Genomic DNA, 54,640 nt, shown 5'->3' on the forward strand with positions numbered 1-54,640 from the left:
AAGTATTACGTCATCTAGCGAAAAATGGAATATAAATACTGAATTTATGCGGGATATCGGCTCAGAAATATGCAGTCGATATTACCATCGAACGATTTACCGTGCCGGCAAGGAGCACGTTACAAACTGCCGATGGGCGTACGAGGCGCCAAGACGGGCCGGAGGCTCCGGATCCGGAGCGGTCCATGCTTCGAGGTTGCGGACATAGCCTCGAAGCGGGCACCCGGCGTTCGGCCGGATCCAGGGATGCCATAAAAAACGCCGGCGGCTCGCGGCCGCCGGCGCTGATCGTGCCGTGAACGGCGGCGTCAGGTCAGATCGCCTGAACCTCGCGGATCTCCGGCAGGAAGTGCCGGAACAAGTTCTGCACGCCGTGGCGCAAGGTGGCGGTGGAGGAGGGGCAGCCCGAGCAGGCACCCTTCATCTCCAGGTAGACGACGCCTTCCTTGTAGCCGCGGAAGGTGATGTCGCCGCCGTCGCCGGCCACCGCCGGGCGGACGCGCGTCTCGAGGAGGTCCTTGATCGTCACCACCGTATCGTGGTCGGCGGCGTCGTAGAACTCCTCCTCGCCGTCCTGGTCGTCGAGGCCGCCTTCGGCCATCACGGGGACGCCGGACTGGAAGTGCTCCATGATCGCGCCGAGCACGGCAGGCTTGACCTGGGCCCATTCCGAACCGTCCTCCGCCTTGGTGACGGAGACGAAGTCGTGGCCGAAATAGACGCCCGCGACCCCGGGAACGTCGAACAGCGCGGAGGCGAGGGGCGAGCGGCCCGCGGTCTCGGCGTCCCGGGCCTCGAAGGTGGATTCGGGCAGGACGACGCGGCCGGGGAGGAACTTGAGGGTCGCCGGGTTCGGCGTGGCTTCGGTCTGGATGAACATTGTCGGCGAACTCCGCTGCGCCGGTTCAAGGCCGGCCGGGACAGGCACCGTGAGGTACCGTCTCCCATGTGGACCGGCGGGTGGATTTTCTCAACCGGGCCCGGGCGCCTCAAGAGTGGACATTCGCGCGACGCGCCTTCAGGACAGGCGCGAACGGGATGCTGACGGAGCCGGCGGTGGATGTAACCGGGGATGCGATGCTCGCGCAGGAGTTGCTGAACGACCTGCGCGCGGCCCAGGCCAAGCTGGAGGCCGCGCGCGAGGATGCAGCCTCGCTCAAGGTTCTGCTCGCGCTTCGCACGCACCAGCACGACCTGGCCTGGCAGGAGGCGCAGCGCCTCGCGGCCGAGCTTGAGAACGCCCGCACCCGGTCGAGCGCCCTCGAGGCCGAGCGCGCCGAAGGCCAGGCCGACGCAGCCTCCGCCCACGCCGTGGCCGAGGCGGACGAGCGCACCGAGGCCGTCCGGATCGTGCTGGGCGCCGTCCTCGACAGCATCGGCAGCCGCGCCCTCGACCGGCGCCGCTTCCAGGAGATCATCGCGCGGGCCGGGCGCGAGGCGCCGACCGACGGCCCCGGAGCGGCCCGCCACGCCGTGCTGCTGACCGAGGCGCGGCGGGTCCTGGGCATCCCCGGCTAGGGCGGGCGAGAACCGGAATCGGGTTAACCGCGCTTTAACCACACGCTCGCATCGTCGGTCCCGGGACGGACAGGAGATCGAACGCATGCAGATCAGCGAGCAGCACGTGCGCGAATGCGCCTATTACATCTGGGAGAAGGAAGGCCGGGTTCACGGCCACGCCGTCGCCCACTGGATGCGCGCCGAAGCCGAGCTGCGCGCCGGCGTGATGCTGGCGGACGCCAAGGCCCCCGCGGCCGAGCCGGTCGCCGTGAAGGTGCAGGCCGCCAAGGTCGCCGCGCCGAAGGCCGCGTCCGCCAAAACTGCCACCACGGCCAAGGCCACCGCTCCGAAGGCTCCGGCGAAGGCCGCCGCCAAGGCCGTGACGCCCAAGGTCGCCCTGGCCAAGCCGGTCGCCGCGAAGACCGCCAAGGCTTCGAAGGCTGCTGTGACCGCCGGCCTCGCCGCCAAGGCCAAGCCGGCCCGCGCTCCGGCCTCGATGCACTGAGCTGACGGCGCCTTTCGGCGCCCTCAAACTGCAGATTCAGGAGCCCGCCCCTTCACCGAGGGGCGGGCTCCTGCCGTTTCTGCCTTCCGGAACAGGCCGGCCCCGGCATCGTTGTCCGGCCTGACGCGTACGCCGTGCGCCGCAACGGGAGGCCGCGATGCGCGCCGTGATCTTCGACATCGACGGGACCCTGCTCGACAGCGTCGACCTGCATGCCCGCGCCTGGGTCGAGGCGTTCGCCCATTTCGGCGTCGAGACCGACGAGGCCAAGGTCCGCAGCCAGATCGGCAAAGGTGGCGACGAGCTGATGCCGGAATTCCTTCCGGCCGAGCGCATCGAACGCGAGGGCAAGGAAATCGAGGGGTTCCGGTCGGATCTCTTCAAGAAAAAGTATCTCCCGGAGGTCCGGCCGTTCCCGGCGGTCCGGCCGTTGTTCGAGCGGTTGCATGAGGCCGGCCTGAAGATCGCGCTGGCCTCGTCGGGCAAAGGCCCCGAAGTCGAGCGCTACCAAGAGATCCTCGGCATCGCCGACCTCGTCGACGTCGCCACCAGTTCCGACGATGCGGATCGCTCGAAGCCGCATCCCGACATCTTCGAAGCCGCGGTGAAGAAGCTCGAAGGTCTCGGCAAGGACGACATGATCGTGGTCGGCGACACGCCCTACGATGCCGAGGCGGCTTCGAAGGCCGGCCTGCGCACCGTCGGCCTGCTGTGCGGAGGCTTTCCGGAGGCCGACCTGTCGGCCGCGGGCTGCATCGCGATCTATCGCGACCCGCAGGATCTCCTCGACGGATTCGAGTCGTCGCCGCTCGTAAAGGGTTGAGCCGCGACGGAAGCAAGCGAAATCGTCGGGGCCGCGCCAGCTCTCCACGGTTTCCCGCTTCCTGTGTTGCAGTGCGGTGACGGAGCGTGATGCCGGCTACGTAAAAGTGCGAATGGGGCTGGCGCGGTGGGGCGGGAAGGCGTAGCCACCCGGCCGCCATCTGGAACGTCTCCAAGCACGAGCCCCGCGCATGCCCCAGACTCACCAGTCCAGCCCCGCACCGCGTTTCGTGCCGGCGGCCAAGCCCCTGCCGGAGCAGATCGCCGAGGCGATCGCCTGCCGGTCGACCCCGCTCAGCCATCTGCTGCGCCTGATGTCGGCGCTCAACGCGGAGGGTGGCAACGAAGCCCTGCGTCATGAACTCCGTGCGCGGATCGGCGCGCCGCTCGACGCCTGAACCCGCGGCAACGCGTCAGCGCCGCCTGTGATGATGCTTGCGTTTGCCTGTGCGCTTCTGCGGTTGGGCGGCCGCCTGGGTCGTTCGGGCCATGCAGGCGAAGTAGATCTGCCGGCCGATATCCTCCAGTTCCAGGCCCTGGGGATTGGGTGCCGAGAACACCTTCGCGCGCGCCTCGTTGCGGCAGGCCGCGTCTTCCGGGCTTTTGATCGGCGGTTCGGCCCTGGCCGCCGCACCACCGAGGATCGTCGTCAGAACCGCAGCCGAAACCCATGCGGGGACCCGCATCCTGGCTTGGATACTCAACATACCGGAGCGTGTTCCTCGTTGGACAGAACCGCCGAGATAGTGCGGATCGTCCTTCCGTGAAGCTTCGTCAGACTGCTGGTTCCGGCGACGACGCCGTAAGACAGCACTGCCTGCGATCCGGGCGCGGTCTGCGTGCCATGCGTCAGGGCACGACCCACAGGCAGCGGCCGGACCCCGTGATCGTCATGCACTCGTAGGGCGCGCCACCGATCAGCGCCCGCTGCTCCACAGGGCCGATATCGGCCCGTGGGATCCGGCGGCACCCCGGTTCCGGCGCCTCGCGGGCCGGCCCGGTCGCGGCATCGATCCGGCGGGTGGCGATCAGCGTGTCGCAGGCGGTGACGGTGGATGGATCCTGTGCCGAGGCATGGCCCGATCCCAGGAGGACGAGCGGCAGCGCCGCCAACAGGGTTCGAGACCGCATCGCTTCCTCGCCATCCGCATCATGCTCAAAGGCATCCGGTCATCCCGCGCATGCGCTTGACGACGGCGACTTCCAACACGGATCGACGCGTGAAGGTTGCCCGGCATCCGATCGACGCGGCTCGGACGAGCGATCGCGCCACCGGGCCGAAGGTTGAACCAGCGCGCTGTCGGGCTCAGCGCCCCCCGGGGGCGCGCGGTCCGGCAGAGCGATTCCCCGGACACGGCAACGCCGCCCGCCTGGGGGGCGGACGGCGTTCGAATGCTCTACGGGTGCGGCCCGCGTCCGGCGACGGGGGTCAGCGCTTGGCTTTGGCCTTGCGGGCGGCGTAGCGGGCGTCGCGCTGGGCCTTCTTCAATTCGAGTTCGGCAGACTTGCGCTCTTGCGCGGCAGCGAGTTCGGCGGCCTCGCGGGCGAGCCGCGCAGCGAGTTCGGCCTCCTCGCGCAGACGCTTCTCCTCGGCAGCCTTCCGCTCGGCGGCGATCCGGGCGGCCTCGCGCTCGCGCGCGCGCTCCTCACGGGCCTGGGCGATCTCGGCCCGGGCCTTCGCCTTGGCGATCACTTCAGGATCGTCGGCCGGCGGGCGTGCCTTGAACTTGGCCAGCAGGGCAGCCTTGGCGCTCTGCGAATGCTGGCGGCGGTCGTCGAAATTCCGGTAGTCGAATGCGCTCATCTGACCTTTCTCGGTTGGGTACGTCACGCGTGTCGCGGGGACGACCGGCTGAACCGGCCACGTACTGAGACTACGGGTTCCGGAACCGTCCCCGGGCCCCGGAACCGCACCGATCCATCGGCGCTGCCGATGGCCCGACCCAAGCGCTCGGCTCACGCGGGAGCGCTCGGGTCGGGCCATGTCTGAAAAAACGGGACAGCCCTTAAACCCTGCTCCCCTGAGGACGCAATCGCGTCGGCGTACCGAGGGCGCCGGTAAAACGACAATCGAGGTGAACTCTGTAAAAGTTTGTCCGGGCGATGCCCAAAAGCCTCAAACCGACGATGGGACACAACGATCTCGAACGGAGTTTCGTCGGTTGCCGGGTGGGACGAGCCGCAGGCTCGATCTAATGCGAGACAGGTAGGTCGCGCCCGCCGAACCGACAAGACCGGGTGATCGCCACGATTGCCGCCGACCGGCGGGGCAGGGCCTCCCGCTCCCCCGCAGGCGGAGTCTTCCGCGACTCGCCATGGGCTTCCCGGTGGCGCATCTTCCGTTTCGGCCCGCTTGATGGTGGAGTCCTGCCGCGTCGTGCCCCGGGGCGGACACGTGGGCGCGAGGAGCTGTGATGCGCACCCTGATCCTGTCCGACATCACCGCCGAGGCGTTCGCCCCCTACGGCGAGGTCTTGGATGATCCCGCCACCCCACCCCGTCAGGACCAGGCCGGGCGGATGCAGAACACGCGGCAGGCGGCGCGCGCCAACCTCGCGCTGGTGCTGAGCGAGCCGATGGCCGGCCTGATGCCGGTGCGTCGCCTTGAGCGTCACCTGCATTCCAACCAGGCCTTCCTCCCGCTTTCGGCGGATGCCTACGCCGTCATCGTGGCCCCCGATCGCGACGGCCGCCCCGACGAATCCCGGATCCACGGTTTCCGCGTGCCGGGCCATGTCGGAATCAATTACCGCGCGGGGACCTGGCACGCGCACATGATGACGCTCGAAGAGCCGGGCCGCTTCGCCATGCTGGTCCACGAGGACGGCACCGACGCGGATTGCAGCTTCGCACCGATCGCCCCTCTTATGATCGCGCTGGGATGAACTGCTCATCAAATAGGCATCGCTCGTCATGGCCTGGAATCGCTCTCAGGTAATCGCGACAAGTGCCTAGTGTTTGTGCATCACGTAGAGATCCGGCATCGGCCAACGACCCGGCACGATGCCTGCACCGCCCGGAAGCCGGCCCATCCTGAATACCGGTGTGAGGAACGCGATGCCTGAGACACCCCCTCCGTTCGACCCGGACGCCTACGCGGCAGTGGCCGCGCCGCTCCTCGGCCTGGCGATCGATCCGGCCTGGGTGCTGCCGATCACGTTGAACCTGCGCGTCCTGGCCTCCGCCGCGGACCTGGTAGCGGGCTTTCCGCTCCCCGACGAGGTCGAGGCTGCGCCGCGGTTCGAGGCATGAGCGCGCCGACGCCATCCGATGCCGCGACGATCGCCGCCGCGTTCGCGCAGGGGCGTACGACCGCCCGCGCCACCGTGGCGGCCACCCTGGAGCGGATCGCAGGGATCGACGGGCGCGTGGGCGCCTTCACGGACGTGCTGCCCGAGCGGGCGCTGGCCCGGGCCGACGCACTCGATGCCGCCCGCGCGCGCGGCGAGCCCGCCGGCCCGCTCGCCGGCGTACCCTTCGCGGTGAAGAACCTGATCGACGTCGCCGGTCTGCCGACCCGCGCCGGCTCGAAGATCAACCGGGATCGCCCACCGGCCGCGCGCGACGGCGCGGTGGTGCGGCGCCTGGAGGCGGCCGGGGCGATCCTGGTCGGCGCGCTCAACATGGGCGAGTATGCCTACGACTTCACCGGCGAGAACGTCCACGACGGCGACGCCCACAATCCCCACGCCCTCGACCACATGACCGGCGGCTCCTCCGGGGGGTCGGGCGCGGCCGTGGCGGCGGGGTTGGTGCCGCTGACGCTGGGCTCCGACACCAACGGCTCGATCCGGGTGCCGGCCGCGTTCTGCGGCTGCTTCGGGATGAAGCCGACCTACGGGCGGATCAGCCGGGCCGGCAGCTTCCCGTTCGTGGGCAGCCTGGACCATCTCGGGCCGATGGCCCGGAGCGTCGCCGACCTCGCCCTGGCCTACGACGCGATGCAGGGACCCGACCCGGACGATCCGGTGGCCACGACCCGGGCGCCCGAGCCTGCGTATCCCGACCTGGAGGACGGCATCGGCGGCCTGCGCATCGCGGTGGCCGGCGGCTACTTCGCCCGCAACGGGCATCCGGAGGCGTTCGCGGCCGTCGCCCGCGTCGCGGACGCCCTCGGGGCGAGCCGCACGGTCGAGCTCCCGGAGGCCCAGCGCGCCCGGGCGGCGGCCTACCTGATCACGGCGGCCGAGGGCGCCACCCTCCACCTCGACCGCCTGCGCACCCGGCCGCAGGATTTCGACCCGGCCGTGCGCGACCGCCTGATCGCCGGGGCGATGATCCCGGCCCCCTTCGTCGAGCGGGCGCAGCGCTTCCGCCGCTGGTACCGCGACGCGGTCATGGACTTGTTCGGCGGCGTCGACGTGATCCTGGCTCCGGCCACGCCGTGCCGGGCACCGAAAGGCGGCCTGACCCACTTCGTGCTCGACGGCGTGACCCTGCCGATCCGGGCCAATATCGGCGTGTTCACGCAGCCGATCTCGTTCATCGGCCTGCCCGTGGTGGCCGTGCCGGTCAGGATCGATGCCGGGCTGCCGCTCGGGGTCCAGGTGATCGCCGCGCCCTGGCGGGAGGACCTGGCCCTGCGGGTCGCGCGCCAGCTGGAACGGGACGGGATCTGCACGGCCCCCGTGGCGGAGGTCGCCTGATGGTCATCGACGATCCCGCCGTGAAGGCCGAGGTCGAGGCCGCGTTCGCGACCTACGAGACGGCGCTGACCACCAACGACGTCGCCACCCTGGAAGCGCTCTTCCGGGACGATCCTCGCACGATCCGGTACGGGGCCGGGGAGAACCTCTACGGGATGGACGCGATTCGGGCGTTCCGGCGGGCGCGCTCGCCCGTGGGCCTGGAGCGGGTGCTCGCCGAGACGGTGATCACGACCTACGGGCGCGACTTCGCCACGGCGATGACCCTGTTCACCCGGGACAACGCCCCCGGCAGGACCGGGCGCCAGAGCCAGACCTGGGTGCGGTTTCCGGAGGGGTGGCGGGTGGTCGCCGCCCACGTGAGTCTCATCGAAACCGCCTAGGATCGACGGGTCCGTGCATGGCCCGGGACCGAGTGGCCGCGGGCTTGCATACAGTCGAGCGTATTCCGGGCCCGCCCTCCCGGACCAACGCGAGTATCCGATCCGACATGCTGTCTCGTCTGAAAACTCTCGGCGCCCGTGCGGCGCTCGCCGGCGCCCTGGCGCTCTCCGCCAGCACCGCCGCCCGCGCACAGGGAACGCTGCGGATCGGGATGACCGCGTCGGACATCCCGCTGACCACCGGCCAGACCGACAATGGCGGCGAGGGCATGCGGTTCCTGGGCTACACGGTCTATGACGGCCTGATTAACTGGGACCTGTCGAGCGCCGAACTCGCCTCCGACCTCGTGCCCGGCCTCGCGACCAGCTGGGCGGTCGACGCCGCCGACAAGACCAAGTGGACCTTCAAGCTGCGGCCGGGGGTGAAATTCCACGACGGCTCCGACTTCAACGCCGACGCCGTGGTGTGGAACCTCGACAAGCTGCTGAAGGCCGACGCGCCCCAATACGATCCCCGCCAGTCCGCGCAGGGCAAGACCCGCGTCCCGGCGGTCGCCTCCTACAAGGTGGTGGACCCGATGACGGTCGAGATCGTCACCAAGGCCCCGGACGCGACGCTGCCCTACCAGATCGCCTGGATCATGATGTCCTCGCCCGCGCAGTGGGAGAAGGTCGGCAAGTCCTGGGACGCCTTCGCCAAGCAGCCCTCCGGCACCGGCCCGTGGAAGCTGACGCTGTTCGCGCCGCGCGAGCGCGCCGAGATGGTGCCGTTCAAGGAATACTGGGACACGAACCGGGTCCCGAAGCTCGACAAGCTCGTCCTTGTGCCGTTGCCGGAGGCCAACGCCCGCGTCGCGGCGCTCCGCTCCGGCCAGGTCGACTGGATCGAGGCGCCCGCGCCGGACGCGGTGGCCTCGCTCAAGGGCGCCGGCTTCACCATCGTGACCAACGCCTATCCGCACAACTGGACCTGGCACCTGTCCCGGGTCGAGGGCTCGCCCTGGAACGACATCCGGGTCCGCAAGGCGGCCAACCTCGCCATCGACCGCGACGGCCTGAAGGAGTTGCTCGGCGGCCTTGCGATTCCCGCCAAGGGCTTCATGCCGCCCGGCCACCAGTGGTTCGGCCACCCGACCTTCGACGTGAAGTACGATCCGGAGGCGGCCAAGAAGCTGATGGCCGAGGCCGGCTACAGCCCGGCCAAGCCCCTGAAGCTCAAGGTCGCGATCTCGGCCTCGGGCTCGGGCCAGATGCAGCCGCTGCCGATGAACGAGTTCGTCCAGCAGAACCTCTCGGAGGTCGGCATCCAGGTCGACTACGAGGTGGTCGAGTGGAACACGCTGATCAACATCTGGCGGGCCGGCGCGAAGGCCGACATCTCCCGCGGCGTGTCGGCTATCAACTACTCGTACTTCATCCAGGACCCGTTCACCGGGTTCATCCGCCACCTCCAGAGCAACTTCGCCCCGCCGAACGGCACGAACTGGGGCTATTACAGCGATTCGGCGATGGACAAGCTGTTCGACCAGGTGCGTACCACCTTCGACAAGGCCGCGCAGACCCAGGTCCTCGAGAAGGTCCACGAGAAGTACGTGGACGACGCGCTGTTCGTCATGATCACGCACGACGTGAACCCGCGGGCGATGAGCCCGAAGGTGAAGGGCTTCGTCCAGGCCCAGAACTGGTTCCAGGACTTTTCGAAGATCACCATCGCGACGGCGGGGCGGTAACCGCGGGATTTCCCTTCCCCCTCTGCGGGGGAGGGTACCTGCGCAGCAGGGGGGAGAGGGGCAGCGCGACGATGCGGGTTTCGGCTCCCGGCACGCCCTCTCCGGATGCGTCGCTCCCCTCTCCCGACCCCTGCTGACGCAGGGGCCACCCTCCCCCGCAAAGGGGGGAGGGACTTTCAGCGGCCACGGTAAGGCACCCGATGCTGATCTACATCCTCAAACGTCTGGTCTACGTGACGCCGGTGGCGTTCGGGGTCAGCCTGGTCTGCTTCCTGCTGGTCCATCTGGCGCCCGGCGACGCCCTGAGCGCGGTCCTGCCGGCGGACGCCACCCAGGAGACCATCGACAGCATGCGGGCCGCCTACGGGTTCGATAAGCCGCTGCCGATGCAGTACCTGATCTGGTTGTGGCACGTGCTCCACGGCGATCTCGGCACGTCCATCGCCACCGGCCGGCCGGTGCTGGGCGAGGTCACCCGGGCGGTGATCAACTCGCTGATCCTCGCCTCCGTGGCGACCCTGTTGGGCTTCACGTTCGGCACGCTGTTCGGCTTCGTCGCCGGCTACCACCGCAACTCGCTGGCCGACCGGGCGGCGTCCGCGCTCTCGGTCTTCGGCGTGAGCGTGCCGCATTACTGGCTCGGCATGGTCCTGGTGATCGTGTTCTCGGCGACGCTGGGCTGGCTGCCGCCCACCGGCGCCGGGCCGGACGGCTCGGGCAACTGGCGGCCGGATTTCGACCACCTGCGCTACCTGATCCTCCCGGCGGTGACGATGTCGGTGATCCCCACCGGCATCATCGCCCGCACGGTGCGTGCCCTGGTGGCCGACATCCTGTCCCAGGACTTCGTGGAAGCCCTGCGCGCCAAGGGCATGGATGAGTTCGGCGTGTTCAAGCACGTCGTGCGCAACGCCGCCCCGACCGCGCTGGCGATCATGGGCCTGCAGCTCGGCTACCTGCTCGGCGGCTCGATCCTGGTCGAGACCGTATTCGCGTGGCCCGGCACCGGCTTCCTCCTCAACGCCGCGATCTTCCAGCGCGACCTGCCCCTGCTCCAGGGCTCGATCCTGGTGCTGGCGATGTTCTTCGTCGTCCTCAACCTGCTGGTCGACGTGATGCAGACCGCCCTCGACCCGCGCATCGAACGCGCCTGACCCGGAGGCCGATCATGACCGCACCGATCACCGCCGCCTCGATGGCCCTCGACGGCGGCGTGCTCTCCGCCAAAGACGCCGCCCCGGAGGCCGCGTTCGTTCCGTCCCGCGGCTTCTGGGGCCATGTCGGCCACCGGCTGGTGCGCGATCCCGTGGCCATGGGGGCGGGCGCCCTGATCCTGCTCGTGGTGGCCATCGCCATCCTGGCGCCCTGGATCACCCCGATGGACCCGTACAAGGGCTCCATGCTGCGCCGCCTGAAGCATGTCGGCGACGCCACCTACTGGCTCGGCTCGGACGAGCTCGGGCGCGACATGATCAGCCGGCTGATGCTGGGCGCGCGGCTGTCGCTGTTCATCGGGGTCACCCCGGTGCTGATCGCCTTCGTGATCGGCTCGAGCATCGGCATCCTGGCCGGCTATGTCGGCGGCTGGCTGAACACGATCCTGATGCGCACGATCGACGTGTTCTTCGCGTTCCCGTCGGTCCTGCTGGCGATCGCCCTGTCCGGTGCGCTCGGGGCCGGCATCTTCAACTCGATCGTGTCGCTGACCTGCGTGTTCGTGCCCCAGATCGCCCGGGTCGCCGAGAGCGTCACGACGGGCATCCGCAAGCGCGACTACATCGACGCGGCGAAGCTCTCGGGCGCTTCGCCGCTGACGATCATGCGGGTGCAGGTGCTCGGCAACGTGGTCGGGCCGATCTTCGTCTACGCCACCAGCCTGATCTCGGTCTCGATGATCCTGGCCTCGGGCCTGTCGTTCCTGGGTCTCGGCGTGCGCCCGCCGGAGCCGGAATGGGGCCTGATGCTCAACACCCTGCGCACCGCGATCTACGCCAACCCGGTCGTCGCGGCCCTGCCGGGCGTGTGCATCTTCGTCGTCTCGATCGCCTTCAACCTGTTCTCGGACGGCCTGCGCGCGGCCATGGAGATTCGCCAGTGAGCGTCATCCCGGACGCCCCCGATCCGTTCGCCCGCGACCGCGGCGGACCCGCCCAGCCGCTCCTGTCGGTTTCGGGCCTGTACAAGCACTTCCCGGTCCGCAAGGCCGGGGGCAAGAAGCAGGTGGTGCGCGCCGTCGATGGCGTCGATTTCGACGTGCTGAAGGGCGAGACCCTGGGCATCGTCGGCGAGTCCGGCTGCGGCAAGTCCACCACCGCCAAGCTGCTAATGGGCTTGATCGAGCGCGATTCCGGCTCCCTGCTTTACGACGGGCAAGCCGTGGGTGAGCGGGTGATGCCGTGGCGGTCCTACCGCCGCCAGGTCCAGATGGTGTTCCAGGACAGCTACGCCTCGCTCAACCCGCGCATGACGGTCGAGCAGTCGATCGCCTTCGGCCCGAAGGTCAACGGCGTTCCCGGCCGCGAGGCGGTGGAGCGCGCCCGGGCCCTGCTGGCCCGGGTCGGCCTGGAGCCCAAGCGCTTCGCCGGCCGGTACCCGCACGAGATCTCCGGCGGCCAGCGGCAGCGGGTCAACATCGCCCGCTCGCTCGCCCTGGAGCCGCGGCTGGTGCTGCTCGACGAGGCGGTCTCGGCGCTGGACAAGTCCGTGGAGGCGCAGGTGCTGAACCTCCTCCTCGACCTGAAGTCCGAGTTCGGCCTGACCTACATCTTCATCAGCCACGACCTCAACGTCGTGCGCTTCATCTCCGACCGGGTGATGGTGATGTATCTCGGCCGGGTCTCCGAGATCGGCCCGTCCGACACGGTGCTGGACGCCCCGGCCCACCCCTACACCGAGGCGCTGCTGGCTTCGATGCCGTCGCTGGACCCGGACAACCGCACGCAGACGGCGCTCCTGCAGGGCGATCCGCCGAACCCGATCGATCCGCCGCCCGGCTGCCGGTTCCACCCCCGCTGCAGCCTCGCCGAGCCGATCTGCAGCGAAAAAGAACCGCCCCTCGACCCGGTCGGTCCGCTGCACCGGGTCTCGTGCCTCGCCCGCCAGCCCGGCTCCGGCCATTCCGCCGCCCCGGCCCGGGCGCTCGCGGCATGAGCGCCCCGATGTCGAACCCCGAACCCGCCGTCACCCTCGAGAACCTGCGCGTTGCCTTCGGCAAGGTGCAGGTCGTGGACGGCGTCGACCTCACCGTGGAGCGCGGTCAGGCGATGGCCCTGATCGGCGAGTCGGGCTCGGGCAAGAGCGTCACCCTGCGGGCGATCCTGCGCCTGTTTCACGAGGGGCGCAGCCGGATCGAGGGCAGGATCCTGGCGGCCGGCCGGGACGTGCAGGCGCTGAGCAAGCGCCAGCTCGCCGACTTCCGCGGCGGCGACGTCTCGATGATCTTCCAGGAGCCGCTGCTCGCCTTCGACCCGGTCTACACGGTCGGCCGGCAGATCACCGAGGCGATCCGGCGGCACGAGACGATCTCGAAGGAGGACGCCCGCAAGCGCGCGCTCGCCCTGTTCGAGCGCGTGCGGATCCCGAGTCCGGAGCGGCGGCTGGACAACTACCCGCACGAGATGTCGGGCGGCATGCGCCAGCGCGCCATGATCGCGCTCGCGCTCGCCTGCCGGCCGCAGGTGCTGCTGGCCGACGAGCCGACCACCGCCCTCGACGCCACCGTGCAGATCCAGGTCCTGCTGCTCCTGCGCGAATTGCAGCGCGACCTCGGCCTGTCGATCATCATCGTGACCCACGATCTCGGCGCGGCCGTCGAGGTCGCCGACCGGATCGCCGTGATGTACGCGGGCAAGATCGTCGAGACCGGGACCGCGCATCAGGTCGTGCTCGATCCGCACCACCCCTACACGATCGGCCTGCTGCGCAGCCGGGCGGAGGGGGCTCTGGCGAAGGGCTCCCGGCTCCAGACCATCCCGGGGAGCCCGCCGGACCTCGCCAACCGGCCGCCGGGCTGCCCGTTCGCGCCACGCTGCTTCCTCGCCGAGGAGCAGTGCCGCCGGGAGATGCCGCCGGTGACCGAGATCGCCCCCGGTCACAAGGTCGCCTGCTGGCGGACTGAGGAGGCCTCGGCGGCCTACCGGGCGGGACCGACGCCCGTGCGCGCGGCCGAGCTGGTCCCGGCCTGAGTCCCGGGGATCGACGCATCCGCGCGAAGCCTTTATCCGGCATCGCGCGGCTTTCAGGCGGCGGATCACCGTGCGACCGGCCGCCCGAGAATCGCGATGAGCCCATCCGCCTCCGAGATCGTCCTGGTCCCCCGCGGGGAGGCCGGCCATTTCCTGCCGGCGGCTTTGGGCTGGCTGGGGAAGCGGATCAGCGTCACCGCCCATCCGGGCGCGGCCAACCACGTGCTCTGCCTGCCGGTGCTCGACTTCGTCCGCCTCGGCTTCCCGGACCTGAACGGGCGGCTCGATCTGCTGGAGCCCGGCGACGCCGAGAACCTGCGGTCGGGCCGAGCGGCCCTGCTCCTCGACCTGTCGAACGAGGGGCCGGGCCTGCACGCTCCCACCTTCGAGGCGCTCCACCGCAACCTCGAAGGCCTCGGAATTCCCCGGGAGCGGGTCGTCCTGGTGACCCAGAACCGGCTGCTGCGGTTGGATTACGAGCGGCTCTACGGCGAGGGCCTGCGGTTCTGGACCTTCGAGTTCTTCCCGCTCCAGGTCGCGCTCTGGCTCGATGCCGAGGCCGGCCCGCGCCTCTTCCCGCAACACCCCCTCGACCGGGTCGGCTACGCGCCGCTCGCCCGGGACACCGGCGCCGCCCGGTTCCTCTGCCAGAACGCGGCCCTGCGCTGGCACCGGGTGCTGCTCTACCGCTGGTTCCAGCTCAACGGCCTGGACCGCGACGGCCTGATCTCGTTCCACGGGATCGGCGCCGACAACCCGAAGGCGGGCGGCATCGACGTCTTTCACGCGCCGCCGGAGATCGCGGTGGCCTTCGGACCGCTGCTGGCCGATGTCGGCAGCTGGATTCCCCGGCAGGCCAGGCGGATCGATACTCCGGCCCCCGGTGGCGACATGGTCCTCACCCTGGATACCCGGGCCTACGCCGCCAGCGACCTCACAATCATCTCCGAGACGGATTTCTTCGAATTGGGCGTCGAGCGCATCACGGAGAAATCGTTGAAGGCCGCCGCCATGGGCGTGCCGTTCGTGACGGTGGGCGCGCCGCGGGCCGTCGCCCTCCTGTCGGAGCTCGGCTTCCACAGCTTCGGCGGCCTGATCGACCACCATTACGATGTGATCGCCGACCCGATCGAGCGTCTGCCGCAGGTCTTCCGGTCAATCACGACGGCCTGGGACGCGTGCAGGCGCGACCGCGCCGCCTGGCATCGCCGGGCGCGCGCGCAGGCCGAGGCGAATGTCGCGCTCGCGCGCCACGGACTCCTGCCGCAGATCGACCGGGTGATGGTGGCGCCGCTGGTGGAGCGCCTGGCCCGGTTCATGGAAACCGGCGCGCTCGCGCACTGACCCGCGGCTCCGCCGTGACCGCCGACATTCCGACCGCGCCCTCGCGCTGCTCCGCTTGCGACCGCGGCCTCCACGTTCCGGTGCGGTTCTGCCCGTTCTGCGGCGCCGAGCAGCGACGCCCGAAGGCCCAATCGCCGATTCCCCCGTCGCCACCGCCACCGCCACCGCCACCAGAGGCGCTTAAGGCGCCGCCGGCCGACATCGCCCCGGAACCTGCGCCGCCGCAGGAGGGACCGCCTCAACCGCCGGCCAAGCCGGCCCCGGCGCCCCCGAAACCGGTCTGGACGGTACGCCGGGCCCCGCGTCGGCCCGGGAGACTCGCCCGCGTCCGTCAGGCCGTCCTGGCGCTCGCGGCGATCATCGGTCTCGCGGCCCTCGCCTTGGCGCGCCGCGACGTCGTCCCGGCACCAATACGGATCGAGGTCGGGGCGGCCTGGACTCCGGTGCCGCTGAAATCCTTCCGGAACGTCGCGTCGCTGCGGATCACCGCGGAGGGCGTGGTCAGCCTGCGCATCGACGGCGAGCGGGTGCAGCGCGTCAGCCCGTCGAGCGGCGCGACCGTGCGGCCCAAGACCCTCCGGAACCTGGAACTGCGCGCGGGCCGCGGCCCCGTTACCGTGACGCTGACGCCGCGCGGTGAATGACCACCAGGACTTCTGTAAGGCCCGCCCCCGCCGCTCGATCGGTCCATCCCATCCTCGCCCTCATTCCGAGGCGACGGAGCGCAGCGGAGGCCTCGAAGGAGCCCTCCAGCCAGCCGCGCGATTCCTGGAGGCCTCCTTCGAGGCACGCGTCGCTCACGCCTCAGGACGAGGGACAGATTGGGATTTTCGGCGTTCGGAACCCCCGTTCGACTGTGGGTATACGACCGAACGGCTCTCACCCGGCCGCCCGCAGGGTCTCGGCCATGCGCCGAACCGCCGGCTCGATCACCCGCTCGGGCACGGCCGCGTAGCCGAGCAACAGCCCCGGCTCCGGGGGACCGACATGGTAGGCCGAGAGCGCGACCGCGGAGATCCCGGCTCGGTCGAGCCGCGCGACGGCCTCGGCATCGCCGAGCGCGGCCGGCCAGGCCGGACCGGAGCGCGCGATGAGGTGCATCCCGCCCTCCATGGCGGCGACCGCGACCACATCGGCGGCATGGCGGTGGGCCGCCTCGACCAGGGCTTCCTGGCGCAGGGCGTAGAGCCGCCGGGTCCGCCGCAGGTGGCCGGCGAGATGCCCCTCCTCGATGAAGCGGGCCAGCGCCCATTGGCCGATGCCCGGGGGTGCCGGGCCGGTCTCGGCGAGGGCCTGATGCACCGGCGCCACGAGGCCCCGCGGCAGGACCAGGTAACTGAGGCCAAGCGCGGGGAGCAGCAGCTTGGAGAAGCTGCCGACGTAGATCACCCGTCCGCCGCGATCGAGCGCCCGCAGCGGGGCCAGCGGCCGCCCCGCATACCGGTAGGCCCCGTCGTAATCGTCCTCGACGATCCAGCCCGATACGGATTCCGCCCAGGCCAGGAGGTCGAGGCGGTTCTCCAGGCTCATGGCGTGGCCCAGCGGATAATGCTGCGCCGGCGTCACCACGGCGAGGCGCGCACCCTGCAGGCGCGGCCCGGCGGCGCTCACCGATAGCCCGCCCGGTCCGACCGAGACCGGCACCGGGATCAGGCCACCGCTCGCGAGGGCCAGGGCGATACCGGGGAAGCCCGGCTCTTCCACCAGGGCCCGCTCCCCGGGATCGAGCAGCAAATCGGCCAGCAGGCGCAGGCTCTGGCGGATGCCCGCCGTGACGATCACGTCGTCGGCCTCGCAGGCCACGCCCCGCGCCTGCGCCAAATAGGCCGCGATGGAAGCCCGGAGTGCCGGCGAGCCGCGGGGATCGGTCCGCTCGGCCGGTCCGTGACGCCACTCGGCCTGGAGCAACCGCGCCCAGACCGCGTACGGGAACGCGTCCAGCGCGGGCCGGCCCAGCGCGAAGGCGTCGGGCACGCCGGGGCCGGCCATGAACCGCCGGGCCGGCGCCGCGATCAGGCGGGCACCCCGGCGCGACAGGTTCGGAGCCGCCGCAAGCGCCGGCCGTGCCGCCCCATCCGGCCGGGGAAGGGTGTCGTCCGGCAGGGTCGCGGCGACCCGGGTGGCCGATCCGGTCCGCGCCGTGAGGTAACCCTCGGCGATCAGCTGCTCCAGGGCGAGGACCACGGTGCCGCGGGCGCAGCCGAGATCGGCCGCCAGCATGCGGGACGCCGGCAGCCGCGTTCCACGCGGGAGGCGGCGGTCGAGGATCGCCCCGCGCAAGCCTTCGCGGAGTTGGACGTGCAAGGGCGTCGGCGACACCGGATCGAGGCTGACGGGCAGCGGCAGCGGGCCTCGGGCCATGGCGGCAAGTGGTCCAGTCGGATTTCGAAAACCGGACCTTTCGCCTGGTCCGCCGTACGGTCAAGCAGGATCCCGCAACAAGGACTTGGCTCGATGTACCAGCCGCCACACTTCCGCGATGACACGCACGCGGCGCAGCACGGGCTGATCCGGACCTATCCGCTCGGCCTGCTGGTCGCCGGCGGCGCGGGCGGCCTGATCGCCAACCCGATCCCGTTCCTGCTGGACGAAGCGGGCACGCACGGCACCCTGCGCGCCCATCTCGCCCGCGCCAACCCGCAAGCGCAGGCGCTCGCCGAGACCGAGGACTGCCTCGTCGTGTTCCAGGGACCACAGGGCTACGTCACCCCGGGCTGGTACGCGAGCAAGCAGGAGCACGGGCGGGTGGTGCTGACCTGGAACTACGCCACGGTCCACGTCTGGGGCCGGCCACGGGTGATCGAGGACGCGGACTGGCTCCGGCGCCAGATCGCCGACCTCACCGCCCTGCGCGAGGCGCCGCGCGCCGCGTCCTGGGCGGTGGACGACGCGCCCGCGTCCTTCGTGGCGGCCCAGATGAGGGCCATCGTCGGCATCGAGATCCCGATCGCCCGCATCGAGGGGAAGTGGAAGATGAGCCAGAACAGACCGGAGGCCGATCGGGCCGGGGTGATCGCCGGGATGCGCGCGGATGGCGAAACCGTCCTGGCCGACATGGTCGCCGAGCGGAGCGGATCGTGAGCGCCCGCCTCAACGCCTTCGGCCAGCCGATCGGCCCGGCCCTGCCGGACTGGACCCCGCGTCCGCGCCCGCCGCGGACGCCCATGGAGGGCCGCACCTGCAGGGTCGTGCCGCTCGATGCCGAAGCGCATGCCGCGGGGCTGTTTGCCGCCTACGATGCGGCGCCGGACCGGCGCGGCTGGACCTATCTCGGCGACGAGATGCCCGACAGCGAGGCAGCCTACCGCGTCCGCCTCGACGCCCAGGCGCAGAGCCAGGACCCGCTGTTCCACGCCGTCCTCGACCGGGCGACCGGGGCGCCGCTGGGGATCGCCTCCTACCTGAGGATCGACCCCGGCAACGGCGTCATCGAGGTCGGCCACCTGCATTTCGGCCCGAGCCTTCAGCGCTCGCCCGCCTCCACCGAGGCGATGGCACTCATGATGGCTCGGGCCTTCGACGAACTCGGCTACCGCCGCTACGAGTGGAAATGCGACAGCCTCAACGCCCCGTCCCGGGCGGCGGCGCTGCGCCTCGGCTTCACCTTCGAGGGGATCTTCCGCAACGCCGTCGTGGTGAAGGGCCGCTCCCGCGACACGGCGTGGTTCTCGATCACCGACGCCGAGTGGCCGCGTATCCACGCCGGCTTCGCGGCCTGGCTCGACCCGGCGAACTTCGATGCCGACGGCCGGCAGCGCCGCGGGCTGGCGGAGCTGCGCGGCGAGGCCGGTTGATCTCAGCGTCCGGCGGCCAGGAACGCCTCCGCGGTGCGCAGGGACAGCGCCATGATGGTCAGGGCCGGGTTCGCGGCGAGGGAACTCGGGAAGGTCGAGCCGTCGCAGATCCACAGGTTGTCTATGTCGAAGCTGCGACCGACCGGATCGACCACGGCGCTCGACCCGTCGCGCCCCATCCGGCAGGTGCCGATCGTGTGGGCGACGCGCTCCATCACCCAGATGTCCTCGGCCCCAGCCGCCTCCCAGAGGTCGCGCATCACCTTGGTGGCGTGCGCGTTGAGGCGTTCCTCGTTGCGACTGTAGCCGAAGCTGATCTGCGCCTTGCGCATCCCGCGCGCGTCGGTCTCATCGGACAGGGTCAGCACGTTCGCGTCGCAGGGCAGCGTCTCGCCGTTGATGCCGATGCCGGCGAGGTGGTTGTAGCGGTCGAGGTAATCGAGCAGCGGCTTGCCCCACAATCCGCGGCCGCGCGCCACCGCGTTGCCGAAGGTCAGCGGCACCACACCGAGACTCTGGATCAGGTAGCCGCCGGCGAAGTCGGCACCGGCCCGGATGAAGTCCTCCGTGATCAGCGACGAGGGGTAGCCGCGGTTCATCCGCACCTCGTTGGCGAAGGTGCCCCAGACCTGGGTGGCGACGTGGCCCATGTAGTTGCGGCCGACCTGATCGCTGGAGTTGGCCAGGTCCAGATTCAGCAGGAGCCGCGGCGTCTCGACGGCGCCGGCACAGAGGAATACCGCCCCGCAGCGTTGGCGCCGTTCCTGACCGTCCTGTGTGTAGACCACTGCGGTGACCCGGCCGTCGGTGCCGCGCTCGAGTCCGTGCACGAAGGCGCCCGCCCGGATCTCCGCCCCGTGCGTGACGGCCAGGGGCAGGTAGGTGACGTCCATGCTGGTCTTGGCGCCGTTGCGGCAGCCCTGGTGGCAGAAGCCGCAATTGATGCAGGCGTTGCGCCGGGGTCCGCCCTCGGATTCGAAGTCGCGCGAGACCACCGCCGCGGGCGCGTCGGCCCAGCGGATCCCCAGCGTATCGCAGGCTCCGGCCATGATCTGCGCCGGGCCGTTGCGCGGCACCGGTGGCAGGGGATAGCGGCGCTCGGGATCCCAGGGATACGATTGCGGCCCCGAGACGCCGATGAAACGCTCGACCCGTTCGTAGAACGGCGCCAACTCGTCGTAGTCGAGCGGCCAGTCGACGCCCTCGCCGCTCTCGGTGTGAAGCCGGAGGTCGCGGGCGTCGGCCCGGGGCACGAAGGCGCCCCAATGCAGCGTCGAGCCGCCCACGCCGGTGCCGCTGTTGTTGGCCCCGAACGCCTCCGGCGTGGAACCGCCGCTGAGGCGCTCCTCGGTCCAGTAGATCTGGTCCGCCAGCGTCTCGTCGAAGGCGAAGCGCTCGGGGGTGAAGTTGGGTCCGGCCTCCAGGGCCACGACCTTGAGGCCAGCCGCAGCCAGTCGGGCGAGGAGCGGCGCGCCGCCGGCCCCGGTCCCGACGATGACCGCATCGACGGTCTCATCCGTGCGGTAGGTCCGCATCCCGTCGAGGTTCATCGGACCGTCTCCCCCTGTGTGGGCTGGGGTTCCCAGGATTCCGCCCGATCGAGCCCGACGTCGTGGAAGCCGGGCAACCCGTCCGCGATCGGGCCCGGCCGGTCGCCGCCGGCGCCGATGCCCGAAAAGCCGACCCGTGCCAGGGCGGCCGGATGGGCGAGCCACAGGCGCACCGCGTCGGCGCGCAGATCCTCGAACCAGAACCGCATCCGGTCGCCGTCCAGGCGTCCGCCGAGGGAGTCCGGCACCGCCAGGTCGCCGCGCTCGGCCAGCGTCAGCAGCGCATCCTGGTCCTGCGCCTCCAGGGCGACGAACGGACGGTCGTGGGCGGCGCGCGACGCGGCGTCGAGGGTGCGCAGGCCGGCGCGATACGCCTCCGGATCGGGTGGCAGGGCCACGAACCGCCAGCCGTCGCCGGCCCCAGACGCCAGACGCGCATCGAGCCGGGCGGCGAGGTCGACGGCGATCTCCGGCAACACGCGACCGCAGGCAGCGCGCAGGATCGCGAGTTCCACCGGGTCGAGGGCCTGGGGGGCATAGGCGGGGTCGTCTGGCTCCCCACGCGTCTCCAGGGCGCCGCGCAGCCGGCTGTTGACCCGCTCGGACGCGATCAGCGCCGCGTAGGCCGGCGGCACCGGAGCGGCCCGCGCGGCCTCGTCACGCGGGCGGTCGCGCCAGTGATCGCGCAGGCGATCCGCCATCACCTCCGGACGCTCCAGTGGCAGGAGATGGCCGACGCCGTCCACGGTGACGACGCAATGGTGGGCGAGATGCGGCGCCATCAACGCCCGCTGCGCATCCGCGCCGAGATCGGCATCCTCGGATCCCGCCAGGATCAGCGCCGGGGTGCGCAGAAGCCCGATCCGGCGGCACAGATCCTCGCGGGAACCCGATTCGAGCCAGGCCTTCCAGGCCGCGGGGGCCGCCTGCAACACGTCGGCGACCGCACGCGCCTCGGTCTCCGGGTCGAGGGGACCGCCGACATTCTCGGATACGAAAGCCTGTGCCTCGCGCAGCCGCGTCTCCGGATCGGCATCGATCCAGGCGATCATCCTGGCCCGGCGATCGCCGGGGATCGGTTCCGGGCTCGGCGGCGAGCCCGAGACCAGGATCAAGTCGGTGAGCCCGTCCAGGCCCGGCTCCCCGTCCTCGGACCGGCGCGCGAGGGCGAGTGCGACCTTCGCGCCCATGCTGTGACCCGCGATCGCGAAACGCCTCGGCGCATGGGCGCGGATCGCTGCCGCCACATGGTCCGCCATCGCATCGACGGAAAAGCCCGTCTCCGCGGCAGCGTCGCCGAAGCCCGGCAGATCCACGGGCACGCAGACCGGCGTTCCCCCGAGCGCGCGCGAGACGGGCTCCCAGGTTCTGGCGCTGCCGCCCAGGAAATGGAGGCAGACGAGGATTTCGGGTTCGGGCATGACGAGGAGATTGCGCGAGCCTGGAATGCTTCAAGCGTACGCGACGCCGCACGGCTCCGGTTGCCCCGGGGGTGGCGCCGTCCCGACCGCTATGAGATCAAGCGCGCGGAGACTCATAGGATGTCGGATATCGATCTGGCCTGGCGCGTCGAGGAGGCCTGCCTCAACGCCTGGCCGAGCCAGCGCCAGCTCCTGGTCCACGGTTACCTGCTGCGCGCCGCAGGCGGCACCTCGAAGCGGCAGAATTCCCTGAATCCGATGCGCGGCAGCGGCCAGCCCGAACCGGCGATCCGGGCCGGAGAGGCCGTCTACGCCGCGCTGGGACGCCGGGCGATCTTCCGGGTCCCGGGGATCGCACCGCAGCTGGAGCCGCTGCTGGCAGGCGGCGCTTACTCCGTCGCGGACGAGACCTGCACGCTGTTCCGGGACCTCGACGGCCTGTCCGACGAGCCGGACCCGGCGGTCACCCTCGCGCCGAGTCCCGATGCCGCCTGGCTGGCCCTGCGGGACGCCATGAACCGGGCGGATCCCGCCGCCGCGCAGGCCTTTCGCACCACCGTCGATGCCCTCATCCTGCCGCGGGCGTTCGCGACTCTGGCGAGCGATGGCGAGATCGGTGCCTTGGCCTTCGGCGTGTGCGACGGCGACCTGCTGGTGATCGAATCCGTGGCGACACCCGAGAGGCTGCGGGGACGGGGCCACGCCCGGCGGGCCGTCGGCGCGCTGCTGCGCTGGGCCCGCTTGCAGGGCGCCCGCGCGGCCTGTCTGCAGGTGGTAGCGGCGAACACGCCGGCCCGATCACTGTACCGCGGGCTGGGTTTCGAGCGGGAGCTGTACCGGTATCACTACCGGGTCGGGCCGGAGCCGTCCTGAGACGTCCTCAGGCGTCGAACAGCGAACCCTGCCGGGTCGCCGCGGCGGCGCCCGCTTGCGTGCGCTTGCCCGCGGCGGACGGCTCCGTCCGTGCGGACCGCCGCGCAGGCTTGGCGGACACGGACGGGTCGGACGTCCCGTCCGGCACCGCGTTCACCGTCCCGTCGGCGAATTGCAGGCTGAGGCGGCTGGCGGCGGCGGCCTCGGCCGCGTGGCGGACCGGCAGGCCCGCGGCGTCGCGGACGAGGACGTAGCCCCGCTCCAGCACGGCCCGGTAGCTGAGCGATCCGAGGAGGTGGGCCAGGCCCTCGAGCCGGTCGCGGCGGCGCTCGACGCCCCGCAGGCCTGCCTGATTCAGGCGGTCGGACAGGGCGACCAGGCGATCGGCGCGGCGTGCCTGAAGCGCCCGCGCCCGCTCGAGGCTGGCATCCCGGGCGACGACCAGCCGCCGACCGAGTTGGGCCAGGGCCTCGCCCTTGCGCTGGACGTCGTTGCGCAGGGCGGTGAGCGGCCGATGGTCGATCCGCGCCAGGCGCGCCCGGGCGTTGGCCAGCGCCACGTCGGGCGAGCGCCGGGCCATCCGGTCGAGGAGGAGCTGGAGGCGCGCGCGATGGCGGCTGGCCCCGGCCGCCAAGGCCGGAGCGAGGCGCGCCTCGGCGAGGTCGAGGCGCTGGCGCTTGGCCGCCAGCAGGGCATCGGCGCTCGGCAGCGCGCGCGCGAGGGCGCGCAGATCGCACCGGTCGCGCTCGACCCGCCGGCCGACCGCCCCGACCGCCCGAGCGGACAGGTCGGCCACCGTGGCGATCAAGTCGGCGCGGACGGGGACGGCCATCTCGGCGGCGCCCGTCGGGGTCGGCGCCCGGCGGTCGGAGACGTAGTCGATCAGCGTGGTGTCGGTCTCGTGCCCGACCGCCGAGATCAGCGGGATCGCGCTCTCGAATGCGGCGCGGACCACGCATTCCTCGTTGAACGCCCACAGATCCTCAATGGAGCCGCCGCCGCGGGCGACGATCAGCACGTCCGGCCGGGGCAGGGGGCCGTCCGGGGCCAGGGCATTGAAACCGCGGATCGCGGCCGCAACCTCCTCGGCCGCGCCGTCACCCTGGACCCGTACCGGCCAGACCAGCACGGGGCGCGGGAAGCGGTCCTCCAGCCGGTGCAGGATATCGCGGATCACGGCTCCGGTGGGCGAGGTGACGACGCCGACCACGCGCGGCAGGTAGGGGATGGCCCGCTTGTGCTCCGGAGCGAACAGGCCCTCGGCGGTGAGCAGCTTCTTGCGCTCCTCCAGCAGGGCCATCCAGGCGCCGAGGCCCGCCGGCTCGAGGCTTTCGACCACGATCTGGTACGAGGATTTCCCCGCGAAAGTGGTGATGCGGCCGGTGGCGACCACCTCCAGCCCCTCCTGGGGCTTCTGGCGCAGGCGCCCGAACACGCCCTTCCAGACAACGGCATCGATCCGCGCCTGGCCGTCCTTCAGGGAGAAGTAGGCGTGGCCGGAGCCGTGCTGGCCGCGATAGCCGGAGATCTCGCCGCGCAGGCGCACATGACCGAACGCGTCCTCCAGGGTCCGCTTGAGCGCGCCCGCCAGCTCGCCGACCGACCATTCAGGCTGGTTGGCGGTGAGCACGCTGGTCGGCGGAATATCCGCCGCGGGCGAGGCTGCGGGGCGCGGAGGCGGCACGAGGGGCATGGACGGACGCTAGGCGGCCTGCGCCGCAAGGTCAAAGGTTTGAGGGATCCCTACTCCACGGCCAATTCGCGCGGGGCGTCCGAGATCGTGATCCGCGGCACGAACAGCGACAGCACCAGGGTCAGCAGAGCCACCGCGAAGACCGTCCAGAACGTGCCGTGGAGGGCATGCTGCAGCCCGTCCCGGATGGCGTCGCCGCCGGCGCCGAGGCTGCCGGGATCCTCCAGGAGACTCCGGAGCTGGCCGGAATCGACCGGTGAGCCGTCTGCCGGATGGGCCAGCCGGTAGTTCAGCACCGCGCCGAGCGCCGTGGCACCCAGGGTCGAGCCGAGGTTGCGCGCGAAGATGTTCGAGGCGGTGGCGGCGCCGCGCTGCGCCCAGGCGACGCTGTCCTGGATGATCACGATGGCGGCGGTGGACAGGAAACCCATACCGAGCCCCATCACGATCGAGCCGCAGGCGGCCACGATCGGCGAGGTCTCCGAACCCAGGGCGACGAACGCGGTGGCGCCCAGCGGCAACAGCGTCGCGCCGACCAGCAGCGTCGGGCGCAGGCCGAAGCGCACGAAGTTGCGGGCCGCCGTGGTGGCCCCGATCGGCCAGCCGAGCACCATCAGCGTGAGGGTCAATCCGGCGATCAGGGGCGACTGCCGTAGGACGCCCTGGACGTACATCGGCAGGAACGCGGTGAGCCCGATCACGGTCATGCCGGAGAGCAGCGTCGCGGCGTTGGTGGTCGCGATGGGGCGCTGCATCCACAGGCGGACGTCGAGCATCGGGTCGGCGGCCCGGCGCTCCTGGAGCACGAACAGGATGGCCGCCACCACGAAGCCGAGTGCCGGCCACAGGGCCGCCGAAGCCGACGTGCCGGCCTCCGTCAGCGCCATCATCAGCGCGGCGATGGCCGCGGTGAACAGGGCGGCACCGAGTGCGTCGATCGGCCGGCTGCGACGCTCGACGCTCTCCCGCAGGTAGGCCAGGAACAGGCCCGCCGCGACGAGACCCACGGGCAGATTGATCCAGAAGATCCACGGCCAGCTGAGATGGCCGATGATCAGGCCCCCGACCAGGGGTCCCGCCACCGACGAGATGCCCCACACGCTGGCGAGATAACCCTGGACCTTGCCGCGCTCCCGGGCCGGGTAGAGATCGCCGATCACCGTCAGGCTCACCGGCTGGATCGCTCCCGCGCCGACGCCCTGCACCAGGCGGAACAGGATCAGGGAACGCATCGACCAGGCCAGCCCGCACAGCAGCGAGCCGGCCAGGAACACGGCGATGCCGAACAGCAGCACCGGACGGCGCCCGTAGAGGTCGGACAGCTTGCCGAACACCACCGTGGTGGCGGTCTGAGTCAGCAGGAACGAGCCGAACACCCAGGCATACAGGTGGAGGTCGCCGAGCTGGCCGGCGATCTGCGGCATCGCGGTCGAGACGATGGTCGCCTCGATGGCGATCATGAACATCGCCGCCATCACCGCGGCGAGGACCAGCGGGCGGCGCGTCTCGGAAGGACTGGGCATGGGCGCGGTCTAGGCCCGGCTCCGGCCGAGACCTAGCGCCGAAGGCGGGCTCCCGCGCGGCCCCGCTTCCGGGCCGTGCGGGAGCGCACATCCGCGGCTACGCTTCCACGTCCGCGTCCAGGTCTCGGCCGCGGGTCTCGGGCAGCAGGAAGGCCGCGATCGTCCCGACCAAGCTGAAGGCCGCCAGGTAATAGGCCGGGGCGAGCCGGTCGCCGGTGGCGGCGATCAGCCAGTTGATCACGTAGTTGGTGCTGCCGCCGAAGACCGAGACCGAGAGCGCGTAGACGATCGACAGCCCGGCGCTGCGCACCGCCCGCGGCAGCGCCTCCGGAATCCCGACGATCACCGCCGCGGCGTTGATGGAGGAGAGCGCCGAGAGCAGGAAGGTCACGGCGTAGACGCTCATGGCGCTCGGGGATCGCACCACCCAGGCGAAGGCCGGGACCGCCAGGATCAGGATGAGCGTCCGCGGCCAGATCATCACCGGGCGCCTTCCGACCCGGTCCGCCAGCCAGCCCCCCAGCAGCGGGAAGATCACCGAGGCCAGGCCCAGCGCGATCGGCACCGCGGTCGCGGCGGTCTCGCTCAGGCCCAGGGTCGCGCCGGCATAGACCGGCATGTTGGTGCCGACGGCGTTCGAGACCGTGGAGGCGGCGATGACCAGGAAGGTCAGGCCCAGCAGGCGGCCGTGCTCGCGCAGGAGACGCCCGACCACCGCGAGGGTCGAGGGGGCAGCGTGGGGATCCTCCTCGGCGCCGGCGGTCTCGGGCAGGTGGCTGCGGATCACCAAGCCGACCGGAACGACGCAGAGGCCGAGCGCGAACATCAGCCGCCAGCCCCAGGCCGACATCGCCTGATCGCCGACCACGAGGGCCAGGATGGTCGCGATGATGCCGGCGAACAGGGCCGCGCAGCCCTGGCTGGCGATCTGCCAGCTGGTCACGAAACCTCGCTTGGCCGGCGGTGCCGCCTCGAGCAGGTAGGCGGTGGACGGGCCGACCTCGCCGCCGAGCGCGAGACCCTGAATGAGACGGCCCGCGATGACGATCACCTGTGCCCAGCCGCCGATCGCCGCGTAGGACGGGCATGCGGCCAGCATCAGCATGCCGAGCGCCATCAGCGCGATGGTGATCAGCATCGCCGGCTTGCGCCCGGCCCGATCCGCGAAGGCGCCGATCAGCACGCCGCCGATCGGCCGCATCACGTAACCGATGCCGAACAGGGCGAGCGACGCCAGCAGGCTGTGCGTCGGGTCGGTGGCCGGAAAGAACGCTTCGCCGATCGGCTTCGCGAAGAACGCGTAGACCGTGAAATCGTAGAATTCGAGGGCGTTGCCGAGCACCACGGCCCCGACCGCCTTGCGGTCGAGGGCGGGGTGGGCTGGCGCGGCGGCGTGTACCTGCGTCGTGGCATCCATCAGCGAGTCGGCTCCCCGGCCGGCGGATGCTTGGCGATTCCCCCCGTCACCGGCTCGGCGCCATCGGAGACGGCTTCGTCGTAGCCCGCAAGCCAGCGGTCTCGGGCTTCGGTGCCTTCGGCATAGGGGCAGGCCTCGCGGGCCAGACCCTTTCCGGGCGCGGCCTTGCCGAGCGCATGCGTGTCGAGGTCGTTCGGTGGCGAATCCATTCGGGCGGCGCTCCTCGTGTGGCGGCCGCCGCGATGTAGGGCGCGCGGGGCGGGGCGCTCAATGCAGGGTCGGATCCGCGTCCGGCGGCAGCGATACGACCTCGCTGAACGGGAATTCCAGAACGACGTCGCCGGCTTCGTCGGTGACCACCAGGCAGGCGGTCAGGAGCCTGGCCTGATCCCGGGCCTCGGCCAGGGCCGCACGGATCGTGTCCTGGGCCTTCTCCCAGGCCTGATCCGGATCGCGCAGAGCGACGCCGGTCGCATCGGTGATCACGTCGTCGCCGATCTGCGTGTGGAAGAAGTAGCGCGGCATGACCTTCAACCCCGGTGTCGACCGCTCCGGCAGAGCGGCAGGCTCCAGATGGGGATCGGAGCGGTCGCAATCAGCAGCCGTCCTAGCCGTTTGCGGCGCTCCGTGCCGAAGCATCGGGGACCGGCCGGAGGGTGTGCACGGTGGCGGAGGCGCCCCCCGTGCGGTGGAGCTTCTCCATGGCCATCAGCGGTCGCAATTCCGGCTCCGCGAAGTCCATCAGCCGGGCGTTGCGCCAGCGCGGCTTTCCGGCTCCACGACCGAACCAGCGCGGTCGCACCTCCTCGACCAGCAGGACGAGCCGGCCCGTCCAGGATTTGCGGAACCAGAACCGCCCGGTCAGAGACATCGTCCGATCCTCGTCAACTGTCCCGCCCGGAACGATGGGCCGGGATCGCGGCGCCCCGCTCTCGAGCAGTCCGATACCCGACTTGGTCGCGTAGATACCAATCTTCATAACAGACCGATCGGGTATCGACCGATATCCACAGGCCACCATCGGGCACACCGGCGCTAAGCGCATGACGTGACGCGCGACCAGGCCGAGGACGAGGAGCCAGACAAGCCCCGAGGTGACGTAGACGAAGCCACGCAGGAGCGCGGATTCCAGGGCATGGTGCGCCGAGACCTGTCCGGGCGCGTCAGCGCGAGGCTCCCCGGATGACCGGGCCGCGCCGCGCCCACCGCCGGGAGGGGCGGCGAGCATGCGGGTCAGGCTGTCCGGCAGCGGTCTGTGGTGGGTCTTCACGGATCGGAAGAATAGGCGCCGCCGATCCCGCCCGACAAGGCACCTGTCTTCAGGAAACTGCTGCGGGTGAATCGGCGGTCTGCCCGTGATAGAGAACGCCGACCTCGGCGGGACGGCCCGCCCTCGGCGTCCGATCATGTCCCTGCCACCTGTCCTGATCACGGGCGTCGCCGGCTTCATCGGCAACGCACTCGCGCTGCGGTTTCTCGAGGCAGGCCGGGAGGTCGTGGGCCTCGACAACGTCAACGCTTATTATGACGTCGGCCTGAAGGAGGCGCGGCTCCGGCGCCTCGATCCGTTCCAGGGCTATAGCTTCGCGCGCCTCGACCTGACCGACACGGCAGGCCTCGATGCGCTGTTCGGCCGGCACGGCTTTCGAACCGTCGTCCACCTCGCGGCACAGGCCGGCGTGCGCTACTCGCTCACGAACCCACAGGCCTACGCGGCGAGCAACCTCGTCGGCTTCCTCAATATCCTCGAATCCTGCCGCCACGGCGGCGTCGAGCACCTGCTCTACGCGTCTTCGAGTTCGGTCTACGGCGCGGTCACGGCCATGCCGTTCTCGATCCACCAGAACGTCGACCATCCGGTGAGCCTCTACGCGGCCACCAAGAAGGCCAACGAGCTGATGGCCCACAGCTACAGCCACCTCTACCGGCTGCCGACCACCGGCCTGCGCTTCTTCACCGTGTACGGACCCTGGGGCCGGCCGGACATGGCGATGTCCCTGTTCGCCCGCGCGATCCTGGCCGGAGAGCCGATCCGGGTGTTCAACGAGGGCCGGATGCGGCGCGACTTCACCTATATCGACGACATCGTCGAGGGGATCGTCGCCCTGGCCGAAAGGCCGGCTGCGCCCAACCCGGACTGGAGCGGAGCCGATCCGGATCCGGGCACCAGCGCGGCGCCGTATCGCATCTACAACATCGGCAACAACGAGCCGGTGGAGTTGATGCAGATGATCGCGCTTCTCGAAGAGGCGCTCGGGCGCAAGGCCGAAACGATCCTGCTGCCGATGCAGCCCGGCGACGTGCCGGCCACCTTCGCGGATATCGACGACCTCGCCCGCGACACCGGCTTCCGGCCGGCGACACCGCTGACGCTCGGCATCGCGCGCTTCGCCGACTGGTATCGCGGCTTCTACGGCCTTTGAGCCACGAGGCTGCACCTCATCGACGACGTGCTGAAGGTCGATGCGGGCGTCCGGTGTCGCGCCGCCGGTAGCCGAGCAAGGCTGCGATCCCGACGAAGGCGGCCAGCGCCGTCCACATGCCGCCCTCGCCGAGCTTGCCGAACGCGGCCGACAGGCGGTCCGGCTCGTCCACAAGCGCGATCACGATTCCGACAAGTCCGCAGAGCGTCACGAAGATCGCCAGGACGCGGAAGGTCATCGTGGGCACTCCCGGCGCCGCGAAGGGCGCGAGCCGGCGGGCGACCGGCAGATCCTGTCTAGGTCTTCGCCCGAGCGGACTGCAAGCGCGCAGCCGACACCGGGCGCCGTCGGCCCATCCCGATGCAGCTTCCATCGGCCGCAGGCCGCAGAGGACGGGCCCCGCCGTTGAGGGTCTGGTCGCCAGCGAATGCGGCGGGACGGCGGCCTCGCAAGGCTAGGCCGTTGCACCATCTGCGTGTAATCATTTAGAGCTGTTCCAGGCAGGAAAGCTCTGCTTCAAACGCTGCCGCGACAGCGGCCAAAAGGAGGAAATCCATGCGTTCACTCATTCTCGGCGCCGTTCTCGCTGCCTTGATCCCGCTTTCCGCACAGGCCCAGGAGGCCGGTGATGCGGCTGCCGGCGAGAAGGCGTTCGCCCCGTGCAAGGCCTGCCACAACTTTCAGAAGAACGGCGTCGGTCCGGACCTGAAGGGCGTCGTCGGGCGCAAGGCCGGCACCTACGAGGGCTACAACTACTCCGCCGCGCTGAAGAATTCCGGCATCACCTGGGACGAGGCCAACCTTCACGAGTGGCTGAAGAACCCGAAGACCAAGGTGCCCGGCACCAAGATGATCTTCCAGGGCTACCCCGACGACAAGAAGATCAACGACGTGATCGCCTACCTCAAGACGCAGTCCTGAGCCCTCGCTCCAAGGTCTGACCTCCAAACGAAGGCATCCGTGCAGCCGCGCGGGTGCCTTCCGTCGTTCAGGACCGCCCGATGAGCGGATCGAGGCTCGAGACGGAGTGCTATTCCGGGATCAGCCCGGCTTGAAGCCCGAGCCGCAGGGTCACCAGATCGTTCAGCAGATCCTTCCGGCCCTGCACGTTCAGGCCGGTCCTGTCGCCCGCCTCGTCGGGGAGGCAGGCGAGCACGTCGCGCAGCTTGGCTCCGGCGGGCGTGAGGAAGATGCTGACCTGCCGCTCGTCGGCCCGGTCGCGGGCGCGCCGCACCCGTCCGGAGGCTTCCAGGCGCTTGAGCAGGGGCGTCAGGGTCCCGGAATCGAGGAACAGGCGGTTTCCGATCTCCTTGACCGACAGGCCGTCCTCTTCCCACAAGACCAGCAGGACGAGATATTGCGGGTAGGTCAGCTCGTGCTGGCCGAGGAGGTTGCGATAGGCACGGCCGAAGGCGTGCGCGGCGGCGTACACCGCGAAGCACAATTGGTTGTCGAGGCGCTGCCGGTCCCGCTGCGATAGCTGATCGGCGGGCGCCTGACCCGCCTTGGTGGTTGGCGCAGCGCCGCTCTGCGGAGCAGTCGGGCCTGACATGGGATGCACTCTCTCTGGTAAAGGCGGCCTATCGTACCGGTATGCCGAAGGGCACTCTTAGTCAGTTCGTCAAACCTGTACAATTCTCGTGGACCGCGGACGTGCCACAGATCCTCTGCGACGTTCAGCCATCCATCAATGGGTGCAGATCTCGTACCATCGCTTTCAGGCGTTCATCGAGGACATGCGTGTAGATCTGCGTCGTCGAGATATCGGCGTGACCGAGCAACTCCTGGACGATGCGCAGATCGGCCCCGTTCTGCAGCAGATGACTGGCGAAGGCGTGGCGCAGGACGTGCGGGCTGACGCGGTCTGGGCGCAAGCCCGCCGCCAGCGCCACGGCCTTGAGGTCCCGGGCGAAGGCCTGCCGGGTGAGGTGGCCGCTGTCGCTGTCGGCGGGAAACAGCCACGGGGACTCCTCCGGCACCGCGGCGAGGTGGGCGGTCATCGCGGCCCTGGACGCCTCGGTCAGCGGGACGAGCCGCTCTCGGCCGCCCTTGCCCTTGATGAACAGGTAGCGCTCACGGGTGGCGCCCGCGGTGCGCGGGAGGGCGACGAGTTCCGAGACGCGCAGGCCCGTCGCATAGAGAAGCTCGAGCAGGCAAACCATCCGGCGGGCCCGGCGCGCCGGACCGGGCTGCTCGTCGGCGGAGGCCGCCGCATGGGCGGTGGCCAGCAGGCCGTCCACCTCGGCGATCGACAGCACCTTCGGCAGCGTGCGGCCCCGGCGCGGTCCCGAAACCGCGACGCTCGGATCGGCTTCGGCGTATCCCTCAGCGTAGAGAAACTTGTGGAAGCCGCGCACGCACGACAGGCGCCGCGCCGCCGACGACGCCATCAACCCCCGTGTCTCCAGGTCGGCCACGAAGGCCCGGAGGCTGTGGGTGTCGGCCTCTTCGAGCGGGATCCCCGCGCGCTTGAGATAGGCGAGGTAGTCGTCGAGGTCGCGCCGGTAGGCGGCCAGCGTGTTGGCGCCGGCACCGCGCTCGGCGGCCAGCATGTCGAGATAGGCGGCGACCTCCGGGGACGGAGGCGGAGCCGCGCCGCCGGCGACCGCCGCGCTCAACGGCTGCCCGGTTGGAGCTTCGAGGCCGGGATGGTCACGGTCATCTCCCGGGGGGTCGGCACCACGAAGTTCGCCAGCGCGAACATCGCCGCGAAGACGAGGCCGGCCAGGATCGCGAGGGTAGCGAAGAAACGGAACAGGGTCGGCACGTCGGTCGAACCTCGGGCAGACGAGCGCAGTCGGCGGGGAGGGAGCGCGCGGAAATCTCCCCCGAAATGTCGCGAAGGCTCGGTTTCCATCATGCGATCACGGCGCTGACAAGGCCTGTAAGGACACAGCGATGCGTTTCGCAGGCCGCTTGAATCGCGCTAAGAGCCTGGCACAGGATTGGAAGCCCCCCAGCGAGGCGCGCACGGGGCGGCGTCAGGGAGCCGGAGACGCCACGACCATGCGATGCTGCCGTCGATGAGCGAAGAAGACGTCGGTGAACCGATCGAGGCGCGCCTGCGCCGGGCGCTGGGCCTGCGCTCGATCGTGCTCGTCGGCTTGATGGGGGCGGGCAAGAGCACGGTCGGCCGGCGCCTCGCCAGCCGGCTCGGGCTGATCTTCAAGGATGCCGACAGCGAGATCGAGGCTGCGGCCGGCCTGACCATCCCCGATATCTTCGCGATCTACGGCGAGCCGAGCTTCCGCGACGGCGAAGAGCGCGTGATCTCGCGCCTGCTACGCGCCGGCCCCCTCGTGCTGGCCACCGGCGGCGGCGCCTACCTGCGCGAGGCGACGCGGGTGCGCATCCGGGAATCCGCCATCTCGGTCTGGTTGAAGGCCGATCTCGACGTGCTGATGCGGCGGGTGCGCAAGCGCGGCAACAGGCCCCTGCTCCACACCGACGATCCCGAGGCGACGATGCGCGACCTGATGGCAGTCCGCCACCCGGTCTACGCGGCCGCCGACGTGGTGGTGATCTCCCGGGAGGTGTCGCACGACCGGGTCGTCCAGGACGTGCTGGAGGCGCTGGACGCCCACATGAATGCCGCCGCCCCGCGCCCCATCGCCGCCCAGTGACGCCCAAGCGAGCCTGTCCGTGACCGAGCCATCGACCCAACCGGTTCCCCTGACGGTCCACGTGCCCCTCGATGCCGGGCGCGACTACGACATCCTGATCGGGCGTGGCCTGATCGAGACGGCCGGCGCGCAGGTGGCGGCCCTCGGGGGCCGGCGGGCGGCGATCGTCACCGACGAGAATGTCGGGGCGCTCTATGGCGAGCGGCTGCGCGACAGCCTGGAGCGGGCGGGCCTGAACGCCGGTTTCGTCACGGTGGCGCCCGGCGAAAGCTCGAAATCCTACGCGGGCTACGCGCAAGTCTGCGACGGCCTGCTGGCGCTGAAGGTCGAACGCGGCGATCTCGTGGTCGCCCTCGGGGGCGGCGTGGTCGGGGATCTCGCCGGTTTCGCGGCTGCCACCCTGCGCCGGGGCGTACGCTTCGTGCAGGTCCCGACCAGCCTGCTCGCCCAGGTCGATTCCTCGGTGGGCGGAAAGACCGGGATCAACGCGCCGCTCGGCAAGAACCTGATCGGCGCCTTCCATCAGCCGCGCCTGGTTCTAGCCGACACGGCGGCGCTCGACACCCTGTCCGAGCGCGAGATGCGCGCCGGCTACGCCGAGGTCGCCAAATACGGGCTGATCGCCGATGCCGGCTTCTTCGACTGGTGCGAGGCCAACTGGCGCGGGATCTTCTCGGGCGGTCCCGAGCGTGACGAGGCCGTCGCCGCGTGCTGCCGGGCCAAGGCCGGCGTGGTGACCCGGGACGAGCGGGAGGACGGCGAGCGCGCGCTGCTCAACCTCGGGCACACGTTCGGGCACGCCCTGGAGCGGCTCACCGGCTACGAGTCGGCCCGGCTCGTCCACGGGGAGGGCGTCGCGATCGGTCTCGCCCTGGCCTTCCGGTTCTCGGCCCGGCTCGGGCTCTGCGCCGGGCAGGATGCCGGCCGCGTCGCCAACCACCTGGCGCTCGCCGGCCTGCCGACACGCCTCCAGGCGGTCCCGGGCGGATGCGGCGACGCCGACGCCATCCTCGACGCGATGGCCCAGGACAAGAAGGTCCGCGACGGCGCCCTGACCTTCATCCTCGCCCGCGGCATCGGCCAGAGCTACATCGCCCCCGGGATCGACCGGGGGGATGTGCGGGCGTTCCTGCTGGACGAACTCGCCGCCGATCGTCAGGCCTGAGGGTATCCATCCGACCATCGGCCTTGCCTTGCGCCGGTCGGACCGCTATGAGCCTGCCACGTCCGGGACGGCGCAAACCGTCACGGGAGCTTGGCTCGAACCGCCCTCGGGGCGCTCGGGACAGAGGTTCGGGATCGGTGCGCCGATCTCGCCGGTTGCCGGTGTAGCTCAGTGGTAGAGCAGCGCTTTCGTAAAGCGAAGGTCGGGGGTTCAAATCCCTCCTCCGGCACCATCTTCCTCCGCAGACAGCGCTAGCGCACTCAGTCGAGGTCGAGCCGCGAGCGGCTGGAGCGCGTGTCGGCCGAAAGCCGTCATGCTTGAGCGTCGCGTGCGCAGCACCTCGGTCGGAACCGGATTGCCCATCCTGGTGTAGGGCCTTCTGTGCCGCGTGGCGGCCCAGCAGGCGGGGATACGTCATGAAAGCCGAGATCCTGGACGTCCGGTTCATCCACGAGGGCTGGAGCCGATTCGGGGTCGCGACGGTGCATCTTGCCGACGGTGCCGTGGTCGAGCGCGAGATCGAGGATCACGGCAACTCGGTGGGCGTCCTGCCCTACGATCCAGAGCGGCGGGTCGCCACGCTGGTGCGGGAGTTGCGGGTGCCGCCCCTGTTCGCGGCCGGCGAGCAGGTCCAACTCGAAGCGCCGGCCGGCCTGATCGAGGACGGCAGCCCGGAGGAGAACGGTCGCCGGGAGGTTTTGGAGGAGGTCGGCTTGCGCCTGCACGCGCTCGAATTCGTCGGCGCGACCTATTCCTGCGCCAGCTTGACCACGGAAAAGCTGCATCTCTACCTCGCCCCCTACGGTAAGGCCGACCGCGCCGAGGACGGTGGCGGTGCCGAGGGCGAGCACGAGAACATCCGGATCGTGGAAATGCCGCTCGCGGACCTCGCCGGGATGGCGGACCGGGCCGAACTCACCGACCTCAAGACGCTGACGCTGGTCCTGGCGCTGCGCGCCCGCCATCCGGAGCTTTTCGCGGCGTGAGAATCCGCTATCGCGTATTCGCGCAATGGTTGATCACTGCCGCGGTATTCGGCGCGGTCGCCTGGATCGCGTTTCACCTGCGCTGAGCAGAACCCCGTCTCAGGAATCGAAGCGATGAGCGAAGACGCCGTCACCGCCGAACCCCACGGCCTCGACCGGGGTCTGACCAATTACGGCGACCGCGATTTCGCCCGCTACCTGCGCCGCTCCTTCGCCCGGTCCATGGGCATCTCGCGCACGCTCCTCGACAAGCAGGTGGTCGGCATCGCCATGACGCCGTCCGGCTTCAACAATTGCCATCGCGGCATGCCGGAACTCGTGGAGGCTGTCTCCCGCGGGGTGCTGGCCGCCGGGGCCTTGCCGATGCCGTTCCCGACCGTGTCGCTCGGAGAGGTTTTCCTCAACCCGACCAGCATGATGTACCGCAACCTCATGGCCATGGACACCGAGGAGATGATCCAGGCCCAGCCGATGGATGCGGTGGTCCTGATCGGCGGTTGCGACAAGACCGTGCCGGCCCAGCTCATGGGGGCGGCCTCGGCCGGCCTCCCGGCGATCCAGGTCGTGACCGGCCCGATGTCCACCGGCCGCCATCGCGGCCAGCGGCTGGGTGCCTGCACGGATTGCCGGGGCTTCTGGGCCAAGTACCGGGCCGGCACGGTGGATGCGGAGGAGATCGCCGAGGTCGAAGGCCGGCTCTCGGTCACGGCCGGCACCTGCGCGGTGATGGGCACGGCCTCGACCATGGCCTGCATCGCCGAGGCGCTCGGCATGTCGCTGCCCGGGACCGCCGCGATCCCGGCCGTGCATTCGGACCGGCTGGTGGCCGCCGAAGAGACCGGACGCGCCGCGGTGCGGCTGATCCAGACCAAGATCACCCCGGCGCAGGTCATCACGCAGAAATCTGTCGAGAACGCGATCCGCGTCCTGATGGCGGTGTCAGGCTCCACCAACGCCATCGTGCACCTCACGGCCATCGCCGGGCGCCTCGGCATCCGCATCCCGTCCGGGCGCTTCAACGAAATCTCGGACGAGACCCCGGTGCTGGTCGACCTGAAGCCCGTGGGCGAAGGCTACATGGAGGATTTCCACGCCGCCGGCGGCATGGGCGCGCTGCTGCGGGAGTTGCGCCCGCTCCTGCACCTCGACACCGTGGACGTGGAGGGCCGCACCCTGGCCGAGCGTCTGGACGAGCCGGCCGGCTGGGTCGACCGGGCGGTGATCCGGGCTTTCGACGATCCGGTCTCGCCGGTGGGCGGCCTGGTGGCGCTGAGCGGCAACCTCGCCCCGGACGGAGCGATCTTCAAGCGCGCCGCCGCGACGCCCGAGCTGTTCGAATCCGAAGGGCGGGCGGTGGTGTTCACCGGCCTCGAAGACCTGAGCCGCCGGATCGACGACCCGGAGCTCGACGTGGCGCCGGGCGACGTGCTTGTGCTTCAGAATGCCGGGCCGCACGCCGCCGGCATGCCCGAGGCCGGCTACCTGCCGATCCCAAAAAAGCTCGCCCGGGCGGGGGTGAAGGACATGGTGCGGATCTCGGACGCGCGGATGTCCGGCACCGCCTTCGGGTCGATCGTGCTGCACATCGCCCCGGAGGCGGCCATCGGCGGCCCGCTCGGAGCCGTGCGCGACGGCGACCGGGTCCGCCTGTCGATCCGCGACAAGCGGATCGACCTGCTGGTGGACGAGGCCGAGATCGCCCGGCGGCTCGCGGACCATCGACCGCCGCCGGCACCCAAGCGCGGCTACAAGGCGCTCTATCGGCGCACCGTCACCCAGGCGCCTGAGGGGTGCGACTTCGACTTCCTGATCGGCGACGGCGAGCCCGGCTGACACGCGGCTTGATCCTCGGGCGCCCCAGGGCCATCGTCCGGAGAAGCATCGGGAGGAGTCGAAGAGCATGACGCGCGCCTGCATCGTGGGCTGGGCCCACACACCGTTCGGCAAGCTCGAGGAGCCGGATGTCGAGGGCCTGATCGCGCGGGTGTCCGGCGAGGCGCTGGCCCATGCCGGGATCGAGGATTCCCAGGTCGACGGGATCTATGTCGGCGTCATGAACACCGGCTTCTCGAAGCAGGGTTTCGAGGGATCGCAGGTCGCGCTCAATCGGCCGGGCCTCGCCCACGCACCGGCGACGCATCTGGAGAACGCCTGCGCCACCGGCTCGGCGGCGCTCTACGCGGCCCTGGATTTCGTCGATAGCGGCCGCGGGCGGATCGCCCTGGTGGTCGGCGCCGAGAAGATGACGGCGAAATCCGTGGCCGAGACCGGCGACATCCTGCTCGGCGCCTCCTACCGGAAAGAGGAAGCCGACATCGAGGGCGGCTTCGCGGGCGTGTTCGGCCGGATCGCGGCCGGCTACTTCCAGCGCTACGGCGACCGCAGCGAGGAACTGGCCCGGATCGCCGCCAAGAACCACCGCAACGGTGTGGGCAACCCCTACGCGCAGCTCAGGAAAGACCTGGGCTTCGAGTTCTGCAACAAAGTTTCGGACAAAAACCCCTACGTGGCGGCGCCGCTGCGGCGCACCGACTGCTCGCTGATCTCCGACGGCGCCGCCGCCCTCGTCGTGGCGGATGCCGAGACCGCCGAGGGTCTGGCTCGCGCCATCGGCTTCCGCGCCCGTGCACACGTCAACGACATCCTCCCCCTGTCGCGCCGGGATCCGACCGCGTTCAAGGGCGCCCGGCTTGCCTGGGAGAAGGCGCGCGCGCAGGCCGGGATCGGCAACGACGACCTGTCGTTCGTGGAGACGCACGATTGCTTCACCATCGCAGAACTCATCGAGTACGAGGCGATGGGGCTGGCCGAGCCCGGCCAGGGTTACCGCGTCGTCCGCGAAGGGTGGACCGAGAAGGGCGGCCGGCTGCCGATCAACCCGTCCGGCGGGCTGAAGTCCAAGGGCCATCCGGTCGGCGCCACGGGCGTCTCGATGCACGTGATGGCCTGCCTCCAGCTCATGGGCGAGGCCGGCGAGATGCAGGTCCCCGGGGCGAACCTGGCCGGGATCTTCAACATGGGCGGTGCGGCGGTCGCCAACTACGTATCGATCCTGGAGCGGCGGCGCTGAGCCGAGGTCCGAGATGCCGTTGAGGACCGGACGCCACTCGCGCCCGCTCCCGTGCGGGCCGCGGTTTCACACATTGCCGGATGGAGCGCAGGTCCCCTCTCCCGTGCGGGAGAGGGATAGGGTGAGGGATCAGGTCTTTCCGGAGAGGGCGCATCCCTCACCCCAGCCCTCTCCCGCACGGGAGAGGGGGCCGGTCGCGGCCTGTACAAGCTGACGTGTGAACACCGTGGCCCTGACGGGGCAGGGGCCTGCATTCTCGTCGGTTCAGAAGAATCAATCCCCTCAATCGAGCTTGTCGAGCGCCTGCTTCAGGTCGGCGATCAGGTCGGCCTCGTTCTCGAGGCCGATCGACAGACGCACGGTCTCGGGTCCGACCTGCGCGGCGGCCTTCTCGCCCTCCGGCAATTGCCGGTGCGTGGTCGAGGACGGGTGGATCGCCAGCGATTTGATCTCGCCGATGTTGACGAGGTGCGAGATCAGTTCGAGCCCGGCGATGAACGCCAGGGCCGCCGGCTCGCCGCCCTTCAGCGCAAAGGTGAAGATCGAGCCCGGTCCCTGCGGGGTGTAGCGCCGGGCGAGGTCCTCTCCGGTCTGGCCCGGCAGTCCGGGATAGCTCACCCAGGCCACCGCCGGGTGGTCCTTCAGGAAGGCCGCGACCGCCCGCGCGTTGGCGCAGTGCCGCTCCATGCGCAGCGGCAGGGTCTCGATGCCCATCAGGGTCAGGAACGCGTTCATCGGCGACAGGCCGGGGCCGAGATCACGCAGGCCGAAGAACCGGCAGGCCGCCGCGAACGGCGTCTCCGGGAAGCTCTTGGTCAGGACGAGGCCGTCGTAGTCCGGCCAGGGCTCGGTGATCAGGTTGTAGCCGCTGGTCCGGGTCCAGTCGAAGGTGCCGGCATCGCAGATCATGCCGCCGATGGTCTGGCCCGAACCGCTCAGAAACTTCGAGGTCGAGTGCCAGACGATATCCGCACCGTGCTCGATCGGCCGGATCAGCGCCGGCGAGGCCAGGGTGTTGTCGACCACGAGGGGCAGGCCGTGGCGACGGGCCACCGCGGCGATCCCGTCGAGGTCCACCACCGAGGCGCACGGGTTCACGATCGACTCGCAGAAGATGGCCCGGCATTCCGGCGTGATCGCCGCCTCGAAGTCCTCCGGCCGCATGCCGCGGGCGAAGCGCGGCTTCAGGTCGTAGCGGCCGTCGAGGCGCCGCATCAGACCGAGGGAGCCGCCGAACAGGCGCGGCGAAGCCACGTAGGCGTCGCCGCTCTTCATCAGGGTCATCAGCACCAGCATCATCGCCGACTGCCCGGAGGAGACCGCGACGCCGGCCTTGGCACCCTCCAGGTCGGCGACCCGGCGCTCCAGGGCGGCCACCGTCGGGTTCGACCCCCGCGAATACGAGAACCCGGACCGGCGGCCCGCGAAGATGTCCGCCGCCTGCTCGGTGGAATCGAACACGAAGCCGTTGGTGAAGTAGATCGGCTGGACCCGCGCGCCGGTGGCGGGGTCGGGCGCCGCGCCGGCATGGATGGCCCGGGTCGCGAAGCGGTGCTGTCGGCTGGTATCCGTCATGGCTCTCGGTCGGCTGTACGGCGCCCGGATCGTCGACGCGCCCGAGCCGGAGGAGGCTTCACGCCGCGCGACGGATGAAGGCCTGCAGGGTTCGGACCAGGGTCGTGGGCTCGTAGGGCTTCGGGATGAAGCGGGCGCCCTCCGGCATGTCGTTGGGGCCGGGGGTGCCCATGCCGGATACGACGAGGACGGGGATGGTCGGCCAGCGATGCGCCACGAGGCGGGCCAGGGCGAACCCGTCCATCGAGCCCTGCGGCATGTCGACATCCGTCATCAGGACGCCGACATCGTCGCGGTTTTCCAGGACCTTCAGCGCCTTGTCGGCGTGGCTGGCCTCCAGCACGGTGAAGCCGGCATCCGCCAGGGTGTCGGACGCCTCCATGAGCAGGAGGCCGTCATCTTCCACCAGCAGCACCACGGGTTGGTCGGACAAGCTTTCAGTCATCAGACCTGCAAAGGTTCAGTCGCGACGTTCGAAGCCCGCGCCGTATTCCCCGGACCTGCCCCCGTCAAGGCGCGGGACCTGCGGCGTCAGGCGGCCTCCTCGCGCTTGCCCAGGCGCTTGTCGAGATAGGTGTCCACCGTCTGGGTCAGCTCGTCGACCTTGCCGTCGAAGAAGTGGTTGGCGCCCTCAACCATCTGGTGCTCGATGATGACGCCCTTCTGCACCTTCACCTTTTCGATCACCGGCATGACGTCCCGGGCCGGTGCGACGCGATCCTCGGAGCCGTGCACGAACAGGCCGGAGGAGGGGCAGGGGGCCAGGAAGGTGAAGTCGAAGCGGTTGGCCATCGCGGCGATCGAGATGAAGCCCTCGATCTCGGGACGCCGCATCAGCAGCTGCATGCCGATCCAGGCGCCGAACGACACGCCGGCGATCCAGCACGACTTCGCCTCCGGGTTGACCGACTGCACCCAGTCGAGGGCCGCGGCCGCGTCGGAGAGCTCGCCCGAGCCGTGGTCGAACGCGCCCTGGCTGCGGCCGACCCCGCGAAAATTGAAACGCAGGGCTGCGAAGCCGCGATTGGCGAAGGTGTAGAAAAGATTGTACACAATTTGATTGTTCATCGTACCCCCGAACTGGGGGTGCGGGTGCAGGACGATCGCAATCGGCGCGCCGCGCTTCTTGGGGGCCTGATAGCGGCCTTCCAGACGTCCGGCCGGGCCGGTGAAGATGACTTCAGGCATCGTTCAACTCTCGTTTCAGCGGTCGCCGGCCGCGCGATCTTGGGCAGTGAAGAGGCAGCCTTGACTCGCCGCACGCACACCATACAAACGCTCTTAGAACAGTTCTAGGCGATTAGAACTATTCTAATGTAGGTGAGCGGGCACGCGGTGCCAGTTCTCTGCACCAGCCATTCGGTTGGCGACATCTCATTTGTCGGCGCGCCTTAGCACGGCGAGCCGGTCCGCGGGCAAGGAATTGTCACGCGCCGCATGCAGGGGACCAGACGGAATCAGCATGACCCGGGCCCGCGCCTATCTCGATTACAACGCGACCGCCCCCGTCCGCCCCGCCGTGGCGGATGCGGTGGCGCGCGCGCTGATGCTGCCCGGCAACCCGTCCTCGATCCATCAGGAGGGCCGGGCTGCCCGCGCCGCGCTGGAAGCCGCGCGCGGCCAGGTGGCGGCCCTCGTGGGCGCCCGCCCGGCGCAGGTGGTGTTCACCAGCGGCGGGACGGAGGCCGCGAATGCGGTCCTGTCCGGCGCGCTCGGCCGGCGTGGCCAGCCAAAGCCGACGCGGCTACTCCATTCCGCCACCGAGCACCCCTGCGTCGCCGCAGGCCATCGCTTCCCCGCGGACGCGGTCGAGGAACTACCGGTCACACCGGACGGCGTGATCGATATCCGAGCCCTCGAAAGACGCCTCGGCGCGCTTGCGGACGAGAGCGTGCTGATCTCGATCCATGCGGCCAACAACGAGACCGGCGCGATCCAGCCCCTGTCCGATGTCGTCGCCCTGGCCCGCGCCCATGGCCGGGCTCTGGTCCACACGGATGCCGTGCAGGCGGTCGGCAAGGTCGCCCTCGACATGGCAGCCCTGGGGATCGACGCGCTCACGCTGTCGGGCCACAAATTCGCGGCCCCCAAGGGGGTCGGCGCGATGATCCTGGCCGACGATGTCGCCTTGGACGCCGCGTTCCTGCGTGGCGGCGGGCAGGAGCGGCGCCAGCGCTGCGGAACCGAGTGCCTGCCGGCGATCGTTGGTATGGGCGAGGCGGCCCGGATCGCGACCGAAGCCCTCGTGGCAGAGGGCGTTCGCCTCGCGGGCCTGCGCGATCGGCTCGAGGCTGGCATGCGCGTCCGAGCCCCCGAGGCCGTAGTGTTCGCGGCCGGTGCGCCGCGCCTGCCCAACACCCTGAGCTTCGCGATTCCGGGCCTCGACGCGCCCGCCGCCCTGATCGCCTTCGACCTCGCCGGCGTGGCGGTGTCGTCAGGCTCGGCCTGCTCGTCGGGCAAAGTCGCCCGTTCGGCGACGCTGTCGGCGATGGGCGTGGCGCCCGAGCTTGCCGGGGGCGCACTGCGCGTCAGCCTCGGCTGGAATACGGTGGACGAGGATGCGTCATGCTTTCTCGACGCCTTCGAACGGGTCTTGCAGCCCCTATATAAGCGGCGAGGGTACGCGGCCTGAAACAGCCGCGTCCCACGCTTTCCGAAAGACGCTTCCCGGTCCTTGAAACCGGGCTTGCCAGGAGATGCTAATGCCTGCCGTGCAGGAAACAATCGACCGGGTCCGCTCGATCGACCTCGACCAGTACAAGTACGGGTTCGAGACCACCATCGAGATGGAGAAGTCCGCCAAGGGCATCTCCGAGGACGTCGTGCGCTTCATCTCGGCCAAGAAGAACGAGCCGGCGTGGCTGCTGGAATGGCGCCTCGACGCCTATCGCCGCTGGCTCACCATGAAGGAGCCGGAGTGGGCGCGGGTCGCGTACGACAAGGTCGATTATAACGACATCTATTATTACGCCGCGCCGAAGCGCCCGGCGGCGATGTCGCTCGACGAGATCGATCCCGAGATCCTGAAGACCTACGAAAAGCTCGGCATCCCGCTGCGTGAGGTCGAGGTGCTGGAAGGCATCGCGCCGGAGCGCCGCGTCGCGGTCGACGCCGTGTTCGATTCGGTCTCGGTGGCCACGACCTTCAAGAAGGAACTCTCGAAGGCCGGCGTGATCTTCATGCCGATCTCCGAGGCCGTGCAGGAATATCCGGAGCTGGTGAAGAAGTACCTGGGCACGGTGGTGCCCTCGACCGACAACTTCTTCGCGACGCTGAATTCGGCGGTCTTCTCCGACGGCTCGTTCGTCTACATCCCGCCGGGCGTCCGCTGCCCGATGGAGCTGTCGACCTACTTCCGCATCAATGAGCGTGACACCGGCCAGTTCGAGCGTACGCTGATCATCGCCGACAAGGGCTCGTACGTCTCGTATCTCGAGGGCTGCACCGCCCCGAAGCGCGACGACAACCAGCTCCACGCCGCGGTGGTCGAACTGGTCGCCCTGGACGACGCCGAGATCAAGTATTCGACGGTCCAGAACTGGTACCCGGGCGACAACGACGGCAAGGGCGGCATCTACAACTTCGTCACCAAGCGCGGCGATTGCCGCGGCGACCGCTCCAAGATCTCCTGGACCCAGGTCGAGACCGGCTCGGCGATCACCTGGAAGTACCCGTCCTGCATCCTGCGCGGCGACGAATCCCGCGGCGAGTTCTACTCGATCGCGGTGTCGAACGGCATGCAGCAGGTCGATTCCGGCACCAAGATGATCCACCTCGGCAAGAACACCACCAGCCGGATCATCTCGAAGGGCATCTCCGCCGGGCGTTCGCAGAACACCTACCGGGGTCTGGTCTCGGCCCACAAGAAGGCCAAGAACGCTCGCAACTTCACCAATTGCGACTCGCTGCTGATCGGCGACCAGTGCGGGGCACACACCGTGCCCTACATCGAGTCGAAGAACGCGTCCGCGGTATTCGAGCACGAGGCGACCACCTCGAAGATCTCCGAGGACCAGAAGTTCTACTGCCTGCAGCGCGGGCTCTCCGAGGAGGAGGCGACCGCGCTCATCGTCAACGGCTTCGTCCGGGACGTGCTGCAGCAGTTGCCGATGGAGTTCGCCGTCGAGGCCCAAAAGCTGATCTCGATCAGCCTCGAAGGCTCCGTGGGCTAAGTCCCGACCGGCGTCGATACCCATGGCGATCGCGGCATCCCCGCGGTCGCCGACCGGATTGCGTGAAGGCTTTCATGCGCGGCATCCGGACCTGAAGGCCTTCGAAATGGCCGTCTCGGTGACGGCGATAAGGAACTGACGGCACGCGGTCGGTGCATGAACCCGGCTCGCCGTTCGATAGGACTTGAACTAACATGTTGGAAATCAAGAACCTCGTCGTGCAGATCGAGGACAACCGCATCTTGAACGGCCTCAACCTGACCGTGAACGACGGCGAGGTCGCGGCGATCATGGGTCCGAACGGTTCGGGCAAGTCGACCCTGTCCTACGTCATCGCCGGCAAGGAAGACTACGAGGTCCTCGACGGCGAGATCCTGCTCGACGGCCAGAACGTGCTGGAGATGGCCGCCGACGAGCGTGCCGCGGCCGGCGTCTTCCTGGCCTTCCAGTACCCGCTGGAGATCCCCGGCGTCGGCACCATGACCTTCCTCAAGGCTTGCCTCAACGCCCAGCGCCGCGCCCGCGGTGAGGGTGAGATCTCGACGCCGGACTTCATCCGCAAGGTCAACGCCGCCGCCGATAAGCTCGAGATCAACAAGGAGATGCTCAAGCGTGCCCTCAACGTCGGTTTCTCCGGCGGCGAGAAGAAGCGCATGGAGATCCTCCAGATGGCGCTGCTGGAGCCGAAGTTCTGCGTCCTCGACGAGACCGATTCGGGCCTCGACATCGACGCCCTGCGCATCGTCTCCGAGGGCGTCAACGCGCTTCGGGCCCAGGGCCGCTCGTTCCTGGTGATCACCCACTACCAGCGCCTGCTCAACCACATCGTGCCCGACACCGTGCACGTCATGTCGAAGGGCCTGATCGTGAAGACCGGCGGCAAGGAGCTGGCCCTCGAACTCGAGGCGTCGGGCTACGCCGAGTACCGCACGAACGAGGCCGCGTAAGTCCATGGCCGAGATCCAGAACCTGCGCACCAGCGCCGAGACCGGGCTGTCGAGCCTGTTCGAGGCCGCACGCAAGGGCTTCGCCTCGGAAGAGGCGATCGCCCGCGAGGAGGCGTTCCGCTTCTTCGAGGCCGCCGGACTGCCCAGCCGGCGGGTCGAGGCGTTCAAGTACACCGACCTGCGCGCCGTCATGAAGGAGGCCGTGCCGCCGGCCGAGGCGCCGTCTGCGGAGGCCGCCCAGGCGGCAGCCGCATCCGCGAAGGGCTTCGCCGGCATCGACGCGGCGCATTTGACCTTCGTCAACGGCCATCTCGTCCGTTCGCTGTCGGACCTCGACGGGCTGCCGTCCGGCCTCACAGTGACGCCGCTCAACGATGCGATGGGCAAGAGCGACACCCGCCTCCGGCTGCTCGCGCCGGTGGAGCAGGCACGCGAGAACCCGATCTACCAGCTCAACACCGCCTTCCTGGCCGACGGCGCGCTGATCTCGGTCGCTCCCGGCACCAAGATCGAACGCGCCCTGCACCTGCGCTTCTTCGGCAGCGGGTCCGAGGGTTTCTCCACGGCGACGCGGGTCCTGGTCGAGGTCGGCGACGGCGCGGAGATCACCGTGCTGGAGAGCCACGAGGGTCCGGACGGCCTGACCTACCAGCCGAACGATGCACTCGACGTGCGGGTCGGGAAGCAGGCCATCTTCCGTCATGCCCGGCTCAACCGGGAGGGCAACGCCGCCATCGCGCTCTCGACGATCAGCGTGCGCCTGGACGACGAGTCCCGGCTGGAGACGGTCAACCTGGTCACCGGCGCCGTCCTGTCGCGTCACCAGATCTACATGCACGTTGCCGGTGAGAACGTGAACGCCGTGGTCAACGGCGCGGCGATGCTGGGCGACGGGCAGCTGGCGGACTCGACCCTGCTGGCCGACCATGCGGCCGCGGGCGGCATCGGCCGCGAGATGTTCAAGACGGTGATCGACGGGAACGCCACCGGGGTGTTCCAGGGCAAGATCATCGTCCGGCAGGCCGCACAGCAGACCGACGGCAAGATGAAGTCGGATTGTCTGCTCCTCAACGACGAGGGGCAGATGATGAACAAGCCGGAGCTGGAGATCTTCGCCGACGACGTCGCCTGCGGCCATGGTGCCACCTGCGGCGCTCCGGACGAAGACCTGCTGTTCTACCTGATGGCCCGTGGCCTGCCGCGTGCGGTGGCCGAGAGCCTGCTGGTCCAGGCCTTCGTCGGCGAGGCGATCGAATCGGTCACGCATGAGGGCGCCCGCGCGGCGCTGATCGGCGAGATCGAGGCCTGGCTTGCGGCACGCGCTTGATCGTTCGGCCGATCCTCCTGCAGGATCGGCCGGCCTTCGCGAATCCCGAGCCCCGTTCGCGGGGTCATCGGGGTCGCGACGCTCTTTTCGGAGGCCTCCTTCGAGACCTTCGCTTCGCTTCGGCACCTCGGATCGAGGTGGCCCATGGGACGGACTTGAGGTCCCAGAAGGTCGCGACCATGAACGCACCCGTCCGCACCACCGGCTACGACGTCGAGGCTGTCCGCAAGGACTTCCCAATCCTGTCGCAGACAGTTTACGGCAAGCCGCTGGTCTATCTCGACAACGCGGCCTCGGCCCAGAAGCCCAGACAGGTGATCGACGCGATGGTCTCCTGCATGGAGACCGGCTACGCCAACGTTCACCGCGGCCTGCACTTCATGGCGAACGCCGCCACGGAAGGGTTCGAGGGCGCCCGGGAGACCACGCGCCAGTTCCTCAACGCCGCCTCCACCGACGAGATCATCTTCACCCGCAACGCCACCGAGGCCTACAACCTCGTGGCGTCGAGCATGGGCTGGGCCGGGCTGATCGGCGAGGGTGACGAGATCATCCTGTCGATCATGGAGCACCACTCCAACATCGTGCCCTGGCACTTCCTGCGCGAGCGGCGCGGGGCCGTGATCAAGTGGGCGCCGGTGGACGAGGACGGAAACTTCCTGGTCGATGAGTACGAAAAACTGTTCACGCCGCGCACCAAGATGGTGGCGATCACCCAGATGTCGAACGTGCTGGGCACAGTGACACCCGCGGAGGAAATCGTCCGCATCGCGCACGCGCACGGCGTTCCGGTTCTGCTCGACGGGGCGCAAAGCGCCGTCCACCAGCCGATCGACGTGCGGGCGCTGAATTGCGACTTCTTCATCTTCACCGGCCACAAGGTCTACGGTCCGACCGGCATCGGCGTGCTCTACGGCAAGAAGGAATGGCTGGAGCGCCTGCCCCCGTACCAGGGCGGCGGCGAGATGATCCGGACCGTCAGCCAGGATACGGTCACGTACAACGACCCGCCGCATCGCTTCGAGGCCGGAACCCCGGCCATCGTCGAGGCGGTCGGGCTCGGGGCGGCGCTGGAATACATGCTGGGCCTGGGCCGGGAGAACATCGCGGCGCACGAGGCGATGCTGACTCGTTACGCCCACGAGCGGCTCGGCGCCATGAACGCGCTGCGGATCATCGGCACCGCCAAGGGCAAGGGCGGCGTGGTCAGCTTCGAGATGAAGGGCGCCCACGCGCACGACATCGCGACAGTGATCGATCGACAGGGCGTCGCGGTGCGCGCCGGCACGCATTGCGCCATGCCGCTTCTCACGCGCTTCGGCGTCACCTCGACCTGCCGGGCCTCGTTCGGGCTTTACACCACGCCGGCCGAGATCGATGCCCTTGCCGAGGCGCTCGGCAAAGCCGAGATGATGTTCGCCTGATCGGCGCAGCGTCCCGAACAATATCGTGAGGACGATGCGCGTGCCGCGAGGAAACCGGGTCCGTCTGGACGGGCCCGGGGGAGAATGAAACGATGAGCACCGACGCCACAATCACCGGCGGCGCGAACGCCCCCGCGGTCGAAGCCGCATCGGCGATTCCGCCGGCCGAGCTGGACCGGCTGACCGACGACATCGTCGCCGCGCTGAAATCCGTCTACGATCCGGAGATCCCGGCGGACATCTACGAGCTCGGCCTGATCTACAAGGTCGATATCGGCGACGACCGGAAGGTCGCGATCGACATGACTCTGACCGCTCCCGGCTGTCCCGTAGCCGGCGAGATGCCGGGCTGGGTCGAGAACGCCGTCAGCGCTGTGCCGGGCATTCAATCGTGCGCCGTCACGATGGTGTTCGATCCGCCGTGGGATCAGAGCCGGATGTCGGACGAGGCCCGCGTCGCCCTGGACATGTGGTAGCGCCGCCCGGAACGGCCGATGCCCCCCGGATGCAGTCTATCGGGACGGCGCATGCTCCACATGCGCCGTCCCCCTGTGCGCCGAAGCCTTTCTATCGCGCGACTCGGCCACGAAATGAGCGACCTCGACGAATATTGCTATTGTTGACGGCGCCCGATGGGACGAAGAACGCGTCGATAGCGCTATAGGCCTGCACGCCGACGCTTGTGATGGAAGAAGCGCTCGACTGGTCGGCGAGCTACAATTCGGTCGCTACTGTCGAACGCATGCAGAAATGCCCGAACGGTCTATCAATCGATGGTGATTTTAAGATTTCGGTAACCACGATTGCCCACTTGGGATGGGTGGCCGCCCGTTCAGGCGGCTTCGCTAATCGCACAGGGTGGTGATGGATGGGTCCGGGTTACGTGGCCGCGGTGCTTCTCGAAGTGGCCGGGCTAAGCGGGATCGTGGTGGCCGCCTTTGTCATACGCACGGAGCGCAGGGCGCGGGTCGCCGAATTGCGCAGCTTCCTACTCTCCGGCCAGATCCCGGTGACAGGCCCCATTCCGGTCTCGCAGAGGCTGTGGTTTTCCCCTGGTCCCCGGGTCGTGAATGTCCCGGTCGCCCAGGGACGCGATGACGGGCGACCTCGGGAATCCGCGGCCCGGTCCGCCCTGGGCCGTGCCTTCGCGCGACACGGTTCGACGGAGATGGGCGGGATGGTGGCGGCCTCGATCAGCGCAGGATGACGTCCAGGCCGCTGCCGAGCAGCGTGACGGCGCTGAGGAGGAGCATGAACTTCAGGTCTTCGAAGCGAGTGCTCATGGTGGATCCGTCCTCTTGATGCGGTTCGTCGCCGTTCCGATGATGCATTATCGTCTGATTAACGACTGTTTCGCGAGTCGTTTCAGGAACTGTTAGGGATTGGTCTGCGCTTTCCATTTAGTAAGGTTGATAATCGGTTAATATCGATCCGGCCTGGTGAGTTCGTCTTAACGGGGCTTCGGCCGGCCGGCGGTGCGCCGCCGCACGATAGCGCGGCAACAGGAAGGGCGCCGGACCATGATGCAGCCATCGACCAGTCCCCTCCTGCGGGTGCGCGACTGGCTATTCCGGGACCGGCAGACCGGCGCCATCACGATTGCGCAATGGCCGAACCTGCCGCTCTGGCTGTTCCTCGCGCTGACGCTGGCGGCATGGCTGGCAAGCGGCGCCGAGCCCCTGGGGTCTTGGCTCGCCATCGGCGCCGATGTCGCCCTGGGCTGGTGGGCGGTCGATGAGCTCGTCCGCGGCGTCAACCCGTGGCGCAGGATGCTCGGCCTCGCGACGCTGGTCGGACTGGCCGCGCTCGTCTTGCTCCGGCACGGTGGATAGGCTCGTCGTAGGCGCGTCAGCAGCCGCACGCGAACCCGCGCCCCGGGATCGACAGCCGCACCTCAGCGGGAGCACGCCTCTACTGATCTTCGCGATCGGCGGTGCGTTTCGGCATGCAAGAGCGGCGACGGCGCGCAATTCAATCGACCGCGGTATTCAATCTCCGCAGCCGGTCGTTACCGGCCGGCTCAAAACCAATCCTGCGTCTCCGGTCCATGTGACTACCGAGAAGCGTAACGGTTGATTGCAGCGTCGCGAAAACTCATGAATGGTCGGGTCGAATTCCGTCCCGAGCGGCGTCGGCCTTTCGAGGTGCGCAGACCCCTGCTCGGCTGCCGTTTAAGCTGGACCGCACGATGACCACGCCAGGAGCCTTCGAATCCTCCGAAGCCGCAGAGCGGCTCGACGAGCGGGCTCAGCTCCTCCGATACATCGCCGATACCCTGGACCTTCCGGTATCGCTCTTTCGCCGCCGCACTTCGCAAGGCGATGAGGGCCCGACGGCGGCCGAGTGCGTCGCGATCCTGGCGACCTTCTCGCGCATCCGCGATCCGGAGGCCCGGCGACAATGCCTGGCGCTGGTCTCCCGCTGCGCCGACGCTCAGGAGTAGGGCCGGTCCCGCTGTGCGCTTGCGCACCTCGGCAGCGTGAGAACAGTACAGACCCCGTGCTATAGGGGCGGCCGCTTCCGCCAGAGGCCCACCGGATCGGCAGGCCGTGCGGAACGTCGCGACGGCGTCGGCAGACGGGCCCCGAGCCGAGCCGGCGGTCGCCGGCGCACGCTGCCCCGCATTCCTTTCAGGCCCCGATGCCGATCATCTCCATCTCGAAGCTGTCGAAAACCTATCAGTCCGGCTTCACCGCCTTGAGCGGTATCGACCTCGCCATCGAGCGGGGCGAGATCTTCGCGCTGCTGGGCCCGAACGGGGCCGGCAAGTCGACATTGATCAATATCGTCTGCGGCATCGTCACCGCGAGTTCCGGAACGGTGGTGGTCGACGGCCACGACATCGCCGTGGATTACCGCGCCGCGCGCCGGGCGATCGGGCTCGTCCCGCAGGAACTGACCACCGACGCCTTCGAGACGGTGCTGAACACCGTGAGCTTCTCCCGCGGCCTGTTCGGGCTGCAGCCCGATCCCGGCCATATCGAGCGGATCCTGCGGGCCCTGTCCCTCTGGGACAAGCGCGACAGCCGCCTGATGACCTTGTCGGGCGGGATGAAGCGCCGGGTTCTGATCGCGAAGGCCCTCTCGCACGAACCCCGGGTGCTGTTCCTCGACGAGCCGACGGCCGGGGTGGACGTGGAACTGCGCCAGGACATGTGGCGGCTCGTGCGCGACCTGCGCGAGCAGGGCGTCACCGTGATCCTGACCACCCACTACATCGAGGAGGCGGAGGAGATGGCCGACCGGATCGGCGTGATCCGACGGGGCCAGATCATCCTGGTCGAGGAGAAGGCCGCGCTGATGCACAAGCTCGGGCGCAAGCAGCTGACCCTCCAGCTCCAGACGCCGATCACCACGGTCCCGCCCGAGCTGGCAGAGTACGAGCTGGCGCTCGCCGGCGACGGCCGTGAACTTGTCTACACCTACGACACCCGCGCGGAGCGGACCGGGATCACCGGCCTGCTCACCGGTCTCGCCGCTGCCGGCATCCGGTTCAGCGACCTCCATACGGAGCAGAGTTCCCTGGAGGACATCTTCGTCGGCTTGGTGCGCGAGGGAGAGGCACGGATATGAGCGCGACCATGAGCATGAACTGGCCGGCGGTCCGCGCCATCTACCGCTTCGAGATGGGCCGCTTCTGGCGCACCGCCGGGCAGAGCATCCTGGCCCCGGTGATCTCGACGACCCTGTACTTCGTGGTGTTCGGGGCCGCGATCGGCTCGCGGGTCTCGGCGGTGGACGACGTGCCCTACGGGCTGTTCATCGTGCCCGGACTGATCATGCTCTCGCTGCTGACGCAGAGCATCTCGAACGCCTCGTTCGGCATCTACTTCCCGCGCTTCGCCGGCACGATCTACGAGATCCTTTCGGCCCCGATCTCGCCGCTGGAGGTGGTGCTGGGCTTCGTCGGCGCGGCGGCGTCCAAGTCGATCCTGATCGGCCTGATCATCCTGGCGACCTCGGCGATGTTCGTGCCGCTGCGGATCGACCATCCGGTCTGGATGATCGCCTTCCTGCTGCTCACCGCGGTGACGTTCAGCCTGTTCGGCTTCGTCATCGGGCTCTGGGCGGACGGCTTCGAGAAGCTGCAGCTGGTGCCGCTCCTCGTGGTGACGCCCCTGACGTTCCTGGGCGGCAGCTTCTACGCCATCGACATGCTGCCGCCGTTCTGGCACGCCGTGAGCCTCGTCAACCCGGTGGTCTACCTGATCAGCGCCTTCCGCTGGGCGTTCTTCGGCAAGGCCGATGTCAGCATCGCGATCAGCCTCGGGATGACGATGCTGTTCCTGGTGATCTGCCTCGGCCTCGTCACCTACATCTTTCGCACCGGCTACCGCCTGAAGAGCTGATTTCAGGGCTGCGCGGCGAGGAACGCCAACACGCCGTCCCGGTGCGGCTTGGCGCCCACGGCGGTGGAGTGGTCCTTGCCCTCGATCTCCAGAGCGCGTGCGTCTGGGATCAGGGCGGCCAGGGCCGGGCCGGAGCCCGCCACCGTATCGAGGGTGCCGACCGAGACCAGCACCGGCACCTCGATCTGGGAGAGTTCTGCCCGGCTCAGCGTCTGGCGCGAGCCGCGCATGCAGGCCGCGAGCGCGCGCAGGTCGCTCCGGGTCTGTTCGGCGAAGGTGCGGAACGCCGCGGCGGTCGGGTTCGGAGCGGGTGTGCCGGGGGGCGCCTCCAGCGCCTCGGAGATCCCGGACGGCAAGCCCTTGCCCTCGACGAGGTGCATGCCGAGCCCGCCGATCAACGCGGACCGGACCCGGTCGGCATGGTCGAGAGCGATGTGGGCGGTGATCCGTCCGCCCATCGAGTAGCCCATCACGTGCGCGCGCTCGAGGCCGAGATGGTCGAGCAGCCGTATCGCGTCGCCCGCCATGGCCTCGGAACTGTACTCCGCCGGGTCGTAGAGCTTCTGGCTCTCGCCGTGCCCGCGATTGTCCAGGGCGATCGCCCGATATCCGGCCTGCGTCAGCGCGCGCACCCACTGGGTGTTGACCCAGTTGACCGCGTGGTTGGAGGCGAAACCATGGATCAGCAGGATCGGCGTGCCGGCCCCCTCCGCCGGCGGGACGTCGATATAGGCGATCCGCACGCCGTCCGAATCGAAGGAATCCATGCCGTGCAACCCGTGCCGTCCAAGCTCGGCCTCCGCTTAGACCACAGGGCCGCGCGGGGGCAACGCGGATCGCTCCGCTTGCGGGGGCGGGCGCCGGCTGGCACACCGCCCCGGTTATGACCGATCCCAAGCCCTACGGCACCTACGAACCGGCCGGCCTCGTGGCGGCGATCACCCGCCGGACCAACCGGATCCCGGCCGAGTCCTGGTATGGGCGGCGCCTGGCGCTGTTCCTGCGCCGGATCGCGATCTCGCGGCTGGGCGGCAAGCCCCTCGACGTGACCCGCTACGGGGCCCGGATGCGGCTGCACCCCTACAACAACAACTGCGAGAAGAAGGTGCTGTTCACGCCGCAATTCTTCGATCCGCAGGAGCGTGCGCTGCTGCAGGAGCGCCTGCCGAAGGACTGCGTCTTCCTAGATATCGGCGCCAATATCGGCGCCTACGCCCTGTGCGTCGCGGCGTTCTCGGGGCCGGCCGCCCGGATCGTCGCGGTCGAGCCGCAGCCCGACGTGTTCGAGCGTCTCACCTACAACATCGCCCAGAACCCGTTCCACACCGTCAAGGCGGTCGCCTGCGCGGTGGCCGACAAGGCCGGCGAGCTGACCCTGTTCATCGACCCGCGCAACCGCGGCGAGTCGAGCCTGCGGATCGTCGGCACCAACGAGGGCGCCCGGATCACCGTGCCGGCGGTGCCGCTCCTCGACCTCCTGCGAGCCGAAGGCCTGACCCGCGTCGACGCCATCAAGCTCGACGTGGAAGGCGCAGAAGACCTGATCCTGGAGCCGTTCCTGCGCGAGGCGCCGGAGGCGCTGCTCCCCCGCATCCTGCTGATCGAGAACGGCACCGGCCAGTGGCAGATCGACCTGCCCACGCACTTGGAGAGATTCGGCTATCGCGAGATCTCGCGCTCTCGATTGAACCTGATGTTCGAGCGACAGGCGCCCGTCAGGGCGGCGTGATCACCGGGATCTCGTCGGTCAGGGCGACCCCCGCGGGGCTCACCGCGCAGCGGTAGGCATGCATTGCGACGCCGGCCGCGCGGGCGTCGCGGAACGCCCGGTCGAAGGCCGGGTCGATGTCCCGGGCGACGTCGAACGCCTCCGCGTGCATCTGCACCACGATGATCACCATCGCCCGGCCGCCATCCACGACCACCTGGGCCAGGTCGCGCATGTGCCGGGCGCTGCGGGCGGCGACGCAATCCGGGAATTCCACGAGGCCCGCCCGGCGCATCAGGTGGCAGTTCTTGACCTCCACGTGGCACGGCCCGCTGCCTGCGCCGCTCGCGAGGAAATCGACGCGGCTGGCCTTCGCGTAGCGGACCTCCGGACGGAAGACATCGTGCCCGGCGAGCGCCGCGATCCCGCCGGCGCGAAACGCCTCGGCCACCAGGGCGTTCGGGCGCAGGGTGTTGATGCCGACCC

The 54,640-nt window shown here is 69.6% G+C and carries 59 protein-coding genes and 1 tRNA gene (1 of these 60 cut by a window edge); 38 read left to right on the forward strand and 22 right to left on the reverse strand.

The features are described from left to right. Positions 1 to 313: 313 nt before the first annotated feature. Entirely contained in the window at positions 314 to 880 is a 567-nt protein-coding gene (locus tag FV233_RS00005) for a NifU family protein (RefSeq protein ID WP_147857709.1), read from the reverse strand. Between the two features lie 176 nt (positions 881 to 1,056). Between FV233_RS00005 and FV233_RS00010 the strand changes: the two genes are divergently transcribed. The 4 genes from FV233_RS00010 (at position 1,057) to FV233_RS00025 (ending at position 3,225) form a co-directional block, all read left to right on the forward strand. Next, positions 1,057 to 1,518: an atp-dependent helicase gene (locus FV233_RS00010; protein WP_246689878.1), complete on the forward strand. Its 462-nt coding sequence runs from the start codon at positions 1,057 to 1,059 to the stop codon at positions 1,516 to 1,518. Between the two features lie 85 nt (positions 1,519 to 1,603). Next, positions 1,604 to 2,005, forward strand: coding sequence for a DUF2934 domain-containing protein (locus FV233_RS00015; protein WP_147896251.1), 402 nt, complete (start codon positions 1,604 to 1,606; stop codon positions 2,003 to 2,005). A gap of 157 nt (positions 2,006 to 2,162) precedes the next feature. Continuing rightward, positions 2,163 to 2,828, forward strand: a complete 666-nt coding sequence (locus FV233_RS00020; RefSeq protein WP_147896252.1) for an HAD family hydrolase — start codon at positions 2,163 to 2,165, stop codon at positions 2,826 to 2,828. A 190-nt stretch (positions 2,829 to 3,018) separates the two neighbouring features. Next, a complete protein-coding gene (locus FV233_RS00025; RefSeq protein ID WP_147855347.1) occupies positions 3,019 to 3,225 on the forward strand; it encodes a hypothetical protein in 207 nt (68 codons plus the stop codon). A 15-nt stretch (positions 3,226 to 3,240) separates the two neighbouring features. On the opposite strand, the gene FV233_RS00030 is transcribed toward FV233_RS00025, so the two are convergent. The 3 genes from FV233_RS00030 to FV233_RS00040 form a co-directional block, all read right to left on the reverse strand. Continuing rightward, positions 3,241 to 3,534: a hypothetical protein gene (locus FV233_RS00030; RefSeq protein ID WP_147896253.1), complete on the reverse strand. Its 294-nt coding sequence runs from the start codon at positions 3,532 to 3,534 to the stop codon at positions 3,241 to 3,243. Positions 3,535 to 3,676: 142 nt separating this feature from the next. Next, entirely contained in the window at positions 3,677 to 3,958 is a 282-nt protein-coding gene (locus tag FV233_RS00035) for a hypothetical protein (protein WP_147855345.1), read from the reverse strand. A gap of 298 nt (positions 3,959 to 4,256) precedes the next feature. Further along, positions 4,257 to 4,631: a DUF6481 family protein gene (locus tag FV233_RS00040; protein ID WP_147896254.1), complete on the reverse strand. Its 375-nt coding sequence runs from the start codon at positions 4,629 to 4,631 to the stop codon at positions 4,257 to 4,259. Between the two features lie 610 nt (positions 4,632 to 5,241). On the opposite strand from FV233_RS00040, the gene FV233_RS00045 reads away from it, so the two are divergent. From FV233_RS00045 to FV233_RS00095, 11 genes are all read left to right on the forward strand, one after another. Further along, positions 5,242 to 5,712, forward strand: a complete 471-nt coding sequence (locus FV233_RS00045) for an ureidoglycolate lyase (RefSeq protein WP_147896255.1) — start codon at positions 5,242 to 5,244, stop codon at positions 5,710 to 5,712. 172 nt (positions 5,713 to 5,884) lie between these two features. Next, a complete protein-coding gene (locus FV233_RS00050) occupies positions 5,885 to 6,079 on the forward strand; it encodes a DUF4089 domain-containing protein (protein ID WP_147855342.1) in 195 nt (64 codons plus the stop codon). Continuing rightward, on the forward strand, positions 6,076 to 7,473 hold the full coding sequence (locus FV233_RS00055; protein ID WP_147896256.1) for an AtzE family amidohydrolase: 1,398 nt from the start codon (positions 6,076 to 6,078) through the stop codon (positions 7,471 to 7,473). Before FV233_RS00050 ends, FV233_RS00055 begins: the two co-directional genes overlap by 4 nt. Then, a complete protein-coding gene (gene hpxZ / locus FV233_RS00060) occupies positions 7,473 to 7,856 on the forward strand; it encodes an oxalurate catabolism protein HpxZ (protein ID WP_147854880.1) in 384 nt (127 codons plus the stop codon). Before FV233_RS00055 ends, hpxZ begins: the two co-directional genes overlap by 1 nt. A gap of 107 nt (positions 7,857 to 7,963) precedes the next feature. Next, a complete protein-coding gene (locus FV233_RS00065; protein ID WP_147896257.1) occupies positions 7,964 to 9,586 on the forward strand; it encodes an ABC transporter substrate-binding protein in 1,623 nt (540 codons plus the stop codon). Positions 9,587 to 9,786: 200 nt separating this feature from the next. Beyond that, positions 9,787 to 10,740: an ABC transporter permease gene (locus FV233_RS00070; RefSeq protein WP_147854882.1), complete on the forward strand. Its 954-nt coding sequence runs from the start codon at positions 9,787 to 9,789 to the stop codon at positions 10,738 to 10,740. A gap of 14 nt (positions 10,741 to 10,754) precedes the next feature. Further along, positions 10,755 to 11,684 (forward strand): ABC transporter permease, encoded by a 930-nt coding sequence (locus FV233_RS00075; protein WP_147854883.1) that lies wholly within the window; start codon positions 10,755 to 10,757, stop codon positions 11,682 to 11,684. Next, a complete protein-coding gene (locus FV233_RS00080) occupies positions 11,681 to 12,736 on the forward strand; it encodes an ABC transporter ATP-binding protein (protein ID WP_147896258.1) in 1,056 nt (351 codons plus the stop codon). The genes FV233_RS00075 and FV233_RS00080 overlap by 4 nt, the downstream gene beginning before the upstream one ends. 8 nt (positions 12,737 to 12,744) lie before the next feature. Next, the gene (locus tag FV233_RS00085; RefSeq protein ID WP_187278020.1) at positions 12,745 to 13,770 is read left to right on the forward strand and encodes an ABC transporter ATP-binding protein; all 1,026 of its coding nucleotides are present in this window, start codon (positions 12,745 to 12,747) and stop codon (positions 13,768 to 13,770) included. Positions 13,771 to 13,866: 96 nt separating this feature from the next. Continuing rightward, positions 13,867 to 15,114, forward strand: coding sequence for a hypothetical protein (locus FV233_RS00090; protein ID WP_147896260.1), 1,248 nt, complete (start codon positions 13,867 to 13,869; stop codon positions 15,112 to 15,114). A gap of 14 nt (positions 15,115 to 15,128) precedes the next feature. Continuing rightward, positions 15,129 to 15,758: a hypothetical protein gene (locus FV233_RS00095; protein WP_147896261.1), complete on the forward strand. Its 630-nt coding sequence runs from the start codon at positions 15,129 to 15,131 to the stop codon at positions 15,756 to 15,758. 235 nt (positions 15,759 to 15,993) lie between these two features. On the opposite strand, the gene FV233_RS00105 is transcribed toward FV233_RS00095, so the two are convergent. Beyond that, on the reverse strand, positions 15,994 to 17,475 hold the full coding sequence (locus FV233_RS00105) for a PLP-dependent aminotransferase family protein (RefSeq protein WP_147896262.1): 1,482 nt from the start codon (positions 17,473 to 17,475) through the stop codon (positions 15,994 to 15,996). 93 nt (positions 17,476 to 17,568) lie between these two features. On the opposite strand from FV233_RS00105, the gene FV233_RS00110 reads away from it, so the two are divergent. Beyond that, positions 17,569 to 18,195: an FMN-binding negative transcriptional regulator gene (locus FV233_RS00110; RefSeq protein WP_147896263.1), complete on the forward strand. Its 627-nt coding sequence runs from the start codon at positions 17,569 to 17,571 to the stop codon at positions 18,193 to 18,195. Continuing rightward, positions 18,192 to 18,908: a GNAT family protein gene (locus FV233_RS00115; RefSeq protein ID WP_147896264.1), complete on the forward strand. Its 717-nt coding sequence runs from the start codon at positions 18,192 to 18,194 to the stop codon at positions 18,906 to 18,908. Before FV233_RS00110 ends, FV233_RS00115 begins: the two co-directional genes overlap by 4 nt. Positions 18,909 to 18,910: 2 nt before the next feature. Here FV233_RS00115 and FV233_RS00120 read toward each other — a convergent pair whose 3' ends face one another. Continuing rightward, entirely contained in the window at positions 18,911 to 20,458 is a 1,548-nt protein-coding gene (locus tag FV233_RS00120; protein ID WP_147896265.1) for a GMC family oxidoreductase, read from the reverse strand. Then, complete coding sequence (locus FV233_RS00125; protein WP_147896266.1) at positions 20,455 to 21,879, reverse strand: alpha/beta fold hydrolase; 1,425 nt, start codon at positions 21,877 to 21,879, stop codon at positions 20,455 to 20,457. Before FV233_RS00125 ends, FV233_RS00120 begins: the two co-directional genes overlap by 4 nt. Before the next feature lie 120 nt (positions 21,880 to 21,999). Here FV233_RS00125 and FV233_RS00130 point away from each other — a divergent pair, with 120 nt between their 5' ends. Then, complete coding sequence (locus FV233_RS00130; RefSeq protein ID WP_147896267.1) at positions 22,000 to 22,752, forward strand: GNAT family N-acetyltransferase; 753 nt, start codon at positions 22,000 to 22,002, stop codon at positions 22,750 to 22,752. Positions 22,753 to 22,759: 7 nt separating this feature from the next. Here the strand turns inward: FV233_RS00130 and xseA are convergent, their stop codons facing one another. From xseA to FV233_RS00160, 6 genes are all read right to left on the reverse strand, one after another. After that, the gene (gene xseA, locus FV233_RS00135) at positions 22,760 to 24,445 is read right to left on the reverse strand and encodes an exodeoxyribonuclease VII large subunit (protein WP_147896268.1); all 1,686 of its coding nucleotides are present in this window, start codon (positions 24,443 to 24,445) and stop codon (positions 22,760 to 22,762) included. Positions 24,446 to 24,495: 50 nt separating this feature from the next. Continuing rightward, positions 24,496 to 25,968 (reverse strand): MDR family MFS transporter, encoded by a 1,473-nt coding sequence (locus tag FV233_RS00140; RefSeq protein WP_147896269.1) that lies wholly within the window; start codon positions 25,966 to 25,968, stop codon positions 24,496 to 24,498. A gap of 97 nt (positions 25,969 to 26,065) precedes the next feature. Further along, positions 26,066 to 27,385, reverse strand: coding sequence for an MFS transporter (locus FV233_RS00145; protein WP_147852872.1), 1,320 nt, complete (start codon positions 27,383 to 27,385; stop codon positions 26,066 to 26,068). Next, positions 27,385 to 27,594, reverse strand: coding sequence for an Rmf/CrpP family protein (locus FV233_RS00150; RefSeq protein ID WP_147852873.1), 210 nt, complete (start codon positions 27,592 to 27,594; stop codon positions 27,385 to 27,387). The genes FV233_RS00145 and FV233_RS00150 overlap by 1 nt, the downstream gene beginning before the upstream one ends. A gap of 58 nt (positions 27,595 to 27,652) precedes the next feature. Further along, on the reverse strand, positions 27,653 to 27,910 hold the full coding sequence (locus FV233_RS00155) for a hypothetical protein (RefSeq protein WP_147852874.1): 258 nt from the start codon (positions 27,908 to 27,910) through the stop codon (positions 27,653 to 27,655). Positions 27,911 to 27,992: 82 nt separating this feature from the next. Next, the gene (locus tag FV233_RS00160; RefSeq protein ID WP_147896326.1) at positions 27,993 to 28,256 is read right to left on the reverse strand and encodes a hypothetical protein; all 264 of its coding nucleotides are present in this window, start codon (positions 28,254 to 28,256) and stop codon (positions 27,993 to 27,995) included. 535 nt (positions 28,257 to 28,791) lie between these two features. Here FV233_RS00160 and FV233_RS00170 point away from each other — a divergent pair. Beyond that, on the forward strand, positions 28,792 to 29,808 hold the full coding sequence (locus tag FV233_RS00170) for an NAD-dependent epimerase (RefSeq protein ID WP_147896270.1): 1,017 nt from the start codon (positions 28,792 to 28,794) through the stop codon (positions 29,806 to 29,808). 16 nt (positions 29,809 to 29,824) lie between these two features. Here the strand turns inward: FV233_RS00170 and FV233_RS30070 are convergent, their stop codons facing one another. After that, on the reverse strand, positions 29,825 to 30,046 hold the full coding sequence (locus FV233_RS30070) for a hypothetical protein (protein ID WP_187278021.1): 222 nt from the start codon (positions 30,044 to 30,046) through the stop codon (positions 29,825 to 29,827). A gap of 317 nt (positions 30,047 to 30,363) precedes the next feature. Between FV233_RS30070 and FV233_RS00180 the strand changes: the two genes are divergently transcribed. Further along, positions 30,364 to 30,729, forward strand: coding sequence for a cytochrome c family protein (locus FV233_RS00180; RefSeq protein WP_147852879.1), 366 nt, complete (start codon positions 30,364 to 30,366; stop codon positions 30,727 to 30,729). Positions 30,730 to 30,838: 109 nt separating this feature from the next. Here FV233_RS00180 and FV233_RS00185 read toward each other — a convergent pair whose 3' ends face one another. The 3 genes from FV233_RS00185 to FV233_RS00195 form a co-directional block, all read right to left on the reverse strand. Continuing rightward, positions 30,839 to 31,360, reverse strand: a complete 522-nt coding sequence (locus FV233_RS00185; protein WP_187277583.1) for a MarR family transcriptional regulator — start codon at positions 31,358 to 31,360, stop codon at positions 30,839 to 30,841. A gap of 124 nt (positions 31,361 to 31,484) precedes the next feature. After that, a complete protein-coding gene (locus tag FV233_RS00190) occupies positions 31,485 to 32,426 on the reverse strand; it encodes a site-specific tyrosine recombinase XerD (RefSeq protein ID WP_147896271.1) in 942 nt (313 codons plus the stop codon). Beyond that, positions 32,423 to 32,575, reverse strand: coding sequence for a histidine kinase (locus FV233_RS00195; protein ID WP_147896272.1), 153 nt, complete (start codon positions 32,573 to 32,575; stop codon positions 32,423 to 32,425). The genes FV233_RS00190 and FV233_RS00195 overlap by 4 nt, the downstream gene beginning before the upstream one ends. 256 nt (positions 32,576 to 32,831) lie before the next feature. On the opposite strand from FV233_RS00195, the gene FV233_RS00200 reads away from it, so the two are divergent. From FV233_RS00200 to FV233_RS00225, 6 genes are all read left to right on the forward strand, one after another. Next, complete coding sequence (locus FV233_RS00200; protein ID WP_238260280.1) at positions 32,832 to 33,431, forward strand: shikimate kinase; 600 nt, start codon at positions 32,832 to 32,834, stop codon at positions 33,429 to 33,431. Positions 33,432 to 33,450: 19 nt separating this feature from the next. Next, positions 33,451 to 34,596, forward strand: coding sequence for a 3-dehydroquinate synthase (gene aroB / locus FV233_RS00205; RefSeq protein WP_147896273.1), 1,146 nt, complete (start codon positions 33,451 to 33,453; stop codon positions 34,594 to 34,596). Between the two features lie 157 nt (positions 34,597 to 34,753). Further along, positions 34,754 to 34,828, forward strand: a tRNA-Thr gene (locus tag FV233_RS00210). A gap of 184 nt (positions 34,829 to 35,012) precedes the next feature. Beyond that, the gene (locus tag FV233_RS00215) at positions 35,013 to 35,582 is read left to right on the forward strand and encodes an NUDIX hydrolase (RefSeq protein WP_147896274.1); all 570 of its coding nucleotides are present in this window, start codon (positions 35,013 to 35,015) and stop codon (positions 35,580 to 35,582) included. A gap of 114 nt (positions 35,583 to 35,696) precedes the next feature. Further along, on the forward strand, positions 35,697 to 37,415 hold the full coding sequence (locus FV233_RS00220) for an IlvD/Edd family dehydratase (RefSeq protein ID WP_147896275.1): 1,719 nt from the start codon (positions 35,697 to 35,699) through the stop codon (positions 37,413 to 37,415). 67 nt (positions 37,416 to 37,482) lie between these two features. Beyond that, positions 37,483 to 38,652, forward strand: coding sequence for an acetyl-CoA acetyltransferase (locus FV233_RS00225; protein ID WP_147896276.1), 1,170 nt, complete (start codon positions 37,483 to 37,485; stop codon positions 38,650 to 38,652). A 282-nt stretch (positions 38,653 to 38,934) separates the two neighbouring features. Here FV233_RS00225 and FV233_RS00235 read toward each other — a convergent pair whose 3' ends face one another. The 3 genes from FV233_RS00235 to FV233_RS00245 form a co-directional block, all read right to left on the reverse strand. After that, positions 38,935 to 40,227 carry an aminotransferase class I/II-fold pyridoxal phosphate-dependent enzyme gene (locus FV233_RS00235; protein ID WP_147852888.1) on the reverse strand — a complete coding sequence of 431 codons (1,293 nt, stop codon included), beginning with the start codon at positions 40,225 to 40,227 and terminating at the stop codon, positions 38,935 to 38,937. A 58-nt stretch (positions 40,228 to 40,285) separates the two neighbouring features. Beyond that, positions 40,286 to 40,672: a response regulator gene (locus FV233_RS00240; RefSeq protein ID WP_147852889.1), complete on the reverse strand. Its 387-nt coding sequence runs from the start codon at positions 40,670 to 40,672 to the stop codon at positions 40,286 to 40,288. Between the two features lie 86 nt (positions 40,673 to 40,758). Beyond that, a complete protein-coding gene (locus FV233_RS00245; RefSeq protein ID WP_092045953.1) occupies positions 40,759 to 41,415 on the reverse strand; it encodes an alpha/beta hydrolase in 657 nt (218 codons plus the stop codon). Positions 41,416 to 41,689: 274 nt separating this feature from the next. Between FV233_RS00245 and FV233_RS00250 the strand changes: the two genes are divergently transcribed. From FV233_RS00250 to FV233_RS00305, 11 genes are all read left to right on the forward strand, one after another. After that, a complete protein-coding gene (locus FV233_RS00250) occupies positions 41,690 to 42,859 on the forward strand; it encodes a cysteine desulfurase family protein (protein WP_147896278.1) in 1,170 nt (389 codons plus the stop codon). Between the two features lie 70 nt (positions 42,860 to 42,929). Then, positions 42,930 to 44,399, forward strand: a complete 1,470-nt coding sequence (gene sufB, locus FV233_RS00255) for a Fe-S cluster assembly protein SufB (RefSeq protein WP_147852891.1) — start codon at positions 42,930 to 42,932, stop codon at positions 44,397 to 44,399. A 194-nt stretch (positions 44,400 to 44,593) separates the two neighbouring features. Then, positions 44,594 to 45,346, forward strand: coding sequence for a Fe-S cluster assembly ATPase SufC (gene sufC / locus FV233_RS00260; RefSeq protein WP_147852892.1), 753 nt, complete (start codon positions 44,594 to 44,596; stop codon positions 45,344 to 45,346). Between the two features lie 4 nt (positions 45,347 to 45,350). After that, positions 45,351 to 46,673, forward strand: coding sequence for a SufD family Fe-S cluster assembly protein (locus FV233_RS00265; RefSeq protein WP_147896279.1), 1,323 nt, complete (start codon positions 45,351 to 45,353; stop codon positions 46,671 to 46,673). A gap of 179 nt (positions 46,674 to 46,852) precedes the next feature. Next, positions 46,853 to 48,097 carry a cysteine desulfurase gene (locus FV233_RS00270; RefSeq protein ID WP_147896280.1) on the forward strand — a complete coding sequence of 415 codons (1,245 nt, stop codon included), beginning with the start codon at positions 46,853 to 46,855 and terminating at the stop codon, positions 48,095 to 48,097. 92 nt (positions 48,098 to 48,189) lie between these two features. Further along, positions 48,190 to 48,573 (forward strand): SUF system Fe-S cluster assembly protein, encoded by a 384-nt coding sequence (locus FV233_RS00275; protein WP_147852895.1) that lies wholly within the window; start codon positions 48,190 to 48,192, stop codon positions 48,571 to 48,573. A gap of 209 nt (positions 48,574 to 48,782) precedes the next feature. Then, positions 48,783 to 48,962 carry a hypothetical protein gene (locus FV233_RS00280; RefSeq protein ID WP_147896281.1) on the forward strand — a complete coding sequence of 60 codons (180 nt, stop codon included), beginning with the start codon at positions 48,783 to 48,785 and terminating at the stop codon, positions 48,960 to 48,962. 655 nt (positions 48,963 to 49,617) lie between these two features. After that, the gene (locus FV233_RS00290; protein WP_147852898.1) at positions 49,618 to 49,929 is read left to right on the forward strand and encodes a hypothetical protein; all 312 of its coding nucleotides are present in this window, start codon (positions 49,618 to 49,620) and stop codon (positions 49,927 to 49,929) included. Positions 49,930 to 50,285: 356 nt separating this feature from the next. Beyond that, entirely contained in the window at positions 50,286 to 50,540 is a 255-nt protein-coding gene (locus tag FV233_RS00295; RefSeq protein WP_147852899.1) for a hypothetical protein, read from the forward strand. A gap of 197 nt (positions 50,541 to 50,737) precedes the next feature. Beyond that, positions 50,738 to 51,670, forward strand: coding sequence for an ABC transporter ATP-binding protein (locus tag FV233_RS00300; RefSeq protein WP_147896282.1), 933 nt, complete (start codon positions 50,738 to 50,740; stop codon positions 51,668 to 51,670). Between the two features lie 14 nt (positions 51,671 to 51,684). Next, the gene (locus FV233_RS00305; protein WP_147896328.1) at positions 51,685 to 52,446 is read left to right on the forward strand and encodes an ABC transporter permease; all 762 of its coding nucleotides are present in this window, start codon (positions 51,685 to 51,687) and stop codon (positions 52,444 to 52,446) included. Between the two features lie 2 nt (positions 52,447 to 52,448). On the opposite strand, the gene FV233_RS00310 is transcribed toward FV233_RS00305, so the two are convergent. After that, positions 52,449 to 53,213 (reverse strand): alpha/beta fold hydrolase, encoded by a 765-nt coding sequence (locus tag FV233_RS00310; protein ID WP_147896283.1) that lies wholly within the window; start codon positions 53,211 to 53,213, stop codon positions 52,449 to 52,451. Positions 53,214 to 53,329: 116 nt separating this feature from the next. On the opposite strand from FV233_RS00310, the gene FV233_RS00315 reads away from it, so the two are divergent. Then, the gene (locus tag FV233_RS00315; RefSeq protein ID WP_147896284.1) at positions 53,330 to 54,175 is read left to right on the forward strand and encodes an FkbM family methyltransferase; all 846 of its coding nucleotides are present in this window, start codon (positions 53,330 to 53,332) and stop codon (positions 54,173 to 54,175) included. Here FV233_RS00315 and sfsA read toward each other — a convergent pair. Continuing rightward, positions 54,162 to 54,640 carry the 3' portion of a DNA/RNA nuclease SfsA gene (gene sfsA, locus FV233_RS00320; protein WP_147896285.1) on the reverse strand. Its footprint extends 235 nt past the window's final position, so 479 of the gene's 714 nt are visible here — the last part of the coding sequence; its start codon lies off the right edge, out of view; the stop codon is at positions 54,162 to 54,164. The genes FV233_RS00315 and sfsA overlap by 14 nt on opposite strands.

The organism is Methylobacterium sp. WL7 (assembly GCF_008040085.1).
Lineage (GTDB): Bacteria > Pseudomonadota > Alphaproteobacteria > Rhizobiales > Beijerinckiaceae > Methylobacterium > Methylobacterium mesophilicum.

Bases quoted from the DNA above. Each gene is read 5' to 3' on its own strand.
- FV233_RS00075 (WP_147854883.1), top strand. From the start codon at position 10,755: ATGACCGCACCGATCACCGCCGCCTCGATGGCCCTCGACGGCGGCGTG.
- FV233_RS00040 (WP_147896254.1), bottom strand. From the start codon at position 4,631: ATGAGCGCATTCGACTACCGGAATTTCGACGACCGCCGCCAGCATTCG.
- FV233_RS00090 (WP_147896260.1), top strand. From the start codon at position 13,867: ATGAGCCCATCCGCCTCCGAGATCGTCCTGGTCCCCCGCGGGGAGGCC.
- FV233_RS00140 (WP_147896269.1), bottom strand. From the start codon at position 25,968: ATGCCCAGTCCTTCCGAGACGCGCCGCCCGCTGGTCCTCGCCGCGGTG.
- FV233_RS00020 (WP_147896252.1), top strand. From the start codon at position 2,163: ATGCGCGCCGTGATCTTCGACATCGACGGGACCCTGCTCGACAGCGTC.
- FV233_RS00185 (WP_187277583.1), bottom strand. From the start codon at position 31,360: ATGTCAGGCCCGACTGCTCCGCAGAGCGGCGCTGCGCCAACCACCAAG.
- FV233_RS00110 (WP_147896263.1), top strand. From the start codon at position 17,569: ATGTACCAGCCGCCACACTTCCGCGATGACACGCACGCGGCGCAGCAC.
- FV233_RS00155 (WP_147852874.1), bottom strand. From the start codon at position 27,910: ATGCCGCGCTACTTCTTCCACACGCAGATCGGCGACGACGTGATCACC.
- FV233_RS00180 (WP_147852879.1), top strand. From the start codon at position 30,364: ATGCGTTCACTCATTCTCGGCGCCGTTCTCGCTGCCTTGATCCCGCTT.
- FV233_RS00250 (WP_147896278.1), top strand. From the start codon at position 41,690: ATGACCCGGGCCCGCGCCTATCTCGATTACAACGCGACCGCCCCCGTC.
- FV233_RS00035 (WP_147855345.1), bottom strand. From the start codon at position 3,958: ATGCGGTCTCGAACCCTGTTGGCGGCGCTGCCGCTCGTCCTCCTGGGA.
- FV233_RS00130 (WP_147896267.1), top strand. From the start codon at position 22,000: ATGTCGGATATCGATCTGGCCTGGCGCGTCGAGGAGGCCTGCCTCAAC.
- FV233_RS00290 (WP_147852898.1), top strand. From the start codon at position 49,618: ATGATGCAGCCATCGACCAGTCCCCTCCTGCGGGTGCGCGACTGGCTA.
- FV233_RS00025 (WP_147855347.1), top strand. From the start codon at position 3,019: ATGCCCCAGACTCACCAGTCCAGCCCCGCACCGCGTTTCGTGCCGGCG.
- sufB (WP_147852891.1), top strand. From the start codon at position 42,930: ATGCCTGCCGTGCAGGAAACAATCGACCGGGTCCGCTCGATCGACCTC.
- sufC (WP_147852892.1), top strand. From the start codon at position 44,594: ATGTTGGAAATCAAGAACCTCGTCGTGCAGATCGAGGACAACCGCATC.
- FV233_RS00225 (WP_147896276.1), top strand. From the start codon at position 37,483: ATGACGCGCGCCTGCATCGTGGGCTGGGCCCACACACCGTTCGGCAAG.
- FV233_RS00215 (WP_147896274.1), top strand. From the start codon at position 35,013: ATGAAAGCCGAGATCCTGGACGTCCGGTTCATCCACGAGGGCTGGAGC.
- FV233_RS00220 (WP_147896275.1), top strand. From the start codon at position 35,697: ATGAGCGAAGACGCCGTCACCGCCGAACCCCACGGCCTCGACCGGGGT.
- FV233_RS00170 (WP_147896270.1), top strand. From the start codon at position 28,792: ATGTCCCTGCCACCTGTCCTGATCACGGGCGTCGCCGGCTTCATCGGC.
- FV233_RS00105 (WP_147896262.1), bottom strand. From the start codon at position 17,475: ATGGCCCGAGGCCCGCTGCCGCTGCCCGTCAGCCTCGATCCGGTGTCG.
- FV233_RS00050 (WP_147855342.1), top strand. From the start codon at position 5,885: ATGCCTGAGACACCCCCTCCGTTCGACCCGGACGCCTACGCGGCAGTG.
- FV233_RS00055 (WP_147896256.1), top strand. From the start codon at position 6,076: ATGAGCGCGCCGACGCCATCCGATGCCGCGACGATCGCCGCCGCGTTC.
- FV233_RS00275 (WP_147852895.1), top strand. From the start codon at position 48,190: ATGAGCACCGACGCCACAATCACCGGCGGCGCGAACGCCCCCGCGGTC.
- FV233_RS00150 (WP_147852873.1), bottom strand. From the start codon at position 27,594: ATGGATTCGCCACCGAACGACCTCGACACGCATGCGCTCGGCAAGGCC.
- FV233_RS00295 (WP_147852899.1), top strand. From the start codon at position 50,286: ATGACCACGCCAGGAGCCTTCGAATCCTCCGAAGCCGCAGAGCGGCTC.
- FV233_RS00065 (WP_147896257.1), top strand. From the start codon at position 7,964: ATGCTGTCTCGTCTGAAAACTCTCGGCGCCCGTGCGGCGCTCGCCGGC.
- FV233_RS00030 (WP_147896253.1), bottom strand. From the start codon at position 3,534: ATGTTGAGTATCCAAGCCAGGATGCGGGTCCCCGCATGGGTTTCGGCT.
- FV233_RS00315 (WP_147896284.1), top strand. From the start codon at position 53,330: ATGACCGATCCCAAGCCCTACGGCACCTACGAACCGGCCGGCCTCGTG.
- FV233_RS00240 (WP_147852889.1), bottom strand. From the start codon at position 40,672: ATGACTGAAAGCTTGTCCGACCAACCCGTGGTGCTGCTGGTGGAAGAT.
- FV233_RS00015 (WP_147896251.1), top strand. From the start codon at position 1,604: ATGCAGATCAGCGAGCAGCACGTGCGCGAATGCGCCTATTACATCTGG.
- FV233_RS00235 (WP_147852888.1), bottom strand. From the start codon at position 40,227: ATGACGGATACCAGCCGACAGCACCGCTTCGCGACCCGGGCCATCCAT.
- FV233_RS00045 (WP_147896255.1), top strand. From the start codon at position 5,242: ATGCGCACCCTGATCCTGTCCGACATCACCGCCGAGGCGTTCGCCCCC.
- FV233_RS00125 (WP_147896266.1), bottom strand. From the start codon at position 21,879: ATGCCCGAACCCGAAATCCTCGTCTGCCTCCATTTCCTGGGCGGCAGC.
- FV233_RS00085 (WP_187278020.1), top strand. From the start codon at position 12,745: ATGTCGAACCCCGAACCCGCCGTCACCCTCGAGAACCTGCGCGTTGCC.
- hpxZ (WP_147854880.1), top strand. From the start codon at position 7,473: ATGGTCATCGACGATCCCGCCGTGAAGGCCGAGGTCGAGGCCGCGTTC.
- FV233_RS00245 (WP_092045953.1), bottom strand. From the start codon at position 41,415: ATGCCTGAAGTCATCTTCACCGGCCCGGCCGGACGTCTGGAAGGCCGC.
- FV233_RS00120 (WP_147896265.1), bottom strand. From the start codon at position 20,458: ATGAACCTCGACGGGATGCGGACCTACCGCACGGATGAGACCGTCGAT.
- FV233_RS00200 (WP_238260280.1), top strand. From the start codon at position 32,832: ATGAGCGAAGAAGACGTCGGTGAACCGATCGAGGCGCGCCTGCGCCGG.
- FV233_RS00160 (WP_147896326.1), bottom strand. From the start codon at position 28,256: ATGTCTCTGACCGGGCGGTTCTGGTTCCGCAAATCCTGGACGGGCCGG.
- FV233_RS00270 (WP_147896280.1), top strand. From the start codon at position 46,853: ATGAACGCACCCGTCCGCACCACCGGCTACGACGTCGAGGCTGTCCGC.
- FV233_RS30070 (WP_187278021.1), bottom strand. From the start codon at position 30,046: ATGACCTTCCGCGTCCTGGCGATCTTCGTGACGCTCTGCGGACTTGTC.
- FV233_RS00070 (WP_147854882.1), top strand. From the start codon at position 9,787: ATGCTGATCTACATCCTCAAACGTCTGGTCTACGTGACGCCGGTGGCG.
- FV233_RS00305 (WP_147896328.1), top strand. From the start codon at position 51,685: ATGAACTGGCCGGCGGTCCGCGCCATCTACCGCTTCGAGATGGGCCGC.
- FV233_RS00265 (WP_147896279.1), top strand. From the start codon at position 45,351: ATGGCCGAGATCCAGAACCTGCGCACCAGCGCCGAGACCGGGCTGTCG.
- FV233_RS00300 (WP_147896282.1), top strand. From the start codon at position 50,738: ATGCCGATCATCTCCATCTCGAAGCTGTCGAAAACCTATCAGTCCGGC.
- FV233_RS00280 (WP_147896281.1), top strand. From the start codon at position 48,783: ATGGAAGAAGCGCTCGACTGGTCGGCGAGCTACAATTCGGTCGCTACT.
- FV233_RS00145 (WP_147852872.1), bottom strand. From the start codon at position 27,385: ATGGATGCCACGACGCAGGTACACGCCGCCGCGCCAGCCCACCCCGCC.
- xseA (WP_147896268.1), bottom strand. From the start codon at position 24,445: ATGCCCCTCGTGCCGCCTCCGCGCCCCGCAGCCTCGCCCGCGGCGGAT.
- FV233_RS00005 (WP_147857709.1), bottom strand. From the start codon at position 880: ATGTTCATCCAGACCGAAGCCACGCCGAACCCGGCGACCCTCAAGTTC.
- FV233_RS00310 (WP_147896283.1), bottom strand. From the start codon at position 53,213: ATGGATTCCTTCGATTCGGACGGCGTGCGGATCGCCTATATCGACGTC.